The organism is Pseudobutyrivibrio sp. (assembly GCF_017471675.1).
Classification (GTDB): Bacteria; Bacillota; Clostridia; order Lachnospirales; family Lachnospiraceae; genus Pseudobutyrivibrio.
This window is the reverse complement of record NZ_JAFUSK010000062.1, coordinates 1-57,671: the sequence shown is the minus strand read 5'-3', so window position 1 is coordinate 57,671 and position 57,671 is coordinate 1. Positions and strand designations below refer to the sequence as shown.

43 protein-coding genes and 1 pseudogene (1 of these 44 running past the window's edge) are annotated in these 57,671 nt (G+C 37.9%); 34 read left to right on the top strand and 10 right to left on the bottom strand.

Going from position 1 to position 57,671, the window contains the following annotated elements; genetic code table 11:
- Nucleotides 1-3,664, bottom strand: partial view of a 2-hydroxyacyl-CoA dehydratase gene (locus tag IJ535_RS09815; RefSeq protein WP_294301983.1) — the 5' portion only. Its footprint begins 590 nt before the window's first position; the window shows 3,664 of its 4,254 coding nt (coding positions 1-3,664); its start codon is at nt 3,662-3,664; the stop codon falls past the left edge of the window.
- A 311-nt stretch (nt 3,665-3,975) separates the two neighbouring features.
- Here IJ535_RS09815 and IJ535_RS09810 point away from each other — a divergent pair, with 311 nt between their 5' ends.
- The gene (locus IJ535_RS09810) at nt 3,976-5,568 is read left to right on the top strand and encodes a CTP synthase (protein ID WP_294301980.1); all 1,593 of its coding nucleotides are present in this window, start codon (nt 3,976-3,978) and stop codon (nt 5,566-5,568) included.
- A gap of 147 nt (nt 5,569-5,715) precedes the next feature.
- Nucleotides 5,716-7,143, top strand: coding sequence for an NCS2 family permease (locus IJ535_RS09805; RefSeq protein WP_294301977.1), 1,428 nt, complete (start codon nt 5,716-5,718; stop codon nt 7,141-7,143).
- 98 nt (nt 7,144-7,241) lie between these two features.
- Here the strand turns inward: IJ535_RS09805 and IJ535_RS09800 are convergent, their stop codons facing one another.
- Nucleotides 7,242-7,421: a YlcI/YnfO family protein gene (locus IJ535_RS09800; protein ID WP_294301974.1), complete on the bottom strand. Its 180-nt coding sequence runs from the start codon at nt 7,419-7,421 to the stop codon at nt 7,242-7,244.
- A 241-nt stretch (nt 7,422-7,662) separates the two neighbouring features.
- On the opposite strand from IJ535_RS09800, the gene IJ535_RS09795 reads away from it, so the two are divergent.
- Complete coding sequence (locus IJ535_RS09795) at nt 7,663-10,035, top strand: hypothetical protein (protein ID WP_294301971.1); 2,373 nt, start codon at nt 7,663-7,665, stop codon at nt 10,033-10,035.
- A 580-nt stretch (nt 10,036-10,615) separates the two neighbouring features.
- On the opposite strand, the gene IJ535_RS09790 is transcribed toward IJ535_RS09795, so the two are convergent.
- A complete protein-coding gene (locus IJ535_RS09790; protein ID WP_294302022.1) occupies nt 10,616-11,122 on the bottom strand; it encodes a PD-(D/E)XK nuclease family transposase in 507 nt (168 codons plus the stop codon).
- Nucleotides 11,123-11,284: 162 nt separating this feature from the next.
- On the opposite strand from IJ535_RS09790, the gene IJ535_RS09785 reads away from it, so the two are divergent.
- The 6 genes from IJ535_RS09785 to IJ535_RS09760 all read left to right on the top strand — a co-directional run bounded on the left by IJ535_RS09785 (nt 11,285) and on the right by IJ535_RS09760 (nt 21,670).
- On the top strand, nt 11,285-14,191 hold the full coding sequence (locus tag IJ535_RS09785; RefSeq protein WP_294301969.1) for a glycosyl hydrolase 115 family protein: 2,907 nt from the start codon (nt 11,285-11,287) through the stop codon (nt 14,189-14,191).
- 34 nt (nt 14,192-14,225) lie between these two features.
- Nucleotides 14,226-16,169: a beta-galactosidase gene (locus tag IJ535_RS09780; protein WP_294301964.1), complete on the top strand. Its 1,944-nt coding sequence runs from the start codon at nt 14,226-14,228 to the stop codon at nt 16,167-16,169.
- 162 nt (nt 16,170-16,331) lie between these two features.
- On the top strand, nt 16,332-17,426 hold the full coding sequence (locus IJ535_RS09775; protein ID WP_294301961.1) for a radical SAM/SPASM domain-containing protein: 1,095 nt from the start codon (nt 16,332-16,334) through the stop codon (nt 17,424-17,426).
- 183 nt (nt 17,427-17,609) lie between these two features.
- A complete protein-coding gene (locus tag IJ535_RS09770; RefSeq protein WP_294301959.1) occupies nt 17,610-18,317 on the top strand; it encodes an ABC transporter ATP-binding protein in 708 nt (235 codons plus the stop codon).
- Nucleotides 18,317-20,629, top strand: coding sequence for an ABC transporter permease (locus tag IJ535_RS09765; protein WP_294301957.1), 2,313 nt, complete (start codon nt 18,317-18,319; stop codon nt 20,627-20,629). Before IJ535_RS09770 ends, IJ535_RS09765 begins: the two co-directional genes overlap by 1 nt.
- Nucleotides 20,630-20,650: 21 nt before the next feature.
- Nucleotides 20,651-21,670, top strand: coding sequence for a helix-turn-helix domain-containing protein (locus tag IJ535_RS09760; protein ID WP_294301955.1), 1,020 nt, complete (start codon nt 20,651-20,653; stop codon nt 21,668-21,670).
- On the opposite strand, the gene IJ535_RS09755 is transcribed toward IJ535_RS09760, so the two are convergent.
- Genes IJ535_RS09755 through IJ535_RS09740 form a run of 4 tightly spaced genes read right to left on the bottom strand, consistent with a single transcriptional unit; the run spans nt 21,636 to nt 25,499 of the window.
- The gene (locus IJ535_RS09755) at nt 21,636-22,445 is read right to left on the bottom strand and encodes an ABC transporter ATP-binding protein (protein ID WP_294301953.1); all 810 of its coding nucleotides are present in this window, start codon (nt 22,443-22,445) and stop codon (nt 21,636-21,638) included. The two genes, IJ535_RS09760 and IJ535_RS09755, sit on opposite strands and share 35 nt — an antisense overlap.
- Entirely contained in the window at nt 22,446-23,462 is a 1,017-nt protein-coding gene (locus IJ535_RS09750; protein WP_294301950.1) for an iron ABC transporter permease, read from the bottom strand.
- Nucleotides 23,459-24,457, bottom strand: coding sequence for a FecCD family ABC transporter permease (locus IJ535_RS09745; protein ID WP_294301947.1), 999 nt, complete (start codon nt 24,455-24,457; stop codon nt 23,459-23,461). The genes IJ535_RS09750 and IJ535_RS09745 overlap by 4 nt, the downstream gene beginning before the upstream one ends.
- Nucleotides 24,444-25,499, bottom strand: a complete 1,056-nt coding sequence (locus IJ535_RS09740) for an iron-siderophore ABC transporter substrate-binding protein (protein WP_294301944.1) — start codon at nt 25,497-25,499, stop codon at nt 24,444-24,446. The genes IJ535_RS09745 and IJ535_RS09740 overlap by 14 nt, the downstream gene beginning before the upstream one ends.
- A 324-nt stretch (nt 25,500-25,823) precedes the next feature.
- Between IJ535_RS09740 and IJ535_RS09735 the strand changes: the two genes are divergently transcribed.
- On the top strand, nt 25,824-27,569 hold the full coding sequence (locus IJ535_RS09735) for an ammonium transporter (protein WP_294301942.1): 1,746 nt from the start codon (nt 25,824-25,826) through the stop codon (nt 27,567-27,569).
- A 49-nt stretch (nt 27,570-27,618) separates the two neighbouring features.
- Here IJ535_RS09735 and IJ535_RS09730 read toward each other — a convergent pair whose 3' ends face one another.
- Nucleotides 27,619-28,578: an AraC family transcriptional regulator gene (locus IJ535_RS09730; protein ID WP_294301940.1), complete on the bottom strand. Its 960-nt coding sequence runs from the start codon at nt 28,576-28,578 to the stop codon at nt 27,619-27,621.
- Nucleotides 28,579-28,687: 109 nt separating this feature from the next.
- On the opposite strand from IJ535_RS09730, the gene IJ535_RS09725 reads away from it, so the two are divergent.
- The 8 genes from IJ535_RS09725 (at nt 28,688) to fucO (ending at nt 36,186) form a co-directional block, all read left to right on the top strand.
- Nucleotides 28,688-30,109: an arabinose isomerase gene (locus IJ535_RS09725; RefSeq protein ID WP_294301938.1), complete on the top strand. Its 1,422-nt coding sequence runs from the start codon at nt 28,688-28,690 to the stop codon at nt 30,107-30,109.
- A gap of 13 nt (nt 30,110-30,122) precedes the next feature.
- The gene (gene rhaD, locus IJ535_RS09720; RefSeq protein WP_294301936.1) at nt 30,123-30,968 is read left to right on the top strand and encodes a rhamnulose-1-phosphate aldolase; all 846 of its coding nucleotides are present in this window, start codon (nt 30,123-30,125) and stop codon (nt 30,966-30,968) included.
- Nucleotides 30,968-32,344 carry a rhamnulokinase gene (rhaB, locus tag IJ535_RS09715; protein WP_294301933.1) on the top strand — a complete coding sequence of 459 codons (1,377 nt, stop codon included), beginning with the start codon at nt 30,968-30,970 and terminating at the stop codon, nt 32,342-32,344. The genes rhaD and rhaB overlap by 1 nt, the downstream gene beginning before the upstream one ends.
- Nucleotides 32,345-32,590: 246 nt before the next feature.
- The gene (locus tag IJ535_RS09710; RefSeq protein WP_294301929.1) at nt 32,591-33,505 is read left to right on the top strand and encodes a patatin-like phospholipase family protein; all 915 of its coding nucleotides are present in this window, start codon (nt 32,591-32,593) and stop codon (nt 33,503-33,505) included.
- 68 nt (nt 33,506-33,573) lie between these two features.
- The gene (locus IJ535_RS09705; RefSeq protein ID WP_294301924.1) at nt 33,574-33,720 is read left to right on the top strand and encodes a hypothetical protein; all 147 of its coding nucleotides are present in this window, start codon (nt 33,574-33,576) and stop codon (nt 33,718-33,720) included.
- 38 nt (nt 33,721-33,758) lie between these two features.
- On the top strand, nt 33,759-34,304 hold the full coding sequence (locus IJ535_RS09700; RefSeq protein ID WP_294301922.1) for a Uma2 family endonuclease: 546 nt from the start codon (nt 33,759-33,761) through the stop codon (nt 34,302-34,304).
- A 23-nt stretch (nt 34,305-34,327) separates the two neighbouring features.
- Complete coding sequence (locus IJ535_RS09695) at nt 34,328-34,879, top strand: TetR/AcrR family transcriptional regulator (RefSeq protein ID WP_294301919.1); 552 nt, start codon at nt 34,328-34,330, stop codon at nt 34,877-34,879.
- A 158-nt stretch (nt 34,880-35,037) separates the two neighbouring features.
- Nucleotides 35,038-36,186, top strand: a complete 1,149-nt coding sequence (gene fucO, locus IJ535_RS09690; protein WP_294301916.1) for a lactaldehyde reductase — start codon at nt 35,038-35,040, stop codon at nt 36,184-36,186.
- Nucleotides 36,187-36,284: 98 nt separating this feature from the next.
- On the opposite strand, the gene IJ535_RS09685 is transcribed toward fucO, so the two are convergent.
- A complete protein-coding gene (locus IJ535_RS09685) occupies nt 36,285-37,817 on the bottom strand; it encodes a GGDEF domain-containing protein (protein WP_294301913.1) in 1,533 nt (510 codons plus the stop codon).
- A 262-nt stretch (nt 37,818-38,079) separates the two neighbouring features.
- On the opposite strand from IJ535_RS09685, the gene IJ535_RS09680 reads away from it, so the two are divergent.
- The 4 genes from IJ535_RS09680 (at nt 38,080) to IJ535_RS09665 (ending at nt 44,150) form a co-directional block, all read left to right on the top strand.
- Nucleotides 38,080-40,146, top strand: a complete 2,067-nt coding sequence (locus IJ535_RS09680) for a hypothetical protein (RefSeq protein ID WP_294301911.1) — start codon at nt 38,080-38,082, stop codon at nt 40,144-40,146.
- Between the two features lie 202 nt (nt 40,147-40,348).
- Nucleotides 40,349-41,506 (top strand): phosphotransferase, encoded by a 1,158-nt coding sequence (locus IJ535_RS09675; protein WP_294301908.1) that lies wholly within the window; start codon nt 40,349-40,351, stop codon nt 41,504-41,506.
- A complete protein-coding gene (locus IJ535_RS09670) occupies nt 41,496-42,350 on the top strand; it encodes a phosphotransferase (protein WP_294301903.1) in 855 nt (284 codons plus the stop codon). The genes IJ535_RS09675 and IJ535_RS09670 overlap by 11 nt, the downstream gene beginning before the upstream one ends.
- Before the next feature lie 15 nt (nt 42,351-42,365).
- Nucleotides 42,366-44,150 carry an MATE family efflux transporter gene (locus tag IJ535_RS09665; protein WP_294301901.1) on the top strand — a complete coding sequence of 595 codons (1,785 nt, stop codon included), beginning with the start codon at nt 42,366-42,368 and terminating at the stop codon, nt 44,148-44,150.
- Nucleotides 44,151-44,161: 11 nt separating this feature from the next.
- Here IJ535_RS09665 and IJ535_RS09660 read toward each other — a convergent pair whose 3' ends face one another.
- A complete protein-coding gene (locus IJ535_RS09660) occupies nt 44,162-45,664 on the bottom strand; it encodes a hypothetical protein (RefSeq protein ID WP_294301898.1) in 1,503 nt (500 codons plus the stop codon).
- Between the two features lie 447 nt (nt 45,665-46,111).
- On the opposite strand from IJ535_RS09660, the gene IJ535_RS09655 reads away from it, so the two are divergent.
- The 12 genes and pseudogenes from IJ535_RS09655 to IJ535_RS09600 all read left to right on the top strand — a co-directional run bounded on the left by IJ535_RS09655 (nt 46,112) and on the right by IJ535_RS09600 (nt 57,585).
- A complete protein-coding gene (locus IJ535_RS09655; RefSeq protein ID WP_294301895.1) occupies nt 46,112-46,969 on the top strand; it encodes a fumarylacetoacetate hydrolase family protein in 858 nt (285 codons plus the stop codon).
- 3 nt (nt 46,970-46,972) lie between these two features.
- The gene (locus tag IJ535_RS09650) at nt 46,973-47,740 is read left to right on the top strand and encodes a 2-hydroxy-6-oxo-6-phenylhexa-2,4-dienoate hydrolase (RefSeq protein WP_294301892.1); all 768 of its coding nucleotides are present in this window, start codon (nt 46,973-46,975) and stop codon (nt 47,738-47,740) included.
- 1 nt (nt 47,741) lies between these two features.
- The gene (locus tag IJ535_RS09645; protein ID WP_294301889.1) at nt 47,742-48,716 is read left to right on the top strand and encodes a helix-turn-helix domain-containing protein; all 975 of its coding nucleotides are present in this window, start codon (nt 47,742-47,744) and stop codon (nt 48,714-48,716) included.
- 117 nt (nt 48,717-48,833) lie between these two features.
- Nucleotides 48,834-50,576: an ABC transporter ATP-binding protein gene (locus IJ535_RS09640; protein ID WP_294301887.1), complete on the top strand. Its 1,743-nt coding sequence runs from the start codon at nt 48,834-48,836 to the stop codon at nt 50,574-50,576.
- Nucleotides 50,569-52,305 (top strand): annotated as a pseudogene (locus IJ535_RS09635) (ABC transporter ATP-binding protein). The gene IJ535_RS09640 and the pseudogene IJ535_RS09635 overlap by 8 nt, the downstream one beginning before the upstream one ends.
- Nucleotides 52,306-52,413: 108 nt before the next feature.
- Entirely contained in the window at nt 52,414-53,007 is a 594-nt protein-coding gene (locus tag IJ535_RS09630; RefSeq protein WP_294301882.1) for an MptD family putative ECF transporter S component, read from the top strand.
- Nucleotides 53,007-53,729 (top strand): energy-coupling factor transporter transmembrane component T, encoded by a 723-nt coding sequence (locus IJ535_RS09625; RefSeq protein ID WP_294301879.1) that lies wholly within the window; start codon nt 53,007-53,009, stop codon nt 53,727-53,729. The genes IJ535_RS09630 and IJ535_RS09625 overlap by 1 nt, the downstream gene beginning before the upstream one ends.
- 17 nt (nt 53,730-53,746) lie before the next feature.
- Complete coding sequence (locus tag IJ535_RS09620) at nt 53,747-55,174, top strand: ABC transporter ATP-binding protein (RefSeq protein ID WP_294301876.1); 1,428 nt, start codon at nt 53,747-53,749, stop codon at nt 55,172-55,174.
- Between the two features lie 175 nt (nt 55,175-55,349).
- Nucleotides 55,350-55,727, top strand: a complete 378-nt coding sequence (locus IJ535_RS09615) for a hypothetical protein (protein WP_294301873.1) — start codon at nt 55,350-55,352, stop codon at nt 55,725-55,727.
- Between the two features lie 9 nt (nt 55,728-55,736).
- Complete coding sequence (locus IJ535_RS09610) at nt 55,737-56,039, top strand: hypothetical protein (RefSeq protein WP_294301870.1); 303 nt, start codon at nt 55,737-55,739, stop codon at nt 56,037-56,039.
- Between the two features lie 282 nt (nt 56,040-56,321).
- Entirely contained in the window at nt 56,322-56,987 is a 666-nt protein-coding gene (locus IJ535_RS09605; RefSeq protein WP_294301866.1) for an alpha/beta hydrolase, read from the top strand.
- Between the two features lie 13 nt (nt 56,988-57,000).
- The gene (locus IJ535_RS09600) at nt 57,001-57,585 is read left to right on the top strand and encodes a DUF3990 domain-containing protein (protein WP_294301864.1); all 585 of its coding nucleotides are present in this window, start codon (nt 57,001-57,003) and stop codon (nt 57,583-57,585) included.
- Nucleotides 57,586-57,671: the final 86 nt, after the last annotated feature.

The window sequence follows — 57,671 nt, the reverse complement described above, 5'->3', positions numbered from 1 at the left end:
GTGGCTTCTTAAGTCCTTCTATAATAGGAAGGTTATCGAAATCGCGAATCATTTCACGGCACATTCTCTTGAACTTGCGGTGAGAAAGAATCTTTGTATTAGAAACAAAATCGATAACTTGTTTTTTCCACTTGTTGTGAAGCTCGTCTGTAGAACCAGGAACTGCCTCGTAAGGACGAACGCGATATACACAGCGAAGTAAAATATCACCAAATGTAAGAGCGTAAAGTCCGTGCTGGATAAGGCTAGGTGTAAGCTTGAATCCAGGGTTTGGTTCGAAGCCGTTAAGGTTCATTGAGATAACTGGAACATCAGGATAGCCTGCCTTAGCAAGGGCACGTCTGATGAAGCCAATGTAGTTGGAAGCACGACATCCACCACCTGTCTGTGAGATGAGAAGAGCGGTACGGCTCATATCAAACTCACCTGAATTGATAGCAGCCATAAGCTGTCCGATTACCATAAGTGAAGGGTAGCATGCATCATTGTTAACGTATTTAAGACCAACATCTACACAGGTACGTGTAGGAATATCAGGAATCACAAGGTTGTAACCGGCTGCGTTAAATGCAGGCTCGATTAAATCAAAGTGGATAGGTGACATCTGTGGGCAGAGGATTGTGTAATTCTTCTTCATTTCCTCTGTAAATACTATACGGTTATAGCTAGCTGGAACAATAGTGCGCTCCTGCTTTTTCTTCTTCTTAACGCGAAGTGCAGCAAGAAGAGAACGTACTCTGATACGTGCAGCACCAAGGTTGTTAACCTCATCAATCTTAAGGCAAGTGTAAATCTTACCAGAGTTTGTAAGGATATCAGCAACCTGATCAGTTGTAACGGCATCAAGACCGCAACCGAATGAGTTAAGCTGAATTAAATCTAAGTTGTCATGCTTCTTAACGTAGTTAGCAGCTGAGTACATACGAGAGTGGAACATCCACTGGTCCATAACGATAAGAGGACGCTCAACCTCACCAAGGTTTGAAATAGAATCCTCAGTAAGTACTGCAATGCCGTAGCTGTTAATAAGCTCTGGAATACCGTGGTTAATCTCAGGGTCTACGTGGTAAGGTCTTCCTGCAAGAACGATACCATGCTTTCCTGTTTCCTCTAAGTATTTTAGAACATCCTGACCCTTAGCGTACATATCATTTCTGAAATGTTCCTGCTCAAGCCATGCAGCATGTGCGGCTGCCTTAACCTCAGCAGCGTCAATATCAAACTCTTCCTTAAATACCTTTTCAAGCTGAGTAGTAAGAATCTCCTCAGAAGAGAAAGCCATAAATGGATTAAGGAAACGAACCTTACCAGTTGTGATTTCGTCTACGTTGTTCTTAATGTTTTCAGCATAAGATGTAACGATAGGGCAGTTGTAGTGGTTGTTTGAATCTGGGAACTCATTTCTTTCGTATGGAATACATGGATAGTAAATGAAGTCCACATTGCCTTCGTTAATGAGCCACTGAACATGACCGTGTGCCATCTTGGCTGGGTAGCACTCTGACTCAGATGGAATTGATTCGATACCCATTTCGTAAACCTTACGGTTTGAACGAGGAGAGAGAACTACTCTAAACTTAAGTGCCTTAAAGAATGTAGCCCAGAATGGGTAATTCTCGTAAAGGTTAAGTACACGTGGAATACCAACAGTACCACGGGTAGCTTCTTCCTCAGAAAGAGGCTCGTAATCAAATAATCTGTTGTACTTATATTCGTAAAGGTTAGGGATGTTTTCCTTATTTTTAACACCGCCTGCACCCTTTTCACATCTGTTACCAGTGATGAATGAACGACCGCCAGAGAATCTGTTGATTGTAAGTAAGCAGTGGTTCACACAACCCTGACAACGAGTGAGCTTTGTATCAAATGTAAGATTGTTAATCTCATCAATGCCAAGTGTAGTAGTTGTAGGATTTTCCTCGTAACGCTCCTTAGCGATAAGGGCACAACCGAAGGCTCCCATGATACCTGCAATATCAGGACGAACTACATTAACACCTGCTACCTTTTCAAGGGAACGAAGAACAGCATCATTGTAGAATGTACCACCCTGAACAACGATGTTCTTACCAAGCTCTGATGCATCAGAAAGCTTGATAACCTTGAAGAGTGCGTTCTTTATTACAGAGTAAGCAAGACCTGAAGAAATATCGGCAACAGATGCGCCTTCCTTCTGAGCCTGCTTAACCTTTGAATTCATAAATACAGTACAACGTGTACCAAGGTCGATTGGGTTCAAAGCAAAAAGTGCTTCCTCAGCAAAATCCTGAACTGTGAAATCAAGTGACTTAGCGAAAGTCTCAATGAAAGAACCACAACCAGAAGAGCATGCTTCGTTAAGCTGTACGCTATCAACTACGCCGTTTTTGATGCGGATACATTTCATATCCTGACCACCGATATCAAGGATACAATCTACATCAGGGTTGAAGAATGCTGCAGCATAGTAGTGAGCGATTGTTTCAACCTCGCCATCATCAAGCTGAAGTGCAGCCTTAAGTAAAGCTTCACCGTAACCTGTTGAGCAAGAATGTACGATATGTGTATCCTCAGGCATGATAGAGTAAATCTCTTTAAGTGCCTTAAGTGAAGTAGCAAGTGGGCTACCGTTGTTGCTTGAGTAGAAGGAATAAAGAAGTGTTCCATCATCACCAACAACCGCAAGCTTTGTAGTAGTAGAACCAGCATCGATACCAAGGTAAACATTACCATGATAGTTAGCTAAATCGCCCTTTTTAACCTCTGCCTTAGCATGTCTGTCCTTGAAGGCTCTGAAATCATCTTCACCATCAAATAATGGCTCAAGTCTGGCAACCTCAAAGTCCATCTTAATTCCTTCAGAAAGCTTGTCGATAAGGTCGTCCATAGGAACGTTGTTTTCTTCCTTTGAATTAAGAGCAGAACCGATAGCTGCAAAAAGATGAGAGTTATCAAGTAAGATAGCGTGCTCATCATCTAACTTAAGTGTACGGATAAATGCTTCTCTAAGCTGATCCAAAAAGTGAAGTGGACCACCAAGGAATGCAACGTGACCACGGATAGGCTTACCACAAGCAAGACCTGAAATAGTCTGGTTAACAACTGCCTGGAAAATAGAAGCAGACAAATCTTCCTTAGAAGCACCTTCATTGATAAGAGGCTGAATATCAGTCTTGGCAAATACACCACAACGGGCTGCGATAGGATAGAGAGCCTTATAATCCTTAGCGTATGTATTAAGACCTGGGGCATCTGTCTGAAGAAGTGAAGCCATCTGGTCAATAAAAGAACCTGTACCACCGGCACAGATACCATTCATACGCTGTTCCACATTACCATTTTCAAAATAGATGATTTTGGCATCCTCACCACCAAGCTCGATAGCAACATCTGTCTGAGGAGCATAGTGAGTAAGGGCAGTAGAAACTGCGATAACCTCCTGTACAAATTCCACCCCAAGATGCTTAGCAAGTGTAAGTCCGCCTGAACCTGTAATCATAGGACGAACCTGAATCTTACCAAGTGATGACTTGGCCTGTGTTAATAAATCAGTGAGAGTCTGCTGGATATTAGCAAAGTGTCTCTGATAATCTGAAAATAAAAGCTTGTTATCGTCATCTAAAACTGCAATTTTAACTGTTGTAGAGCCGATATCAATACCTAGTTTAAATAACTTGTTTTCCATAAAATAATTATTCTTTCCTATTAAAAAGTATTTTATACAACATGTGGTATTATAAATGTAGATGAAAAAATATACAATAAACAAATTATTAAATATGTTATAAAAAGGCTTCGAGTCAAAAAATTCCCTCTTTACAAATCTATCCTCTTGTTGTAATATTTTACAGTGATTTGAGCGTTTATTTTTTTGGAGGCATTCCTTCAAAAAAAAAACGCTTTTTCTATTTTCAGGAGGAAATATGTCACAAATATCTATTTAAGATTTCTATTAATGATGTAATCCAATGAATAATACAAATTAAGGAGTGTAGAATGACAAAGCATGTATTTGTAACAGGTGGTGTAGTATCAGGCTTAGGCAAGGGTATCACAGCAGCTTCTTTAGGACGTCTTCTAAAGATGAGAGGCTATAAGGTGGCTTCACAGAAGCTGGATCCTTATATGAATGTTGACCCTGGCACAATGAGCCCTTATCAACATGGAGAGGTTTTCGTAACAGACGATGGTGCTGAGACAGACCTTGATTTAGGACATTATGAGCGTTTTATTGATGAGAGTCTTAACAAGTACTCTAATCTTACATCTGGTAAGGTTTACTGGAATGTTCTTAATCGTGAGAGAAAGGGCGAATATCTTGGACAGACTGTTCAGGTTATTCCTCACATCACTGAGGAAATTAAGCGTTTCATTTACATGGGTGCAGAGACATCTGATTGTGATGTTCTTATTACAGAAATCGGTGGGACAACTGGTGATATAGAATCTCAGCCATTCCTTGAGGCTATTCGTCAGGTTTCACTTGAAAAGGGACGTGAGAATTGCTTATTTATTCACGTAACACTTGTACCATGGCTTTCAGGCTCAGAGGAACACAAGTCAAAACCAACACAGCATTCTGTTAAGGAGCTTCAGTCACTTGGAATCTCACCAAACATTATTGTTTGCCGTGTAGATCATCCACTTGAGCAGTCTATTAAGGATAAGATTTCTTTATTCTGTAATGTTAAGAAGGATTGTGTAATCGAAAATGATACACTTGATTGTCTATATGAAGCACCACTTATGATGCATAAGTATGGACTTGATGATGTTGTTTGCCGTGAGCTTGGTCTTGATAATCCTACTCCAAAGATTGAAGAGTGGGAGAAGATGGTAGACACAATCAAGGGTCTTAAGAAGGTAACAAAGATTGCTATTGTTGGTAAGTATGTTGCGCTTCATGATGCATACCTTTCAGTTCGCGAGGCTCTTTATCATGGCGGTTATGCTAATGATGCCCATGTTGAGATTGAATGGGTTGACTCAGAGGAAATTACAAGGGATAATGTTAAGGATAGACTTGGCATGTGTGATGGTATCCTTGTTCCAGGTGGTTTCGGTGATAGAGGCGTAGAAGGTAAGATTGTTGCCTGCCAGTACGCTCGTGAAAATGATATCCCATATCTTGGCATTTGCCTTGGTATGCAGGTTGCAGCTATTGAATTTGCACGTAATGTATGTGGACTTGCAGATGCTAATTCACGTGAGTTTAACAGCACAGGTAAGAACTGTGTAATCGATCTTATGGAAGAGCAGATGGCTGTTCTTAGAAAGGGCGGTACAATGCGTCTTGGTGCTTATCCATGTGCAGTTAGAAAAGATACTAAGCTTTTTGAAGCATACGGCAGCGAGAATATTTCAGAACGTCACAGACATAGATTTGAGTTTAACAATTCATACAGAGAGCTTATGACAGAAAAGGGACTTACAATTTCTGGTACATCACCTAATGATGAGGTAGTTGAAGCTATCGAAGTTTCATCTAACAAATTCCATGTAGGTGTTCAGTTCCACCCAGAATTTAAGAGCCGCCCAAACAAACCACACCCATTATTTACAGCTTTCATTAAAGCAAGCCTTAACTAAATTGGCTTCCCCCTCTGGGGGAAGCTGTCGGCGCAGCCGACTGATGAGGGCATGCCCCGCAGGGGCGGATGAGGGTTATTCGGAGTAGCCTACTGATGAGGCATAACCAAGTTTCCAATAATTTTATATATAAAAAAGGAGAATTATATGTTAGAGAAAAGATTTAAACTCAGCGCTAACAACACTTCTGTAAAAACAGAAATTATCGCTGGACTCACCACATTCATGACAATGGCATACATCATTGCCTTGAATCCAAACTTACTTACCAATTACGGTGCAGGAGGACAGGAGCTTTGGAATGGAGTATTCCTTGCTACATGTCTTTCATCTGCAGTAGCAATGTTTGTAATGGCTTTCCTTGCTAACAAGCCATTCTGTTTAGCTCCAGGTATGGGTCTTAACTCATTCATGGCAATCGTTATTGGTAACCTTGTTGCTATGACAGGCATGGGATATGTTGAGTCATTCCAGGCTATGCTTTGCATCATCCTTATTGAAGGTATCGTTTTTTTAATCCTTTCACTTCTTAATATTCGTGAAAAGATTGTAGATGCTATTCCTCTTGGAATCAGACTTGGTATCTCACCAGCTATTGGTCTTATGCTTCTTAACATTGGTTTTGGTTCAAATGTTTACATTGCTGATTCTAACTTTAATCAGTTCTTTGTAATGAAGGATTTCTTTGGAGCACTTACAGCAGGCTATGCTAAGCAGACAATGACAGATGCTTATCCTATGATGGTTCTTTCTGCAGTTACAATGTTTGTAGGTCTTTTCATTATTGTAGTACTTGCATCAAAGGGCGTTAAGGGAGCAGTTATTTGCGGTATGTTGATTGCTTCTGTTATCTACTGGATTGGAGATGCAGTATTCCTTGGAAACAATCCTTTTGCTTCACTTGCTACAGCATCATTTGTTCCAGCATTTAATGACATGGCTACTACTACTTTATTCAAGTTTAATTTTGCAGGTCTTACACAGATGGGCTGGTTCACAGCTATCACTCTTGTTATTACATTCTGCGTTATTGATATGTTCGATACAATCGGCACATTAGTTGGTACAGCTTCACGTGCTGGTATGGTAGATAGAGAGGGCAATATGCCTAACATGAAGGAAGCTCTTCTTTCAGATTCAATCGGTACTATTGTTGGTTCATGCACAGGTACATCTACAGTTACAACATTCATCGAGTCAGCATCAGGTGTAGAGGCAGGCGGACGTACAGGTCTTACAGCACTTACATGTGGTATCGCATTCCTTCTTTGCATCTTCCTTGCACCAATCGCTGCAATTATTCCAGCAGCAGCTACATCAGCAGCACTTATCTATGTTGGTGTACTTATGATGACAGGTCTTAAGAAGGTTAACTTTGATGATCTTTCAGTATGTGTGCCAGTTACAATCATGCTTATTGCTATGCCAATCTCTGGTTCAATCGGACACGGCATCGGTCTTGCTATGATTTCATACACAATCATTAAGGTATTTACAGGTAAGGCTAAGGAAGTTTCAGCTCTTACTTATGTAATTTCTGTATTATTCCTTATCAAGTTCTTCTTAGCAGTATAAAGAGGCTTCCCCTTTTAGGGGGAAGCTGTCACCGCAGGTGACTGATGAGGGTTAAAAGGCAAAAAAAAGGAGTAGCTGCAATACATTTTGTATTGCAGCTACTCCTTCTCATTTTCTTCCATATTTTCTAACGCAAATTCACACGCCTGTATTACAAATCCTGAGAAGCTAACGTCCTTGCCGACTATTGCTTTTTCGATTCTATCCAGCAAATGCACCGGAAATCTCACTGTTTTATTCTCAGTTTCTTTTCTATCAGATCTTAATTGAAAACTCATACATTAAATCCTCCTATGGGTGTAATGCAACCGTATGGTGGCATATTCATATTATATAATATCACTCATTTCTATACATCAACTTTAAATTGTGTGAAAAAAATATGAAATCCTGCGTAATGCATGACAAATGTATTGCAAATTATAATGCAGAGTTCTAAAATACAAATTAACGGCGGGGTCGAAAATTATAACCGTTGAAAGTAATTAAAAATTATATAAGAAAGGGGCTTGAAGAGATATGACAAGAAACAAGAAACTAGTACGACTTATGGCAGCAACAGTTGCCGCTACAACAGTTGCTACATCAGTACCTGCACTTGCAGCATTTGATGCAAGTTACTACGCAAAGCAGAATCCAGATGTAGTTGCAGTTGTTGGAACTACTCCAAAGGCTTTGGAGAACCACTACAACGTATTTGGTAAGAACGAAGGTAGAGCAGCTTCTGCTGATGACGTTGCAAATTCACCACTTCGTCAGATGTTCGATGCTAAGCTTTATGCTAGTCTATACCCAGACGTAGTAGCAGTTTATGGAACAGATGCTAACGCATTATTCCAGCACTTTATGAAATTTGGTATTAACGAAGGCCGTAAGATTAACACATATTTTGATGTTAATGCTTACAAGGCAGCATATCCAGACCTCGCTAAGGCATTCGGCGACAACACAGCTTCTTACTACCAGCACTTCGTAAGCAATGGTATCAAGGAGCACCGTACCCTCGGCGGCTTCCCAGCTGAGAACATCCTCCCAGGCGGCGTTAAGCTTGCTGCAGGTGGCTCTAGCTCATCATCAGGCGGAAGTTCAGGTGGAAGTTCGGGTGGTTCAAGTAGTACAACACCATCTACACCAGCAACACCTACACCAGGTGAAGCAGCAGCTGCAGCAGCAGATGAAGCATTCAAGACTGCCGAGACTGCCGCAGCAACAGCAAATAGAGCAATGGCAACCGCTAGTACAAAGCTAGCTGAGGCTGATGCAAAACTAACAGCAGCTAATACAACAGCTGGAGAAAAGAAAACAGCAGCAGATGATGCATTAGCAACAGTTACTACGGCATCTACTGGTACTAAAGCAGTTGCTGATGCAAAGAAGACAGCTGCAGGTAGTGCTAAAGATGCTGCTGATACTGCCTATAGCGCTGCTGATGGAACTCAAGCTAAGAAGGATGCTGCTGTTGAAGCAGCACAGGCATCTGTTAAAGCAGCACAAGAGTCATTAGATGCGGCAACAGCAAATCTAAGTGCTACTCTCGAAGCAAAGCAGGCAGCAGATGATGCTGTAAAGGCTGCAAAGGTTGCACAGGCAGCAGCAGTAGAGGCTCTCACACAGGCAACAGCACTAGATGATGCTGCACAAGATAAAATAGATGCATTAAATGAAATGAAGCAGGCCTCAAAAGATAAAGTGACGGCTGCACAAACATTAGCTAATGAAGCATCTCAGTCATTATCAACAGCAAAGTCAAATTTGACATCAGCTCAAGCTACTGCACAGGATAAATTAGATGCTTTAGAAACAGCTCAAAACAACTTAACTACATCAAATGCAGCACTTACAAATGCGCAAAAAGCTTTAGAAGATGCTATTAAGGCTGCAAAAAATGCTGATGATGCATTAACTGCATACACAGAGGGAACATATGCTGAAGCTGTTGCAGATGAAGCTGCAAAGAAAGAGGCTTTGGAAGCTCTTGTTGATGATGCATTCTCAGGTGGAGCGAATAGTGATGAGTATGATGCAGAAAAAGTAGCAGCAGCAAAAACTGCGATTACAACTGCTGTAAGTAATTATGTGGCAGCTGCAGCAGAAGATGAGTATGATGATACTAATCAAGATAAAGTAGATGCTTATAATGCGGCAAGAACAGCATTATTGGCATTGGTTCCAAATGCACCAGTTGCACCTGCAGGAGTTAAAGTATCAGATACAGATGCAACAGCTAGTGAGGCTATAACCGCTACTGGAACAGGCGGAGCAAATGTTATAACAGCAAGCACAGCAGAAGTTAAGGCAGTTACAGACGCTATTACAGCAGCAGATACTGCATATACAGCCTCTGCAGCAACATTAGGCTTGGCAGAAACACAGAAGGGAAATCTTCAGACAGCAAAGACAAATGCAGATACTGATCTTGGTACAGAAAAAACTGCAAATGCAGCCGCAACAGGAAAATATTTGGCACGTGATAATGCTAAAGCTGATGTTAAAGCTAAAACAACAGCTGTTGAAGAAGCAACAGATGATGTTAATGAGGCAAAGAGTGAAGTCTCAACGGCTGAAGCAGCTGTAACAGCAGCTAATACTAAAAACGAAGAAGCAAAGGCTAATCTTGAGGCAGTTACAAAGACTGAAAAGGATGTTCAGGATAATATTGATGAACAACTTATAGCAGCTGGAAAGGATAAGACGGATTCTGCACAGGCTAAATCGGATGCGTCTGATGCGAAGGATGCTGCAGATGCAGCTGTAGTTACTGCTGAAGGTGTTCAGAATACAGCTAAATCAGAATATACTGCGGCTAAGACAGCAGTTGATGATGCACAGACCGCGTTAGTAACAGCACAGGGACAGGAAACTACTGCTAATGCTCTTGAAGTAGATCCTTAATTCGACAACTTTCATATCAATACTAATTCCTTTATAGGTGGGAGCGTCCTTCGGGGCGCTCTTGTCATGTACAGAAATCGGCATAACCACCGCGTCTCCCCCGCTGGATGTTCCACTTTTAATCAAAGCAAATAAAAAATGAAGTATGACAATCGGCTTTATTTGAATCAGTCATACTTGTAATCGCTGTGCAAGGGGGCTGAAGCCAAGTTTTAAGTATGACTCTAGGCGGGAAATAAGGGAGTCATACCGTAAACCAAGGCATAAACACTTGAGAATGACAAATGTGAGTATCCAATGTCCAAAATCAAGCAAAAGTCATACTTAAAAATGAATAATGGTCTCACCAGTAGCAAAACAAAGTATGACTTAGCGATATAGTCATGTTTGTCATACTCGAAAGCTTGTACGCCAGAAGATAATAGCCAAAATAATCACAATGGGTATGTCACAATAGGCCCGCGCCTATAATTGGATCAGCACAATAAACACATAAATAATAGGCATAGCCACCGTGTAACCATTTCCTCTATTAAGCAATAAAAAAAGAACCCTGTCACAAACAGGGTTCAAAGACTATTTATTCATCATTTGTTAGAGCCGCTAACTTCTTTTGCAATTCCACTATAATCATATCTTTCTCTGATAGGGCGGCGCTCATTTTTGCATTTTCCTCAGTAAGCTGTTCAAGCTTTCGGGCAATAATGGCTTCATGGGCAAGCTGCTCATTACGTCTGAAGCAGGCTTCACGAACTAGTTCATCTTCAGTTAGCTTATTTATGGTATTTGTTGCTTCAGCCATAATCGGATTCTCCTTTGCTAGAGTGTTTAAATCTTCCCAGGTAGTAGCGCTGAAAAGACGAGCCCAGTGATCTAATCTGTAGGACTTGTCGATGTCAGTTGCATTATCTATCTGAGTTAAGTCTAACACGGAAAGTGCAAATTTACTACTGTAAATATTGTGATTTTCTAACTCCTGCATCATATATGTAGAGTAGAATTTGGGATAATCTTTAAACAGTGTAAAATTGAGAATTCCAATTTGCTGTACAGGAGGTGCATACGCATAATCAGCGCCTTTAAGTATTTTTGCAAACTATCGACCAAGATAAGCCAGTGAACGCTCAGTCCAATTGTCATAATTTTTAACCTTCGCAAGTTTTGCAATGTAAAAGGACAAAAAATGAATAGAGTAAAAATGATGTAGTTGGTAGAATCATTCATATAAAAATAAACTGGGAGAAGAATAATGGCTGAATTTAATTTGTTTAAAGATGGCATTGTGGCACCGATTGTGTTAGAGGATAATGGTGTGCATGGTGTGAAGAAAATGGCTGGTATTTTTGCTAAGGATATTGAAAGGGTAACGGGGATAGAGCCTGAAACTTTGACAGAATTTCCTGCGGATAAAAGCTTTGTAATTTATCTGGGTCTGGCTGAAAGCTTACAGGTTAAGACTACCTTTGAGAAATTAATTGATACAAAGGACATTGCAGGTAAGCGTGAGACTTACGGTATTTTCATGTTTGAAAATCCTGATATTAAGGGACAACAGGTGCTTGCTGTAGTAGGTAGTGATAAGCGCGGGCTTACTTATGGAATGTTTCATATCTCAGAAATCATGGGTGTGTCTCCATGGTATTTCTGGGCAGATGCGAATGTAAAGCGCAAGGCAGAGGTGGTTCTTACAGATGATATCTGCATGATTTCAAAGGAGCCATCAGTAAGATATAGAGGTTTCTTTATTAATGATGAGCAACCTTGCCTTGGTAACTGGGCAAGGGAAAACTATGGAAGCATCAGCCCAGGACCTGAGCTTTATGAGAAGATTTTCGAATTGCTCTTAAGATTAAAGGGCAACTATATCTGGCCTGCTATGTGGCGCTCAGATTTTACACTTGATTATTTTGACAATGCAGTGCTTGCCAATGAAATGGGCGTTATTGTTGGTGCATCTCATCACGAGCCATGTTGCCGTTCAGGACAGGAGTTCCAGCGTCTTAGACATGACAATCCTCAGTATGGAACGGATTGGAGCTTTTTATCTAATGCGGAAGGTATCACAGAATTTTGGAAGGATGGCCTAACAAGAAATAAGAATTTTGAAAATCTTATTACTATAGGTATGCGTGGTGAGAATGATTCTTATCTTATGCCTGAGGATGCCACACTTGAGGATAATATCAATGTACTCAAGAAGGCTATTATTAAGCAGAAGGAATTGATTGCAAAGTATGCTCCAAGCCAGCACCCACAGCTTCTTGCCCTATATAAAGAGGTAGAAGAATACTACTACGGTGATGAAAATACCAAGGGGCTTAAGGACTGGGAAGCCCTTGATAATGATATTATGATGCTTTGTGATGACAATTTCGCAAATGTCAGAACACTTCCAGATGATGAGCTTCGTAAGAAAAATGGCGGATTTGGAATGTACTATCATTTTGATTATTTTGGTGAGCCAGTTTCTTATCTATGGATTAACACATCTCCACTGACAAAGGTGTGGGAACAGATGACTATGGCCTATGATTTTGGTGTTCGCTCAGCATGGATTGTAAACGTAGGAGATATCAAAAATCAGGAGTTGCCTCTTAGCTACTTCCTTGACCTTGCCTATGATTTTGATAAGTGGGGAACAGGTGCTATCAATAAAACTATAGAGTACACTGTAAACTGGCTTAAGGGATTAGGCTTTGATGCAAACCTTTCAGAGGAGGCAGCTGGTTTAGTTAGCGAATATGTAAGCTGGAGTGGAAGAAGACGCCCAGAGGCACTTAATTCTAGCATTTATCATGGGGCTCATGAGAATGAGACACGAGATTATCTAAATCGTATATACGAAGCTGAGGACAAGGCAGAAGAGCTTTATGCTAAGGTAAAAGGAACCGATTTAGAGGAATGCTTTTTCCAGGTGGTTTATTATCCACTTAAATCTGTTGCAGAGATTAATAAGATGCACCTGTATGCCAGTCTCAACAATGTATATATTAAAAAGCGTATGAAGCATGCTAACGTATATGCGAAGTTGATTCAGGATTGTATTAAGACAGAACGTAATCTTGTAAAGGAATACCATACAAGAAATGGTGGGAAGTGGAATCACATGCAATCTGTTTACCACATTGGATTTACTAACTGGAATGATGAGCAGTGTGAATATCCTATCAGCCATTTTTTAAATCCTGTGGAAGACAGCCGATTATTAGTAGGAATCACTGATAGTGAGGATTCTACAGGTGCCCATCGTTGGACCAGACATGTACTTCACATGCCACTTTGCTTTGAAACAAATGATTCAGGCGTGTTTGAGGTGGCAAATGGGGGAGAGAAGGAGCTTCACTATCGCATAGACTGGGATGTTGATTGGATTGAGATATCGGGGGCAGATGACAATGCAGTTGTAGAAAAGAATCAGCCATTATCAATTGATGAGATAAAACTATATACAGTAAAAATCAATAAAGACAAATGGGACAAGACTGCAAACAGTATAATTCGTATATATGGAGACGATTGTGAGACTGTTGCAGACGAATCTGAGAATGGTGGAAGCATTACTATGGTAGAGCTTCAAGTAGATGTTACAACTATTGATTTAAGCAATGTAACAGAAAAGTGTTTCCTTGAAACGAATGGTTGTATCTCTATTGAGGCTAACCATTATCAAAAATCTATCTCAACAGCAAAGGGTGAATACAAAGAGATTAAAGACTACGGCAGATACGAAAGTGGTATGAAGGCATATCCACAGACAGTTCGATTTGATAATGGTGATGAAGCACCAAAACTTATCTACAATGTATATGCCTGTGAAGATGCAAACTATGAGGTTGAAGTATATGCAGCAGCAAGCAATCCAGTAGTATATCAGGGTAAGCTTGCACTTACAGTTGCTGCCAATGATGAAAAGGGTGCTATCGTAAATACCATACCAGAAACTGATTTTGTTCCATGGAAATCAAATAGCTGGAGAAAGGGTGTTTTAGATCAAATCCATATAGGCACCTGCAAGCTTAAATTGCACAAGGGTGTAAATACAATTAAGCTTTCAGCAATAGACCCAGGTGTTGTAATAGAAAAGCTTGTGTTATGGAATGAAAATTATGAAAAGCGTGATTCATATTTAGGTCCAAAAGAAAGCAAACTATGTTAAAATATCCCTAGAATTAAACTTTTGGGGGAATAATATGGTTTACAAATTTAAAGATTATAAAAATCCTGAGATTATTAAAAATCATCTAAATCTAGGTGGAAAGGATATTGCTGGTAACGAAATCTCCGTTACCAGCTTATCTATTGAAAAAAATGGAAGGCCTACTATGGCTGTAATGGGAGAAATGCATTTTGAGCGTGTTCCTCGTAACCAGTGGAGACAGGCTCTTGAGACCATGAAGGCAGGTGGAATTGATATTGTATCCACCTATATCATTTGGATTTATCATGAGTTAGAAGAGGGCAGGTTTGACTGGGAAGGTGACAATAATCTTAGAGACTGTGTTAAGTATGCTAAGGATGTAGGGCTTGATGTGTGCATCCGCATTGGACCATGGTGTCATGGTGAGGTAAGAAATGGTGGATTCCCTGATTGGCTTTTGAAAAAAGATTGCAGGCTAAGATGTAATGATGATGAATATCTGGATATTGTTAAGAAATGGTATAAAGAAATAGCAACTCAGGTTCAAGGCTTGTTATTCAAGGATGGTGGCCCTATCATCATGTGTCAGCTGGAAAACGAGCTTACGGAGAGCTCGGAACATCTATTGACACTTAAGCAAATGGCAATAGAGGTGGGAATAGATGTACCGCTATTTACAGTGACAGGCTGGAATTCTGTAAGCGGGGCAAAGATACCTGTTGATGATGTAATTCCTACCTTTGGTGGATATTGCGATGCACCATGGGATGAGGGGGTGAAGCAGCTTCCTCCATGTGCTAGATATTATTTTACTGGAATTAGAAATGATTCTGCCATAGGCAAGGATTTGATAAAGGCAAAGGAAGAGGATGATTGGCAGCTACCGTATATGCGATATCCTTATGCAACCTGTGAGATAGGAGCAGGGCTTATGAACACTTATCATCGTAGATATAATATACATGGTATGGATATATATGCCATGACACTTATCATGCTATGTGAGGGAGCAAACCTGCTAGGATACTATATGTATCATGGTGGCATTAATAAGGTGGCAGATACTTACACACTGCAGGAATCAAAGGCTACTGGTTATCCTAATGACTATCCTATTATATCCTATGATTTTCAGGCTCCAATATCTTCCTTTGAAGAGACTAGAGAGTCCTATGATTTACTAAATATATTGCATCTATTTATACATGAGTATGGAGAAAAGCTTGCCACTATGACTTATGTGGCGGGAAGCTCAAACAGTAAGCTAGGCACGATGGAAGGCTTACGTTATGGCATGCGAAGAGATGAAAACAGTGGCTTTGTTTTCATTAACAACTATCAGAGATTACATAAATTGCAGGCTATCAATGATGTGGTTATCGATACAGGCTTAGTGAAGTTCCCAACTATTAATGTAAAAGAAAACATCGCCTTTTTCATGCCATTTAATATGGATTTGGGAGATGGCGTAACACTTAAATATGCCACAGCTCAGCCTATTTGCAAGGAGGGCCATACATGGTTTTTCATGGAAATTCCTGGAATTACTCCTGAGTTTGAATTTGAAAATCCAGACAAAAAAGCTGAAATAAAAGTAATTAGCATAGATGAAGCAAAGCTTCTTAGAAAGGTAGACGGAAAAGTATACTATGCTAAGGAAAGTGGAAAAACAATAAAGCAATTAAAGGCTCAGCTAGATAATGCTTATCACTTAACCAAGCTCGATAGTCCTGCCTTTGAAATCCCTGAAATGTATAGCCATGAGCTTAAGTATCAAAACAAACCAATAACCTGGTACAGCCTAAATGTAGAAGGTAGTGAGGGCTTTGTGGATATAGACCTACCTTGTGATGTCATACAAGTATATGTGGATGGCAAGCTTGTAATGGATGAGTTCTATCATAATCGTCCATTTAGATTGCCAAAAGCTATTTTACTAGGCAATGAAGTTTTTGTTGTATGCTCTGATAAGCCAGATGGTATTTATATAGAATGATAGGAATCTAGTTTTTGTTTACTAGCTTCAACCGTTTGTTGATGGAGATATCCTAAACAAAGAATAACACTTGTAATATGATTCCTAAGGTGTTAATATAATATTGGTTGCATACAATCGTAATGCACACAATCAAACCTATCAAACTCGAGGTGTTTTATTATGAGTAAGGAATTCGATATTCAAGAGTACATGACACATGGCGTGGAAAGAGTAGTAAAGGATTCTCTTAGGGCTACACTTAAGGATCCAAAAGAGAGCATCTTTATGGGAAAGTTTGCTCTGGCTACTAAAAAGGCTTCAGATACTAGAAGAAGGTATGAAGCTGACGGTCTACATGTTCCACCATTTCTTATTGCATCTATAACCAGCAATTGCAATCTTCATTGTGCTGGCTGTTATTCCAGACAAAACGAGGCTACTAAGGATTGTGAGCCTGTTAATCAGCTTACTGATGATAACTGGCTTAGCATATTTAACGAGGCTGAGGATTTAGGAATCAGCTTTATTCTTTTGGCAGGTGGTGAGCCTCTACTTAGAAAGGGTGTAATTAAGGCTGCCGCAACTAAGCCTAATATACTATTTCCTATATTCACAAATGGTGTTTTTATCAGCGATGAATATTTTGATTTGTTTGATAAGAACAGAAACCTTGTGCCTATTATGAGTATCGAGGGACATAAAGAAGCTACAGATGCAAGACGTGGTGAAGGCATCTATGAAAAGCTGATTTCCAATATGGAGACATTTAAGAATAATGGTCAGATTTTTGGTAATTCCGTAACAGTTACTACTGAAAACTTTGATGATGTTCTTTCAGATGATTTCGTTTCCATGCTACAGGGCTATGGTTGTAAGGCTGTTATCTATGTAGAGTATGTACCTGTTTCTGAGGAAAGCAAGCATCTTGCTTTGGAGGAAGCCTCAGAAGAGCGGTTAAGAGCTAGGATAGCTGAGCTTAGAGAAAAATATGAGGACATGGTGTTTATATCATTTCCTGGAGATGAAAAGTCCTCAGGTGGATGTGTTGCAGCAGGCAGAGGATTTTTCCATATTAATTCACATGGAGGGGCAGAGCCTTGTCCATTTTCACCATTCTCAGATACAAATGTAATGGATATGGGATTAAAGGGCGCAATATCTTCCCGATTGTTTGAGGTTCTACAGTCCGGGGATATTCTAAAGGATGACCATGTAGGCGGCTGCGTACTTTTTGAAAAGAAGGATCAGGTAGAAGCAATACTACAGGAAGCATAAGTATTAATTAGAGATTAAAGATTATTCTTTAGTCTCTTTTTTGTAAAAAATGCGTCTATTTTATGATTAAGGATTGCTGTGAAAAAATAATGTCTTGTATTGCAATGGAAAAAGAAAAGGTATATCATATCGGTTAGAGATGACTAACACAGGTTAGAATGTATGTTATACAGGAGGAATGATATGCCAGATAAGTTTTTAGAGGTAAGGGACATCCATAAGGCATTTGGAACAGGCGACAGTAGGCAGGAGGTACTTAGAGGTACAGATTTTTCTGTTGCTAAAGGAGAGTTTTGTGTATTGCTTGGACCATCAGGTTCTGGTAAATCCACACTACTTAACATAATTGGTGGCATCGATGGTGCCGATTCAGGATACATTTCTATAGACGGTGAAAAGCTTAAGGATATGAACGAAAAGGCTTTGACCAACTATCGCAGAAAGCATCTAGGATATGTATTTCAGCTTTATAATCTAATTCCAAACTTAAATGTAAAAGAGAATATAGAAGTAGGTGCCTATCTATCGGATAATCCACTGGACATAGATGATTTGTTAAAGACACTAGGATTATATGAGCACCGTCATAAGCTACCAAATCAGTTATCAGGTGGACAGCAGCAGCGTACATCTATTGGCCGAGCAATTATCAAAAATCCTAACATCCTGTTGTGTGATGAACCTACAGGAGCTCTTGATTACAACACATCCAAGGAGATTCTTGGGTTAATCGAGGATGTAAACAAGCGCTACGGAAATACCATAATTATGGTTACGCACAACGAGGCAATTTCTCACATGGCTGACCACACCATCAAGCTTAGGGACGGCAAGGTGAGAAAGGATATTATTAACGAGAATAAGATTAGTGCTAAGGAGATTGATTGGTAATGAGAAGCCCTTTAACAAGACGAATTCCAAGAGAAATCGGAAGTGAATGGAAGAAATATTTTGCTCTCTTTGCCATAATGACAATCGTAATAGGATTTGTTTCCGGAATGTTTGTGGCAAATGATAGCATGGAAACAGCAGCTCTTAATGCTTATGATAAATATAATATTGAGGATGGACATTTTAATCTTAAGGAAGAGGCTAGTGATAAGCTGATAGAGGCTATTGAAAAAGAGGATATTACTGTTTACAAACAGTTTTATAAAGAGGTATCTGAGGGAAAAAATACTGTAAGAGTATTTGTAATCAGGGATAAGGTTAATAAGCCTTGCATTATGGAAGGTGAGCTTCCTTCTAAGGATAACGAGATTGCTATAGATAGAATGCATGCTGCTAACATAGGTGTTACTGTAAATGATGAGATAGAGGTTGATGGCAAAATGATGAGGATTACAGGTCTTTTTGCTTTGCCTGATTATAGCACGCTATTTGAAGATAACACAGATGTTATGTTTAATGCTATGACCTTTGACATAGGTCTTGTTACTGAAGATGCTTTTGAAAAATTAGGTGAAGATACTGTATACCAATATGCATTTACATATAAGGATGCCCCTGCTGATACTGAGGTGCAAAAGGAGCTTTCTGATGATTTGGTAGAACGCCTTTATATACTTGCTGCAACAGGTGGAGATGAGGATAACCCAGATTTAGAACACTTAAATGAGGTGACAGGCTATGTGCCAGAGTACGTAAATCAGGCTATTCATTTTGCACCAGAAGATATGGGTAGCGACAAAGCTATGGGAGAGGTGCTACTTATTATTCTTATTGCAGTTATTGCCTTTATATTTGCTATTACAGAAAGCAACACTATCATCAATGAAGCCAGCGTAATAGGAACTCTTAGAGCATCAGGCTACACAAAAGCTGAGATGCTAAGACATTACATAGCAGTGCCTATTATTGTTACTTTGCATGCTGCCATAGTGGGAAATGTGCTTGGTTATACAGTATTCAAGGAAGTAGTTGTTATGATGTATTACAATTCCTACAGCTTGCCTACCTACGAAACCTTATGGAATATTGATGCATTTGTTAAGACTACGGTTTATCCATCTATTTTGGTAATACTAATTAACTTTATAGTGATTAGGTCTAAGCTTTCCTTCTCGCCACTTAAGTTTTTGCGAAGAGATTTAAGTCGCTCCAAGAGAAAGAAGGCCATCAGATTACCTAAGTGGAGATTCTTAAACAGATTTAGAATAAGGGTACTTATGCAAAATGCAACAGGATATTTCACCCTGGCTTTAGGAATATTTTTTGTAATGATTCTCCTTGGCTTTGCAGTGGGATTGCCATCTACACTTGCTAACTATCAGAAGCATGCACCGGATTACATGATTGCAGATTATCAATATATTTTAAAATCACTGCAGGATTCAGATGGAAATGATATTACAACAAAGGAGCCATCAGCAGAAAAATATAGCTCAAGAGGTCTTCTTACTGTTGATGGAGTGCATATTGGTGAGGAAGTAACAGCCTACGGTTATATAGAGGATAGTGATTACTTTAGTATTGATGGTACTGTAGATAAAGATGAGGTATGGGTATCATCTCCATTTGCAGATAAGTTTGGACTAGAGGAAGGGCAGACTATTACCCTCAAGGAAAAGTACACCAGTGATGAATACGTATTTACGATAGCAGGTATTTATGACCAGGAGGGTATTGTTGCAATATTTATGCCAAACGATAATTTCAACAAGGTATTTGATTATGATGAGGGGCACTATACTGGCTTTTTGTCAGATGCTGAAATAACAGATATTGATGAGGATTACATTCTTTCTGTAGTTACAGTGGAGGATATCCTAAAGATGGTAAGGCAGCTAGACCATTCAATGGGTGGATATATGGATTATTTTGCAGTGGGCTGTCTAATACTTGCAATGCTTTTAATCCTGCTTCTTACCAAAATCATTATTGAAAAGAATACTGTATCTATTTCAATGCTAAAGGTTTTAGGATATACAAGCGGTGAGATTAATAGTATCTTTATTAGACTAACAACTGTTATGGTTGTAATCTTTTCTGTAATAGGTGCGTGGCTTAGTACCTTTGTGCTGATGCAGATGTGGCGTGCTGTAATGGCTGATTTAAGCGGATGGTTTGAATTCTACATAGCTCCTAAGGATTACCTTAAGATGATTATGATTGTAATTGTTGCCTATATTGTGGTACTATTCTTTGATATTAGAAGGATTAAACGAATTCCAATGACAGAAGCTCTTAAGAGCGTGGAATAGTTGGAGGCAATATTTTATTTTATGAAAAAGGGAATAGCAAATTCTTCAAGTGAATATCAAAAATTGTTCCATGATTTTGCCAAGATTACAAATGTAAGTAATCAGGATGGATTTGTTTTATATGAAAATAATCAGGCTGGCTCAATAGTAAGCTATGGCCAACCTGAAACCATTCAATGTGGCATAGGGGATTATGTGGTTGATAGTGATTTTTCTATCGAGTATCACTATGGCACCAGGTTTTTGCACTTTGGAATAATTTACGAAGGAATAACCTATTCCTCGAAAAACGGAGAGCTTGTAGCTCAGTCCATACCATCTTCATTTATGGCATTAGAAAAAATGGATAAGGGTGTTGGAGTATGGCGGGCAGGCCAACATTTTAAGGGGGTAGAGTTTTCAATTAATTATGATTATTTGGTGGATACATTACTTCCATCTATTAATCGACAAGAGAAGGAATTGGATTTTATCATGGTAAATACGCGTTATACCATGATAAGCCAAGAGATAATAGATGTGCTTTCTAAGGTAGAAGGTTACATTAAAAATCGTATTCTTACGAGTGCCTTGATGCATGCTTGCGCTATTGAGCTTGTAGAGCTTTTATTAGCGCCTTCTTCCAGAATGTATTTTGTTACCAGTAAAGACCGATATATCAGGGTAGTAAAGGCAGGAAAAAGGGATATAAAAATAAGTGGAGAGGATATTAATAAGCTTAATAAAGTAAGGGATATAATAGTCAGTTCAGCTTATGATTTCAAAACTATTCCCATGCTTGCCGGGGAAGTTGGAATTAGTGAGCAGAAATTAAAATATGGCTTTCAGGATTATTTTAAGCAAACAGTTTGGGATTTCCAGAATAATATTAGAATGAGTAGAGCAGCATTTCTAATAAAGGAAAATAAAATGAATTTTGAAGAAATATCAAAAGCAGTTGGCTATCACAGCCAAACTGCTTTCTACAATGCTTTTAAGAAATGGTGTGGATTGACACCTGGTGATTTTAAGAGACATTTGTCAAATCATCATGAGAACTGATTGGAATAATCATGGGAGAGCAGGACACAGGATCCGTAATTACAACACTTTTTAGACCATATATTTCTTCGATAGTCTGTGAGGTAATTATATCCGAAGGGATGCCTTCCTTGATTAGCATTCCATTTTTCATGGCAAATATATAATCTGCATATTTGCTGGAAAGATTAATATCGTGCAACACCATAACAATGGTGGTTTTCTTTTTTCTATTTAGTTCCTTTAACAAATCCAGGATTTCAATCTGATAGGCTATATCTAAAAAGGTGGTAGGTTCATCTAAAAATAAAATATCTGTCTGTTGTGCTAAGGCTAATGCTATGAATACTCGTTGACGCTGACCACCGGATAGCTCATCAATACTTCTATCTGCAAGGTCGCAGATTTTCATAGCTTCCATGGCCTCCTTTACGGCAGCATAGTCCTCTGTTGTAAGAGAGCACATGAATTTTCTATATGGAAAACGACCTCTTGTAACAAGCTCAGCTACTGTTATACCTTCTGGCGCAATGGAGTTTTGAGGAAGTAAACCTATTGATTTAGCAATATCCTTATTTTTCATTTCCTGCAAAGATTTATCATTTAAAGCTATAGATCCAGAATGAGGAGTAAGCAGTCTACAGAAGGTTTTAAGCATGGTAGACTTGCCACTTCCGTTTGAACCTAGTATAACGCTTATTTTGTGGGCAGGAATCTTAAGGTTAATTCCATCTATAATAGTGTTATCACCATATCCGGCTACTATATCATTGGCTTTTAGAATATTATCGTTCATTTAAATAGAACCTCCTTTGTTTTGCTTAATAAGAAGATATACCAAATAAGGTGCACCTAGAATTCCTGTAATAATTCCTACTGGATATCTGGTAGGCAACAGATTTTGACCTATAAAATCTCCTGCAAGTACGAGGATTGCACCTGTGAGTGCAGCAGGGATAGTATTAATCTGATTTTTGCTACATAGCCTGCCCGCTATAGGTCCTGATAAAAATGCTATAGAAGAAATAGGACCGGAAATAGCTGTTGCAAAGGCGATTAATACTACTGATATCAATATTAGTAGGGAACGTGTTACATCAACATTTACACCGAGGACAGTGGCGTAGTTTTCTCCCAGCTCCAAAGCTTGCAGGCTGTTACTTAGATAAGTCATTGTAATGAGAGCTAATAGTACAATAACAATCAATAGTGGAAGAGTATCTGTAGTGATTCCGTTTAGGTTTCCTGACATCCAGCGCATGGCAGTAGGAACATCATATTCAGAAGCCTTCTTAATCATCCAATTGATAAGAGCCGAAAAGAAGGCTTGAGCACCAATGCCTGTGAGAATTAGTCTATTGGTGGAATAACCATCTTTACTGGCTAACTTATAAATTAATAGAGCTGAGACTGCACCTGCTAATACCGCTACAAATGATACCAATCCTCTGTTTAGGTTTAGAAAAAGAATGCAAAATACAGCGGCTACTGTAGAACCAGATGAAACACCAATTATATCTGGACTAGCAAGGGGATTTCCGAGCAGAGTCTGGAAGGTATTTCCCGCTATGGCAAATGCTATACCGCAGAAGATGCCAGCTAATGTTCGTGGAAGCCTTAGCTTCATAATAATATAGTTATTCTCACTTGAAAGAAGTGTATGTATTACTTCCATAAGAGAATAGTTTTTTTCGCCAATTGTCATATTAAGGCAAACCAGTATTAGCAGGATAATTGCCATTATTGTTAGTATGATTTTATATTTAATCCGGTGTGACTTTATATTTGCAAATATCTTTGAATTATCTATCATAAGGACTGTAGCTTTGCCTTTCTAATTAAGTATATAAATACAGGTGCTCCAATTAGAGCTGTCATAATACCTGATTCTAATTCACCAGGTCTTCCAAGGATTCTTCCTAGTACATCAGAGATAATAAGGATAGCTCCACCATAAATACCACTACTTAGGATAAGTATCTTGTGATTGCTACCAACAATTGCTCTAATCAGATGTGGAATCATAAGACCAATAAAGCTGATTGGACCTGCAAGAGCTGTTGTAGTAGAACATAATATAACACCACAGATGGCTGCAATTCCTCTGGTAAGACCAATATTTAAGCCTAGAGCTTTTGCAGTTTCTTCTGATAGAAGCATAGTATCTAGATTATTGGAAAGCATTAAGCTTATAACGATGGCTGCTATTGTAAAGGGAAGTAGTAATAATATGTCTGTGTTTGTAGTTCCACCAATACTTCCTATTTGCCAAAAGCGAAATGTAGTCATAACGCTTGAATCAGGCATTACAAAAATGCTTATAAGGCTTGTTAGGGCAGTGCTTACAGCAGCACCTGATATAGCAAGTTTTATCGGAGTTGCGCCACCATTTCCAAGAGATGCCAGATTATATACAAACAGTGCAGTAATAAGTGCTCCAACAAAGGCTATACCCATGTAGGTAATTTTTGATTGAATATTGAAAAATGCAATTCCAATAACAATAAAAAGTGAAGCCCCGGTGTTAACACCTAAAATACTTGGGTCTGCAATAGGGTTTCTAGTTATGGATTGCATCAATACACCAGCAATGCTTAAAGAAGCCCCTGCTATTAAACCAAAGATGGTTCGCGGTATTCTGGCGGCTACCACATTTGCGTTGAAGCTATCAGTATTTCGTCCCAAAATACCATCTATAATATCAGATAAACCTACGGCTTTTGCACCGTAGGTAATTGATACAATAACAGATAGTATTAGGACGATTATTCCTATAGTAAATACGATTGTTATTTTATTCTGTTTCAATTTTATTTGCTGCCTCGCTTAATAAAGATAAATAGTCATCGATTGCATAAGGGATGGAAAGGATTGATGGTGTAGTTGCAGCAGCAAGGGCTGTGGTTGAGTCAATAAGAACAACAGCACCATTTTTAACAGCTGGAATCTGGCTCATAAGTGGATCAGCCTGCATAGCCTCAAGAAGTCCTTCGTCACCGTAAACGACCATAATATCCACATCATTTAATGTTTCTGTATTTTCTCTAGAGATTGTTACAGAAAAATCCTCTGTAGAGCTTGCAAGGGAAAGAATGCTCTCAGGTGTCTTTAATCCCAAATCATTAAGATATGATGCTCTTGGATCATTTGGAAGATAAGCGTAGAAAGTGCTCATATCATCCTGGGAAATCCAAAAATATCCTGCGGTTTTGCCATTAAGCTCAGGATAGTCTGCAAGCTTTTCAGCAATAAGAGCATCAGTTTCATCTACGAGCTTTTCACCATCTGATTTCATACCCATTGCAGTAGCATTAGTGATTGTCTGCTCACGCCAGTTTGTCTTCCATGCAGTTTCAAGGAATGGTACTACAGGAGCAATTTCAGAGAGAAGATTATATTCTTCTTCTGTGAATCCAGAGTATGATGCGATAATAATGTCAGGCTCGCAAGCGGCGATAGCTTCGTAATCCCATCCAGTTTCGTCATTAAATACGTTTGGATTTTCGACACCCAAATCAGCAAAGGCTTCATCAGTCCAAAGGTGTAGCTTGTTGTCTGTCATCATTCCATAATTAGCAGCAGATACACCTACTGGAACTACACCAAGGGCTAAAGTTGTATCCTGATTAGCCCATCCAAGGTTAACTATACGCTCTGGTTTGCTTTCGATGGTAGTTTCACCAAAAGCGTGCTTAATTGTAATAGGAAATTCTGAAGTCTCTTGAGTGGATGACTGGGCTGTAGCTGCCACGGCATTTTCACTGGAATTTTCAGCTGTACTACCACAACCGATTATGCTTGTAGCTGCAATTGATGCAGTGATTAATAATGTAAATAATCTTTTTTTCATAAGAAATATTGTCCTCCGTGTTTGTTGTTTAAATCTTTGGTTAGAATTATCTAACGGCGAAGAATAATTTAGCATAGGAAGTTAGGCTAGTCAAACAAGACGACTGATTTGGTTAATATTGCACCCGATTCAGTAAGAAAAATTATATTTATGAAAAAAATGATTTGAAAAATTTCTACAAAAAAGTGTTGACAAAACTTTTGGGGAAGAATATTATACTAGACAAATAAAAAAACAAGACTTGTTTGAGAAATGACAAAGGCGTCGTAAATGTAAGAAATTACGTTTGCGGCGCCTTTTGTTTTATAAAAAGGAGGAAAAGATATGGAAGAGTATTCTAGCATGTTATTTGGTGTATGGTTCCTGATAGGAGCTGCATTGGTATTTTGGATGCAGGCAGGATTTGCAATGGTGGAGGCTGGCTTTACCAGAGCAAAAAACACAGGAAACATCATTATGAAAAACCTTATGGATTTTTGTATTGGAACAGTGATGTTTGTAATCTTAGGTTTTGGATTAATGTTTGGTGAAAATGCTTTATTTGGTCTTGTTGGTAAGCCATCTCTTCAGGTGTTTACAGATTATGCAAGCTTCGATTGGAGCAACTTTGTATTTAACTTAGTATTCTGTGCAACTACAGCAACAATCGTAAGTGGCGCCATGGCAGAGCGTACAAAGTTCATTAGCTACTGTATCTACTCAGGTGTTATCTCACTTGTAATCTATCCAATTGAGGCACACTGGATTTGGGGAGGCGGTTGGCTATCACAGCTTGGCTTCCATGATTTTGCAGGTAGCTGTGCAATCCACATGGTTGGTGGTATTTGTGCACTGATTGGTGCTAAAATGCTTGGACCTAGAATTGGTAAATTTAATCATGACAGCAAGGGCAAGATTACAAAGGTAAATGCTTTCCCAGGTCACAACATTGCACTTGGAGCACTTGGTGTATTCATTCTTTGGCTTGGCTGGTATGGATTTAATGGTGCAGCAGCTACATCAGTAGAACAGCTTGCATCAATCTTTGTTACAACAACAATAGCACCTGCTGTTGCAACATGTACAACAATGGCATTCACTTGGATTAAATATGGCAAGCCAGATGTATCAATGTCACTTAATGCCTCACTTGCAGGTCTTGTAGCAATCACAGCCCCATGCGACGTAACTGATGCACTTGGTGCAATCATAATTGGTGTTGTATCAGGATTTCTTGTAGTATTTGGTGTATGGCTTCTTGATTACAAGCTTCGTATTGATGATCCAGTTGGTGCAGTTGCAGTACATATGATGAATGGTATTTGGGGAACAATTGCAGTAGGATTATTTGCAACTACATCAGCTCCTGACAGTGAGCTTACCGGTCTTTTTTATGGAGGAGGATTTAAGCTACTTGGTTTACAGCTACTTGGAGTTCTTACAGTAGGAGCATGGGCTGCAGTTACAATTACTATCGCATTTACGTTAATAAAAAAGACTATTGGTCTTCGTGCATCTGCAGAGGAGGAGATAGTTGGTCTAGATAGAACTGAGCATGGACTTCCATCAGCTTATTCTGGATTTAACATGCTAGAGGATGATTTTGATGCAGATGAATATGATGATGAAACAGCATCACTTATCACTGATACCTTAGAGGCTGCTGGTCTTGCATCAATGGATGATGCAGTAGAGGTTGAGTATGCACCATCTCAGATTACATCAGCAGGCAAGCCTAGAATGACAAAGGTAGAAATCCTTTGCAAGGAGCGTAATCTTGAAAAGCTTAAGAATGCTCTTATGAAGCTTGGCATTACAGGAATGACAGTATCCCATGTAATGGGCTGCGGTGTTCAAAAGGGTGCCCCTGAATACTATAGAGGCGTTGCACTTGAGCCTGCACTTCTTCCTAAGATTAGAGTGGACGTGGTAGTCTGCAAGGTTCCTGTAAAGGATGTAATCGATACTGCTAAGAAGGTTCTTTACACAGGCCACATCGGTGATGGAAAAATCTTCGTATATGATGTTGAGCAGGTTGTAAAGATTAGAACAGGAGAGGAAGACTTTGCTGCATTGCAGGATGTAGAATAAAGGTAGTGGTTAAGTAGAGAAGGTTGTGGCAAAATGAGTAAAATAGTACTCATATTCTAAGGCGATAGTCCCTAGGGGACATACCATATTTGGCTTCGAAGATTCTGTAAAAGTAAGCAGAGTTTTCGTAGCCAATTTTTTTTATGATTTTTTCAGTGGTAAGAGTAGTGCTTTCAAGTAAGTATGCAGCTTCCTGAAGGCGACGTTGTTGTAAAAGCTGTTTGAAATTAAGCCCGGTGTTTTGCTTGAGTAGGCGGCTAAGGTAGGCGGTTGAATACCCTGTTAGCTGAGCCAGTTCATCCAGTGTGCCATTGTCAAAGTGGGTATCAATGTATTCAAGAGCTTGAATTGTGATTGAGTTACTGCCACGGCTCATATCAGTCAATGTATCTGATGAGAGAGTACATAGATTCATTAGAAGCAAATCCATGGTGGACATGGCGATAGTGTTCATATCATTTTTGTGATATGTGAGAGTCCAAATCAAATTTTCAATCAGGTTTTCTACAGGTAGAATTCCTGCGGCGTGGTAAAGCAGATAATCGTTGTAATACTTTTTGTCAGAAAGTGAGGCTACGATAAAATCTCTCAAAATATCATTTCTATCATAGAATATTTGAGTGCGGGAAAAGAATTCAGGCAAGATAATAAAGTTAATTGCAATATCGTCTTTACCGCATGGCTCAATATCATGTCTGGCATGTCTGTTCAAAAGGAGAATATCCCCCTCGTGTAAAGTTAAAGTTTCGCCATCCACAAAATGAGTAGTAAGATGTCCCTTTAGCATACAAACCATTTCTATATAGTTGTGCCTGTGTGTAGGGAAATATGCAAATCTGGTGTGAGGACGAATGTCGATTAGCTTTCCCTGTGCCAGAAGCTTTCCCGAATCTATTACAAATTCATCTTCAGAGGTATACAGCTCTTTTCTGATGCTGGTATCCCCTTCAAGAATCATTTTTTCCTCATCTGTTATTCGGTTTAGAAGTTCATAAATATCATTTCTCATAATGTCAAATAAGGTTCCAAAATATAAAACATACTGTTCTAGTTACATTGATGAAATCATTATATTATAGGCTTAAACAAAGAGCAAATAAAGTTCTAGGAGGGTTAAGATGTTAGTAGAAACAAAAGCAAGAGTAGGTGTGTTTTCAATTGCACTTGGCGCATATTTACCACAGTTTCCAGTGTTGGTAGCTGAATTTGAAAAGCAGTTTGAGGATTTTAAAAAGTCAATTCCAAACACTGTAGAAATAATCGATGGAGGTGTAGTTACAACAAAAGAGCGGTCACAGGCTGCAGGGGATAAGTTTAGAGCAGCAGATGTAGATTTAGTATTCATGCAGCTTCTAACCTATGCCACAAGTTACAACATGCTTCCAGCGGTAAAGGATTTGGATGTTCCTGTAGTCCTTGTAAATGTACAGAAGCTTAAGGCACTTGATTATGATACAGCTGGCACAGCAGAGTGGCTTGGAGAAGCTTATGCCTGCGGAGCAGTTGGAGAAATGGTGGCAGATCTTAATCGCTATGGAAAGCGCAGCGCCGTAATCACTGGTGTTGTAGAAGGTGGCGATGAAAATGTTGCAAGAGAAATATGTGAGTGGTGCTTGGCTGCCAATTGCCGTCGCAGATTTAGAGATACAAATATTGCCCAGATTGGACGACCATATCCTGGCATGATGGATTTATATATCGATGAGTCAAATCTCTACAGACGAATGGGGCTTTATACAAAGCAGTTTGACTGGGAAAAGATTTGGGCTATCGCAGATGACATTACAGATGAGGCAGTTATTAAGGCAAAGGCTGAGGATATCTTAGATACATTCGATATCGTTGGTGGCGGCGATGTAGATAAAGTTTGGGAAATGGCAAAGTATGTGGTTGCATTTGAACAGTGGGTTAAGGATGAAAAACTTGGCCTTATAGCATCTCACTACGATGGATTTGCAAAGGGAATTGCCGGCAAGGTGGATAGTCTTCTTATTCCAGCCTTCTCAATGCTTATAAAGCAAGGCACAGCCTGTGCAGTTGAAGGAGATATGAAGGTTGCAATGGCAATGAGTATATTAAAGACTATCTCTGGAACAGGCCAGCTAGCAGAAATGTACACTATTGATTTCAACGATGATGTTACCCTTATAGGCCATTCTGGTTCTGGAGATGCTGCAATATCTCAAGCGAAGAAACCAACTATGAAGATGATGGATGTGTTCCACGGAAAAGCTGGAGGCGGGTATCTTACACAATTCTATCCACCTACAGGACCTATCACTTACCTTGGTATCACACAGGATGGCGAGGGCCATTTCAAATTTGTTGTTGCTGAGGGTGTCAACGAAGAAGGAAAGATTCTTCAGAATGGTGACACAATGATGCGTACAAGATTCAGCTGCAGCGCTGCAGAGTTTGTAACCAGATGGAGCGAGACTGGTCCTACACATCATTTTGGTGCAGCAGTTGGTCACCATATTGAAACAATCAAAAAAGTTGCAAAGGTATTTAACGTACCAGTTGAAGTAGTAGTTAGATAAAGGAGAAATAGAAATGAAAGTATTAGAAGCAAAGTTTATAGAAGGTTTTATGAGAATGGCAAATGACGGCTGGGAGCAGGGCTGGCATGAGCGCAATGGCGGAAACCTTTCATATAGAATCAAGCCTGAGGAAGTAGAAAGTGTAAAAGAAGAGTTTGTAGCAGGTGATTGGAGAGAAATTGGAACAACTGTTACAGATTTAGCAGGAGAATACTTCCTTGTGACAGGCTCTGGAAAGTATTTCAGAAATGTAGTTATTGATCCAACAGATTCTATCGGAATCATAGAAGTAGATGAGGCTGGTAGCAAATATAGAATCGTATGGGGATTTGTAAATGGTGGCAGACCAACATCAGAACTTCCATCTCACCTTATGAACCTTGAGGTTTGCAAGAAAAGAGATGATGAAATCCGAGTTGTATATCATTGTCATCCAACAAATGTAATCGCACTTACATATGTTCTTCCACTTGAGGATGAAATCTTCACAAGAGAAATCTGGGAGATGGCTACAGAGTGCCCAATCGTATTCTCTCAGGGAATCGGCGTAGTGCCTTGGATGGTTCCAGGTGGAAGAGACATAGCAGTTGCCACATCTGAAATCATGGCAACAAAGGATGTAGCAGTATGGGCTCACCATGGAATGTTTGTATGCGGTACAGATTTTGATATTGCATTTGGTCTTATGCATACAGTGGAGAAGGCAGCAGAGGTTCTTGTAAAGGTGCTTTCGATGACAAACAAAAAGCGCCAGACAATTCAGCCAGATGAGTTTAGAGCTTTAAATGCTCCATTTGGTGTTCAGATTAATGAAGAGTGCTTATACGAAAAGAAGAGCGATGTTATTGGAGAAAGATAATGGCAAATTACTATTTAGCAGTAGATATTGGGGCATCTTCGGGCAGGCATATGCTTGCCCATCTTGAAGATGGCAAAGTTGTTTTAGAGGAAATCCATCGATTTTCCAATGGAATGATAGAGGTGGATGGTCATAAGAGATGGGATATTGATGAGCTTTTTAGACAGATAATTATTGGCTTAAAGAAATGTAAGGAGCTTGGAAAAATCCCGACCTCAATGGGCATTGACACTTGGGCAGTGGACTATGTATTGTTAGATGAAAACGATGATGTGGTTCGCCCATGCTTTGGATATCGCGATAGCAGAACAGCTGGAATGGACGAAGAGGTTTACAAAATCATTCCTCAGGATAAGCTATATGAGCGTACTGGTATTCAAAAGGCTATCTTTAACACAATCTATCAGTTTATGGCGGATAAAAAGGCGGGCTATCTTAAGGATGCGAAAAGCTTTTTGATGGTGCCAGATTATCTACATTATCTGCTGACAGGTGTGAAGTCAAATGAGTATACCAATTGTTCTACAACCCAGCTCCTTAATCCTGATGCAAAAGAGTGGGACTATGAGCTTATTGAGATGCTTGGTTTCAATAAGGATTTATTTGGTGAGATTAAGCAGCCTGGTACATACATAGGCGTATTTTCAGATTCAGTAAAGGCAGAAGTGGGATTCGACTGCAAAGTTGTACTTCCACCTACTCATGACACTGCTTCAGCTGTATTTGCAGTTCCTAACATATCTGACAATGTACTATACATTTCATCTGGTACATGGTCACTACTTGGAAGTGAAAACATGCAGGCTATCTGCAGTAAGGAAGCTATGGAAGCCAACTTTACAAATGAAGGTGGCTATGAGGGACGATTCCGTTTCCTTAAAAATATCATGGGATTATGGATGATTCAGTCTGTAAGAAATGAGCTAATTGCAGCAGGACAGGAGTATTCATTTGCTGAACTTTGTGAAATGGCAGAGGCGGCAGATATAGATTCTATAGTGGATGCAAATGATGAGGTTTTCTTGGCACCGGATTCAATGATTGAAGCAGTAAGGGAATACTGTAGAAATCATGGTCAGAATGAACCGCAAACACCAGGGGAATTGGCAAAGGTAATTTATAAATCCCTTGCAATATGCTACAGAAATGCCTGTGAAGAGGTTGAAAATATAACAGGCAAGCACTTTGACACAATAAACGTAGTTGGTGGTGGCTCGAAAGCTGGATACTTGAATAAACTCACAGCAGAAATCACTGGTAAAAGGGTAGTAGCTGGTCCATCAGAGGCCACAGCCCTTGGCAATATTGGCGCCCAGATGGTGGCAGCAGGTGAAGTGGCAGGGCTAAAGGATTTTAGAAAGCTATTGATGGAATGAAAATTTATTGGTAGAGAAGCTAAAAGCTTGCTGGAACCTTAAGGGGAGAGCTCCAGCAAGCTTTTCTGTTGGTTAGAAGTAAATCTATGTAGGAGTTGTGGAAAGTTGTGGTAAGATGTTTATAAGATTATAGGAGGAAGTCATTAGCATGAATATACAACTTTTTCAATTTGAACATTGAAAAGCCAGCGGTAATTACTTAATATTAAGAAAACGTGTTGGTTAAGTAGAGAAGGTTGTGGAAAAATGAGTAAAATAGGACTTATTGTTGAAGGCGGTGGAATGAAATGCGCTTATGGTGCAGGAATACTGGATGCTTTTTTAGATGACAAAATCAAATTTGATTATTGTATTGGTGTGTCTGCGGGAAGCGCAAATGCAGCTTCATTTTTGGCAGGGCAGAAGGGGCGAAATAGGCGTTTTTATACGGACCACATATTTGAGCCAGATTATTTTGGATTAAAGAGTTATTTAAAGACACATAATCTGTTTGGACTTCAATATATCTATGGTACATTGAGCAATTCTGACGGAACTGATGCTTTAGATTATCGAAGCCTTATGTTGAATAACACAGAGTATCTTATAGTAGCAACAGATGCAAATAGTGGTGAGCCCAGATACTTTCATAAGGAAGAAATGCCAAAGGATGATTATAGAATTATCATGGCTTCATCAGCACTGCCAGGGGCATGCCTTCCTGTAGAGATAGATGGGCACTATTACTATGATGGTGGTGTATCTGATTCAATACCTGTTAAGAAAGCTATAGAGGATGGCTGTGATAAACTGGTGGTTATTATGTCCAAGCCAAGGGACTTTGTAAAGAAGCCTGAAAGCCTTAGGGGATTTTACTCTTTTAAATGCAGAAACTATCCTAAAATTATAGAGCTTCTAAATAACAGGCATATCGCATATACGGCTAGTCAGCGTATGGCTTATCAGCTAGAGCAAGATGGTAAGGCATTTATATTCGCGCCTAGTGAGCACTTATCTATGGGAACTTTTACAATGAGTAGAGAATCAAATGAAAAGCTCTATAAGCTAGGTCTAAAGGACTACGCTAGCTTGCGAGATGGTCTGAAACAGTTTTTGGATGGTGATGGGCAGGCTTGCATTAGCAAAGAAAACAATTATAAAAATATAATCGAAGCAGTATAAAAGCTTGCTGGAATCTTTAGGGGTTCCAGCAGCTTTTATTTAGTTATAAGTAAATCTAACGTGGAGTTATGGAAAGTTGTGGAAAGTTGTGGAAGGAAAATGAAGTTGTGGAAAGTTGTGGAAAGTTGTGGAAGGAAAATGAAGTTGTGGAAAGTTGTGGAAAGTTGTGGAAGAAAAATGATGTTGTGGAATTATTTTTTATTTTTTATAATTGATTTATAGGTTATTGATGGTTTGAGTTTAGGAGGCAGTAGTGAATACACAGCATAATTATGTATTGTCAGATGTTGAGGCAATGGAAAAACATGCAGAATTGATAAATGGAAATCTTGTTATTGAAGATAAAACATCTGTTAGCCACAATTCAGCTGTTTCAGATATAGCGATGGCGCTTAGAAATCATATAGCTTCGAATGGTGGTTCATGCAAAGTTTTCCAAGAAAATGTGGCTTTATATTGTAATGAATTGCTAAATGAAGAGGATGCTAGTAACTTCTTTTTGCCTGATGTTATGGTAGTTTGCGATAAAGAAGGAATAAAGGATAATGGTATCCATACAGCTCCTAAATTTGTTGTTGAGGTTACTTCACCTAGCACGCAAAAAAATGATTATGGTGATAAGATGATTATCTATAGAAACATAGGTGTAGAGGAGTATTGGATTGTTGATTTGCAAAAAAAGATTGTTACCAAATATCTTGCAAAAGAAGATTTTATACCTGAAACATATCTACATCCTGAGGCAATGAAGGTATCATCCTATGATGGGCTTGTCATTGACTTGTCAGAATATATGTAAGAAGTCTGGAAGGGCTGAACATCATGAAATCAGACATTAAATACAAGCTGGCGGAAGCTATGAAAACCTGTATGAAAACAACATCAGTGGAAAACATCACTGTCAAACAGATAGTGGATGTGTGTGGTGTTTCAAGACAAAGTTTCTATCGCAACTTTATCGACAAATATGACCTGATTAACTGGTATTTTGATTGCCTATTGGAACAATCCTTCAAGGAGATGGGCCAAGGTGAAACCATTCGTGAGGGACTAATCAAAAAGTTTGCATATATAAAGCAGGAGAGACTTTTTTTTACAGCAGGCTTCAAAGGGGACGACCAGAACAATCTCAAGGACCATGACTTTATCATGATCTACGAGTTTTATTGTGATTTAATCAGGAAAAAGACTGGTGAAAATCTTGATAAGCACATGAGAAAGTTGCTGGAAATGTATTGCCAGGCATCTATCTACATGACTGTACAGTGGCTCATGAAGGGTATGAAAGAGACTGAGGAAGAGCTTGCTGATTTGATGATAGATGCGATGCCAGAAATGTTACACGGCCTCTTTGCTAAAATAAAATTAGTCTGACAACGGCCGTATTTATAAGGTTTATTAGAAATTTATAAAATGTTACACATACACACATTTGTAACTTATATTCAAACACCCTATGATGATAAAATTATCATTGTAGGGTGTTAATTTTTTAACACGAAGTTTTTTAGGAAGAAAAGGAGTGTAGAATAATGGCAAACAGAATTTCTCTTAATCCAACATCTTATCATGGTGCTGGAGCTATCCAAGAAGTAGTTAATGAAATCAATGGAAACGGATTCAAGAAGGCATTTGTTGCTTCTGATCCAGACCTTATTAAATTTGGTGTAACAGGAAAGGTTACAGATTTGCTTGATAAGGCAAATATTCCTTATGAGGTATATTCAGATATTAAGCCTAATCCAACAATCGAAAACGTAAAGAATGGTGTAGAGGCTTTCAAGAAGTCTGGTGCTGACTGCATCGTAGCAATCGGTGGTGGTTCTTCTATGGACACATCAAAGGCAATCGGTATTATCATCACAAACCCAGAGTTTGCAGATGTTCGTTCACTTGAAGGTGTTGCACCTACAAAGAATCCTTGTGTACCAATCATTGCAGTTCCAACAACAGCTGGTACAGCAGCAGAGGTTACAATCAATTATGTAATCACTGATGTAGAAAAGGAAAGAAAGTTTGTATGTGTCGATACACATGATATGCCTATCGTTGCAGTTGTTGACCCAGAGATGATGTCATCAATGCCAAAGGGCCTTACAGCAGCTACAGGTATGGATGCTCTTACACACGCAATCGAAGGATATACAACAAAGGCTGCATGGGAAATGACAGATATGTTCCATCTTGAGGCTATCCGTCTTATCTCTAAGAATCTCCGTGATGCAGTAGAGAATAAGAAAGAGGGCCGCGAGGGAATGGCTCTTGGTCAGTACATTGCTGGTATGGGATTCTCAAATGTAGGTCTTGGTATTGACCACGCAATGGCTCACACACTTTCTGCACATTACGATACACCACACGGTGTTGCATGTGCTATGTTCCTTCCAATCTCTATGGAGTTTAACCGTGAGTACACAGGTGAGAGACTCCGCGAGGTTGCTAGAGCTATGGGAGTTGAAGGTGTTGATAACATGACTCAGGATGAATATCGTGATGCAGCTATTGCAGCTGTAAAGAAGTTATCTGAGGATGTTGGAATCCCAACAACTCTTGATAAGATTAAGGAAGAAGATTTAGAGCAGCTTGCAACAGATGCTCTTAACGATGCTTGCTACCCAGGTAACCCACGCGAGGCTACAAAGGAGCAGGTAATTGAGATGTTTAGAATGATTATGGCATAGTAAATAATCTAGTTTAAAAAGAACAGGCGAGGAAGACTTCGCTGCGTTGCAGGATGTAGAATAAAGTTAAGGGCTGCCGAGGCAGCCCTTTTACTAATTTAATTTCTAGTTGCTTTCATATTCTTTTTATCTTCGTACATAAGATTGTCGGCTCGTTTAAACACATTTTGTACGCCCAAATCTGTTTGCTTATCAAAGATGGTCCATCCAATGGCAGCGGATACCTTTTCCCATGGTTCTAAAGTTTCATCCTTTGATATATCATTAAGAGTGTCTCTAAACTGTTTAATTAGGGTATGGATGTTGTCGTAATCTTCATTTTCAAGAATAACAACAAATTCATCACCACCAATCCTAAAGACAGGAGAGTGTTTAAAGGTTACGCAGACAATATTACATATCTTTTTAATTGCAATGTTACCTTTGTCATGACCGAAGTTATCATTGATAAGCTTTAGGTAGTTTAAATCTACCATGGCGATTCCAAACTTATCGAAATTCTCTTGGGCAATTTGGAATTCTATCTTTTGTACTTCATTGTCGTAGGCGGTTTTGTTTCTAATGCCGGTTAAGGTATCTTTATTAGCAAGCTCATTGGCGAATCTAATCTTTTCGTTAGCCTCTGAAAGGCTATCTACATATTCACAAATAGATTCTATCATGTTTGAAGTTTCATCAGCTAAATCATGTATTTCATCAGTGCCATTTATTTCATTTTTTATCTTTTTAGCAATTGATAAATCCTTTGTGAGGGCGAAATCTTCAATGGCCTTTTCAAGTTTTAGCAAACGTTCAATATAGAATTTGTGAAGTAAAAATGTTAATAGTCCGCCGAAGACACTGACAAGGAGGGCCATGTATAAAATCTGGCGTATGGTATTTTCGACGATAATTTTATTAACAGTGGCAATCTCAATATCGGCACCAACAACACCCATCTTTTTACCATCCATCCACAGAGGATAATAGCAGGCATAGGTTTTACCATACTGGTTATCATATTCGTCGAAGCCTGGGGTAAACTCTCCAGTGTCCCAAGCAGCCCACATATGCTCGTGTTCTTCGATAGGTTCAGGCACTTTGTCATTTAATATCATGTACTCTGTGCCATCTATTACCTGGGAGCTAGGTACAGGATCAAGTATATAATACATATAGTAATCGCCAGCAGGGACCATGTAGTATGTATATATTATGTCATATTTTTTTGATGTAGATTGGAAAATATGATATAGATATTTGTGTTTGTAAGTCACAAATAATACTTTTAATTCTTCAGATAAATCTGAGTAAGCTACATCTTTTCCAATAACTTTGCCAGGATATTCCGTGCTGAATTTATCGTAGAATTCGTTTTTGGCGTCAATATAGTCACCGTCATAATCCATAGGAACATATACATTATCGGATACTTCTAAGAATAATTCCTGGAATGCAATGAATTCATCGCCCTGCTCAGCCAGGACATCAGCTAAGTAGGCCACAGTGTTTTGTAATTTTTCCTCATATTGAGCCATGTAAACGCTCATCTGAATGGTGTAAGAACTAATTCCCGTCAATATGGACACTGATATAACTAGTAATACATATAAGCTTATTAGTTTTTTCTTTAGACCTTTTCTTTTTGCCATAGTAATCCCTCATAAATAATAGACTACACACTTTCATAATAATATATAAATGCGTATTTTTTATGATGAAAGAATTAATTGGAGTGGATGATCCTAATTTCCATTATATTATTGGGAAAGATATTTAATGCTTTTTAGTTTGTTTAATTTTCTTTTAAGAAGCTATTGCTAACTAGAATTAGTTATTATAAACTAACATAGGTTTGCGTATACTACATATGGGAAAATGTGGTAAATATATTGCGCAAAAGAGAGGATATATATGAAAAAAGGAGTATTAAAGCTACTCAAAGTTAGTTTATCGGTTCTTGGGATAGTATCTATGCTAAGCTTTATCCCACAAAATGCAATTTCAGCTTATGCTGAGGAGAGAGGAGTAATAAAAAACAGGGAGACAATTACTCTTGAAATTGGAGACACTGCAACTCTTCAGGGAGAACGTGCCTACGGGTACAGTGACTACCAGCTGGAATGGTCTGTAGACCAGGATGGAATTGTAAGTATCGAATCTACTGATGATGGAAATTCCTGGGACAAGATTACTAAAGCTGAGATAAAGGCAATAGGTGCCGGAACAGCTACTGTTAGCCTAAAAGCAGATTATCATGGTTTTTGGTCATATGATGAAACCTTTACAGTGACTGTTAATCCTGGCACAGAGCCAGAGGAGCCTATCACAGAAGAGCCTGTGGCTGAAGAAGATACTAAGAATCTTTTTATTAGATTAGTAGGCCAATTTGAACACAAGATGGTGGGCGAGGAAGATATCGACGGTGTTTCAAGTGCTACAGGTATTTCATATAAAGCACCTGAAGGAAATACAGTGAAGCTTGAGGCTGCTTTAGTTGAAAAGGAAGTGGCAAGAGAGGCTGTTTCAGAAGACGCATGGCATTCATTAAGCTATTTCGAAACTGCAGAAGACGCCGTGCATATTAATCCAGACCTTAGTAAAACAAAGATTGTAGTTGAGCCAGAATGTCCTGGTGTTGAGATGAACTATAATGTTTGGGATGGAACAATAGCAGTTACTGGAAAGCCACAGCAGGCAGGCACCTATCAGGTATATGTTCAGTTTACAGATGAAAAGAATCGTGTAGCTGTTAGTAATCCAGTAGAATTCAATGTATATGAGCAAAATGGAAAGCTTGTAGATGTTTTAAACTATGACCGTGCTACTAAGACCAGTGATGGTAAATATATCTATGACCAGGTACCTTGGTATATTCCAGATTTAGGTGCTGACGTGGTAACAGTTCCTAAGGATATTAAGGCATGGTATGGAAGTCATACAACTGGAACCTATGCAGAGCTTGGAACGGCAATCTCACTTAGCAATGGTGAACAGCCTGGTCAGACTCTAGTTATTCCAGCAGGCTGCAATCTAACAATGGTTAACATGCGCGTTCACAGTGGAGTAAAGATTGTTGTTGAAAGAGGTGCTAAGCTTTCTATTCGCCAGTCAACACTTGAAGGAATTGTTGAGGTGAAAAATGGTGGTACATTCTCTGCTGATTATATTGATTATGGAGAGGATGCAGGCTTCACATTTGGCTCAGCTATTAATGGGCAGCTTAGAATGATGAATGGTTCTACACTTGAAAATGCAAGAATCCTTTCTCATACAAATTTCTCCGGAAGAGATGATATTAATAGAAACAATAGTAATCCGGTTGTAGTTGTGGATGGCACTGTTTCAATCAAAGGAAATGTTTATATCAAGGGCGATGAAGCTGCAAACTATGGTGTAGGTCAGAAGGGGCTTTCAATTAGAGGTAAGCTCATTGTTCCAGATGGTTCTGTGCTTGCAGTATTTGGTGGTGGTGAATCACAGCTTTCATCTATGGGTGGTGATGCCATTACTCTTAACAATGGAACAATCTATGGCGATGGCAAAGTTATTGCTGTTGGTGGATTTGGTATGAATCTTACAGGCAACCGCGAGATTATTGGAGGCGGTGCAGCAGTGTCTGGTAAAGGCAAGATTGATACAGATCGTGCATACCTTGAAGGTGGATACAGCTTTGATAAGGAGACAGCTCCAATCAACGGCAATATCACACTTTCATATAGAACAGACAGAAATCTTGTGACTGGAAAATGCATTGCAGGAACAGGTGAAACAACCAGTCCAAACTATTGGCATGGAACAGGTGATTCTGATGGAATTTGTCCAGACTTAGACAAGTATGTTGTTGAGGACAATGCTCCTATTAGAAAGCACTCTTATAGAAATTCAGTATGGTATCCTATGAACTATGGATATTATGATTATGGCTGGAATTATGGCTGCTGGTATAACAGTCTTTGGTCATGGTTTTGGTTCTTCTAGTAGTAAAAAACATTTAATATATTATGACCTCTTGTGGGATTTTTCCTTAAGTAGCCCACAAGAAGTCATTTTTTTAATATTGAAAGCATCTATTTTTCACAGTTCTGAAATACATTTTATTTAAAATATAAAAGTCTTCAACTATGACAACTTATAGTTAGAAATAATATTTTAGATTTTAATGAAAGCAAACGGAGGCTTTATGGAAAAATATATAGAAAATGATATTTTATATATTTGTCTTAAAGGGCGAATCAGTTCTGATAATGTGGATGCATTAGAAGTGGAAATTAGAAACTTAATAGGAGATAGAACAGAGTATGCTTTTGATGCAGAAAAACTTGAATATATATCAAGTGCAGGTCTTCGTTTGCTTTTAAAGCTTAAGAAGGATAATGATATTATGGTTGTTAATGTTTCATCGGCTATATATGAAATATTTGAGATGACAGGATTCTCAAAAATAATAAAAATCAAGCGACCAATGAGACAATTAGCAATTGAAGGATATGAAAAAATAGGTGAAGGTGCAATGGGAACAGTATATCGAATTGATAGTGATACCATTGTAAAGGTTTATAATTTAGAAGATTTATGCAATATAGAAATAGAAGTAGCAAAAGCGAAGGATGCTTTTTTGCTAGGAATACCCACAGCTATACCTTTTGATATTGTAAAGGTTGGCGATAAATATGGCGCAGTCTTTGAATTGATTAAATCCACAAATTGTAATGAGTATTTTTTACGTCATTTAAATCAAGCAGAAGAGTTTTATAAGAAATATGCAGAGTTCATAAAAAGTATTCATTCGGTGGAGACAAAGGATAATATTTTTCCAAAGATAAAAGATATGTATCTAGAACAGCTCAAAGCTGTAAAGAATGTATTATCAGATGAGGTGTATTATAAACTTTTTGAAGATTTAAATAAGATAGCTGATATGTACTCTGTTATACATGGGGATATTCAATTAAAGAATCTGATGATTTCTGATGAAGAGATAGTTTTAATAGATATGGAAACCCTCAGTGTAGGAAATCCTATTTTTGAGTTTGCAGGACTTTATATGACATATATTTTATTTAATAAACATGAACCTAATAATACTGAAAAGTTTTTAGGAATAAACAAGGATACTTCAAGTCAGCTATTTTATAGTACGGTGAGAAATTATTATAATTATTTACCTTATGAAGAATATAATTCAGTACTAAAACAAATAGAGATGTTGGGGAATATTAGATTCTTGTTCCTAATATACTCAGTAGGAATAGGAATTCCTGAATTGCGAGAGACTAGAATTAGGGATAGTGTTGAAACTTTGGAGAAATATGTCAAAGGAGAGACTAATGGATTTTAAGGAGATAAGCTTAGATGGTTTAACCCCATTTGCAAAAGGTGCAACCGGAGAATGTTATAGAATTGAAGAAGATAAGATTGTAAAGTTATATTATGACGGTTTTCCAAAAGAGAGAGTATTACAAGAAAAGAAAAATGCTAAAACGGCTTTTGTGGCAGGTATTTCCACACCTATATCTTTTGAATTGGTTTTTGCAGATGGAAGATTTGGAATCATATATGAATTGATCGGCGCAAAAACAATATCAGAGGTGCTGCAGCTATGTCCTCATGAGGCAGAGGAAATAGGAAGAAAAATAGGAATTCTCGCAAAAAAACTGCATAAGGTTAATGTAAATGATTTTGATTTTCCAAAGTCGACTGAAAAAATAGCTAAAGCTTTGCCTTATGCAAAATATTTGGATGGTAATACCAGAGATAATGTTGAGAAGTTTATGTTGCGCCTTGATATGTGCCAAGGGTATGTTCATGGGGATTTTCATACTAATAATATTATGATGGTTAAGGACGAAATGATGCTTATTGATATGGGGAGTTTTTCTATAGGCTCCCCATTATTTGATTTAGCGGTGATGCATTTTAGTTTTTTTGATTCACCTGAATCATGTGTTGGCGATATTAGTCAGTTTAATGGATTGACAAGACATGTTAGAGAAGCTGTATGGAAATCCTTTATTGATGAATATTTTATAGATTCGTCTCAAATTGAAAAACAAGAACAAATGCAGACTTTGGATAAGGTTATTGCTCTAATAAAGCTTAGATATGAAGCACTGTATGGTAGCAAAGCTAGTGAAGATTATTGTAAGAAAGTTCGTGAAGAGATATTAGTAAAATTTAAATAATATTGGAGTTTTACTATGAAATATAAAATAGAAATAAAAGATGATGTGATATCAAATATGTTTTTATCGGCTGCCATAGCAATGATTTTTTCACAAGTGGCAGGAGTGATGTCTAATATTATAGATGGTATTATTACAAGTAGATTTTTAGGCGCAGATTCTCTTTCTTCAGTATCGCTTACAGGCCCCTTTATTTCCACAATTATTCTTGTGGCCGGGTTTATTTCTACAGGAAGCCAGGTAGTCTGCGGTGGGTTAGTAGGAGTTGGAAAACGTAGGGAAGCTAATAGCGTGTTTTCAGTGGCGTTATTAGTTACTTTGTTGGGAGCTATTTTTTTTATCATATTATGCAGTTTATTTCCAGAAGCTATTTTTAGAATATGCGGTGTTACGAAAGAAAGTCATCCAGTTTTTTTCTCAGGAATGGTTGATTATTTGCATGGCTATATGGTTGGTATACCAGCTGTCATGTTGATACAGATATTAGGTCCATTCATTGCAATGGATAATGGCAAGACATATTTTTCAATATCAGCTTTCATATTGTGTATTTCTGATATAATTGGTGATTTGCTAAATGCACTTATAATTCATGGTGGCGTGTTTGGAATGGGACTTGCAACAACAATAGCTTTTTATATTCAGTTACTATTTCTGCTTTGTTATTATTTGAGAAAAAATTGCTATTTTACATTTTCGATTTCAAATATTAGATTAGGACTACTTTGGGATATATCAAAAGAAGGTGCGCCTACCCTTGTCAGAAAGCTTGCTACTGTGCTTAGGGATTTGTTAGTAAGCAGAATTAATTTAAGTGTAGCGCTAACTGGTGCGGCTGTTGCTGCGCGAGCAATGCAAAATGATTTGAATACATTGATGTTTTGCATAGGCTTGGGCATAGGAAAAACATTATTGTCAATCACTGGCATTTATTATACCGCTGGTGATAGAAAGGGATTAACAAGAGTTTTTTCTTATTCAGTAAAAATTTCCATTATTATTTCAGGAGTAGCTAGTTTAGTGCTATTTATTTTTGCGCCGCTTATAGCTTCATTATATTCGAACGATTATGAAGTAGTTAGTTATTCAGTATTTTCTATACGTTGCATGGCCGTTAGTTTAGTATTAGATACCTTATTAGTTACATTTCAAAATTATTTACAGGGAATACGTAACCGCGGACTTGTAAATTTGTTTAATTTTGGTGAGCGTTTTATAATTCCAGTCATGTTAGCTTTTGTAATGGGAAAGTTCTTTGGTTCAAAGGGTGTACTGGCATCAATTGCTGTAGGAAAAATAATACTTATTGTAGTTATTTATATATTTATTTGCATATACTTGAAACGTCCGGCTAATATGGTGGAAGATTTTATGTTTCTACCAAAAGATTTTGGTGGTGAAAAAGAAGATAACTTATATGCATCCATAGAAAATATGGAGGATGTTATAGAAGTCAGTATACAGGCAGAAAAATTTTGTAAATCACATGGATGTGCTGATAAAAAAGCAAAAAATATGGCTTGTTTTGTCGAGGAGATGGCAGGTAATATTATTCTTCACGGCAAAACAAAAGCCAAAAGAAAAGTTAAAGTGGATTTTAGGTTACATGCAGATAGTAATGGAACAATCTGTCTTACACTGAGAGATTATTGTAGCCAATTTGATCCTACGGCTTTCTATGAGGCACATCAAATGGATAGTGACGATAAATACATAGGAATACGTTTGGTTACAAAAATGGCTAATAGAATAGCATATTTTAATGCTTTTAACAGTAATAACCTTATGATTATTCTTTAAGGTAATCCTACCTAGTTTTTGCTAGGTGGATTACCTTCTGGTTTTTCGCCACTTGGCATATCGCTAGGAGGATTGCCCTCAGGCTTTTCACCATTTGGAGCTTCACCCTCAGGCTTTTCCCCATTTGGTGCACCTTCTGGAGCTTCGCCACCTGGCATGTCGCCATCAGGAGCACCGTTTGATGCAGCCTTTTCTAGGGTGATTGCTTCACCTGTAGATTCTGCACCATCTGTGTATTCTTCTCCATTTACATATAACTTATATCCGTTTAAATTAATACTGTCTGAGTCGCATGAGAGAGAGGTGATATAAGAATCACCAGTTAATGTCCAGGTCGCTCCATTTGTTAGTTGAACATAAACGTCACCTGCATCACCATCTGTATTAATAGCACCGCTATAGGTTGCGTTTTCACCAAGATAAAGATTCATTGCAGATACATCATCAATAGACATATCGCCTTCAAGGTTCTGATTTTTTACATTAACATTTACCTGGCCTCCGTTAGAACCTTCATTTCCCCAGCCGGCAGCTGCAGCTCTAAGTAAAATGCCATCTCCATTATTGTTTATCTCAGAATTTTCAATATTAATATCAGCAACAGTGTTTGTTATAAAGAAAACATCACCATTTGCGTTGTTTAATATACTATCTTTAAGAGAGAATGAGGCAGTACCTTCATCAGCATCTCCAGACATAGATTGGTATATCATAACAGCCTGATAGTAATCGGATTTGTCACTGTTTTTAGTATTGTTGTCAGCATTGAGAACTACACTGTTTAATGTAGCTGAATTATCACCCTCTACAACCACACCCTGAGAAGCTGTTGATGTAAGGGTTGCATTTGAAACTGTTATATCTGCTGTAGAATAAATTACTGGTGAGCCAGTGCCTGATGTAGTATAGTCACCGCCTGTAACAGTAACTGTACCGCCACCTCTATCTGAACGGATAGCAGCTGATGAGTTACCACTGGTTTCTATTGTAAGATTGGTGGCGTTCATAGTGCCACCGCCTGTTGTCATAAGACCGCCAGAACAATTGCCAGCTGTTGTTATGTAGGAATCTGAAATGTTGACAGTGGTACCTTCCCCATAGCTGAATACACCATTGGCATGTGTGCCGTTTGTATCAACAACGATTTCTGATAAGTCAAGAGTTGCTCCATCTGTAGCAAAAATAGCAGCATTATCGCCGTAAAAATCTGCTTCATCACCTTCATCGGAATCTCCAGTTTTGATCACTTCTACATTGCTATGGGATGCATCTTCACCAGCTGCTTCGATGGCATGCTCACCATCCGCGTTGCTTTCGATGGTATCATTAATCTCAATGTCTTCTCTTGCAGGACCAGATACAGTCTGACCAATAGCGGTAGAACCAGCAGCTTCATTCGCTGAATCTGTAACTTCGGTTTCAGTAGATGATACACTGGTATTACCGCAACCTGATAGAATCAAGCCAGCCGATAAGGCACATGTCAAAAGCTTTGTAACAATCTTATTTCTCATGTTATTTCCTCCGTTTGATTTGATATGTAATTTTTATCAAACAAATCTGAAGTTTTCGTGATGAGTATCTGCAGGATTATAGATTGTTTGCTGAAATAATTATTTAAAATTCATTTAATTCGTGTTAGAACTGACGAGCAACAGTTAGTGATGAAACTGTTACTGCAGCTGCTAATTATGAGGAAGAAGCTGAGCAAGGTGATGAAGCAGCCCTAGGATTTATTCAAAAGCTATTTGGTATTTCTAAAGAAGAGACAATAGTGTGTGGCTGAGGAATTTAAGTAGAGGTGAGTGGTTTTAGGTTTCTATCATACGATAGAGGCCTTTGTTTTCATAAATGGGTTAGACAACGCTAACAGTATGTAGTAATATATAACAGGTATGAATTCATCTAGATGGTCAGGTGCTTACACTGATTGACGAGTTTATAGAGATGGAGGTGTTAAGGTGAGATTATATACGGTAGAAGTAAATGAAAAAGAACAGGTAGCTGTTGAAGTAACAGATGGATTAATGTCCTTAGCTGATTTAGGAATTGAAGTATCAGATATGAATGATTTGATTCTTAGATATGAAGAGATTGAATCAATGCTTCTGGAAAAAATAAATAATAGCGGTAATGTTGTTATCAAAGATTATAAATTGCTTGCACCAGTGACTATTCCAATGCAGGACATTGTATGTCTTGGTGTAAATTATAAAGAACATATTGATGAAACAGCAAAGGTGGTGGATTTTACTAAGAAAGAAGATGCCGTATATTTTTCGAAGCGTGTGAATAGAAGTAATAATCCAGATGGTGTAATCCCTGTTTATGATTTTGTTGATAGCTTAGATTATGAAGTGGAACTAGGTGTAATCCTAAAGAAGGATGCATTTCAGGTTTCTGTGGAGGATGCGAAAAACTTTATCTTGGGATATACAATTATTAATGATGTAAGTGCCAGAAATATACAGCTAAAACATCAACAGTGGTATAGGGGAAAGAGTCTGGATGGCTACACTCCAATGGGACCATGCATTGTAACTGCTGATGAGATAGAGGACGTTTATAATCTTTCTATAGAATGTTATGTAAATGATGAACAAAGGCAAAGAAGTAATACAGCCTGCATGATTACAAAAATAGAAGAGGCTATATCTGAGCTTTCCCAGGGAATGACACTGAAAGCAGGAACTATTATAGCCACAGGAACACCTGGCGGAGTTGCTATGGGAATGAAGCCTCCTAAGTTTCTTCAAAAGGGTGATAGTGTAAGATGCGTTATAGAGAACATTGGTGAGCTTGTAAATAAAGTGGGGTAGAATATGCAATTTGAAGAAATGGGAAATATGTCAAAAAAGACATTGATGCTACTGCCAGGAACCTGTTGTAACTGGCAAACAAATTTTGGAAATGTAGTGGATGAGCTGGGAGAAAAATATCATTTGATCTGTGTAAACTATGATGGTTTTGATGGTGGAGATAATATTTTCCCGGACATGATTACAGTAACTGAAGAGATTGAAGATTACATTATAAAGAACCATAACGGAAGATTGGATGGAGCTATTGGTTCGTCCCTTGGCTCCACATTTGTAGGACAGCTTATTCAAAGAAGAAGGGTTCATATTGACCATGGTATTTTTGGTAGTCCAGACCTAGACCAAAGTGGTAAGGTGGCTGCTTGGCTTCAATCTAAGCTGGTAGTACCACTTCTCACTAGCTTTACCAAGAATGAGAAAAAGAAGAACAAGACAAAAGAGATGATGATGAAATCCTTTGAGATGAGTGAGGAAACGGCATCTAAATTTATGGATTGCTTTGCTCAGTTTAGTCCTGAGTCTATCAAGAATGAGTATTACACTGATTTGCTCACCCACTTAGAGGATGATATTAATGTTGACCATACCATTTGTCATTTTATATATGCAAATAAAATGGGTGAAAAATACCTGAATCGATACAAAAAATATTTCCACAATCCTGACATCAGAGAATTTGATATGCAGCATGAGCAGTGGTTATTTGGTGATAAGAAGTATAAGCTTCCTGTGCTTGCAGTGATTGATGAGTTTATGTATATGGATGTATAACATGGTAAGAAATAGTATAAATCCTTCCCATTCTTTAGCGGAGTATCTTAAGGGGAAGAAAGCTTTTCCGGAAGATATAGGCAGGCTTGAGCTAGAAGGTGAGAAGACGGATAGTGAAATTACATATTACAGTTGGAATCTTAGGTTTAATGAAGATACTGATGCCAAAAGAGAGGACAATTCTGGGGTTGATGAAGTTCAGGTTATTTTTAATTTAAACAAGGATATCCTTTGGAATATTGAATCAGACAAAACCGGGACATTTTCTAACAAACAGGTGCGCATGAAAAAGGGCGAGGTGTGTATATTTAGGAATAACGATGCTTGTACCAGCATGAGTTATGAGGGGAATTTTGCTTTTAAATTTAAGAGTCTACAGATGCCTACAGATAGGTTTGAAAGTCTTTTAAATAATTGTTTTGAAGATGAGGATACGCGAACTAAGATTAAAGGCTTTGTTTACAAAGATGTTTTGTGTACAGTGATAACACCGGACATGTATAGAATTATCTCTGAAATTGAAAGTGCAGATAAGTACAAACAAATCAAAGGATTTTTGTTGGAAGGAAAACTAGTAGAGCTGACAGCACTTGTACTGTTTCAAATAGCATTCAGTGATAGTGAATATAATAATAGTAGCGTTAATATTGATTCTAATGACTTGACTCTTCTTGAAAAGCTCAGAGAGAGCGTACAGCTGAGGCCATACGATAATTATTCAGCAGAAGCTGTTGCAAAGAGCCTCAATATGAGTGTCAGTAAGTTGAACAGACTTTTTAGAACGGTGTATGCCACAAGCTTCCATGCCTATGTTCAAAGTAAGAGATTGGAATACGCTGCGGATCTTTTAAGGAATAGTAAGTGCAGTGTTACGGAGGCTGCTACCAAAGCTGGCTACAACAACATGAGCTATTTTTCCAAGGCATTTTTCTCTTATTTTAATATGATGCCCAAGGAATATAAAAAAGGCTCTTGAGCGAAAAGTGTTATTTTTGTATTTGTAATTGGTAGAAAAGAAAAAATGATATGTAATAGAATCCTATATGGTTAGCATAAGCTAACTGTATAGGATTTTTTTGAAATGGAGGGAATTATGTTTAAACGAGTTACTCCTTATATGGGAGAGTACATGAAGTATACAAAACGTGCTACAGTTTTGATGCTTCTAGGAATTATTTTTTCTATCATTCCTTATTTTATCTTTTATCAATTAATGACACCTTTGATTGCAAATGAAAAAATAGATGTTAAATTTTTTGCAACCAGGCTTATTCTATTTGCGGTATGTGAGGTGATGTATGCCCTTTGTTATGTGGCGGGTCTTGAGAACTCCCATATTAGTGCCTACAACACTTTGAAGAATCTAAGAATAGCTCTTCAGGGTAGGTTGGAAAATCAACCATTAGGTAATATTCAGGAAATTGGTTCTGGGCGAATAAAAAAGGTTTTTACTGATGACATAGATCAAATTGAGCTGTTACTTGCCCATGCAATTCCCGAGGGAATTGCTAACATAGTAATTCCGATTTTGGTAGTTATTATTATGTTTGTGGTAGATTTCAGACTAGGTTTAATGACACTTGTGCCTATATTTGCAGGTATTGTTGCTATGGGCATGATGATGAAACAGGGCTATTCAAAAATGAATGCGTACTATGAAGCCGCTGCAGTTATGAATAATACAATAATTGAATACGTTAACGGCATGGAAGTGGTTAAGGTGTTTAATAAGGATGGAGAATCATATAAGAAGTTTGGTGATACAGTAAAAAGATATAGAGATTTTACCATTGATTGGTTTAAGTGCTGCTGGCCTTGGATGGCAGCTTATACAAGCATACTTCCTTGTATGGCTCTTCTTATACTTCCTATTGGTTCCATGATGGTGTTATCGGGAACATTAACCTTGAATAAATTAGTGCTCGAACTATGTATGTCATTTTCAGTAGGGCCAGCCCTTCTAAAGGCGCTGAATTTTGCGGGAAAGATACCTCAGCTTGATTACAAGATAGAGGAGCTTGAAAAGCTACTTGAGCATGAGGCTTTAAAGCAAGGAAATAATTCATTTACGGGTTCAACTAAGGATATTAGTTTTGATAATATTCATTTTTCGTACAAGGATGAAGAGGTCTTACATGGAGTTAATCTTAACCTAAAGCAAGGTGAGACTACTGCACTTGTAGGTGAATCAGGAAGTGGAAAATCTACATTAGCGAAGCTACTTGTACATTATTATGATTTGGATAATGGCAAGATTTCCATTGGTGGGCAGGATATTACAGATATGAGACTTGAAGCACTTAATAATCTGGTGGCTTATGTGGCCCAGGAACAGTTTTTATTCAACACATCTATCTATGAAAATATCTTAATAGGAAATCCTAAAGCATCCAAGGAAGAAGTGATGATTGCTGCTAAAAGGGCTCAGTGTGAAGATTTTATAAATCGTCTTAAAGAAGGAATCTATACAAATGTAGGTGATGGTGGCAAGACTTTATCTGGTGGTGAGAGGCAGCGAGTTGCATTGGCTAGAGCCATCTTGAAGGATGCACCAATAATCGTGCTTGATGAAGCTACAGCGTTTATGGATCCAGAAAACGAAGAAAAAATGAATGCAGCTTTAGATGAGATAGTAAAGGACAAAACTGTACTTGTAATTGCCCATAGGCTTTCGACCATTAAAAACGCAGATAAAATATGCGTTATGAAGGATGGTAATCTGATTTCTGAGGGACACCACGAAGAGCTTTTGGACACAAGCGACGAATATAAGAAATTGTGGGAGGCTTCAATTAATGCAAGTGCATGGATGATTAAGGAGGTTAAATATGCTTAAAATAATGACTCGCCTGGTGGCAAGAACGGGAAAATATAAAAGCAGAATCAGATGGTCATATTTAACATCTGTAATTAAGGGAATAATGCTGAAAGTGCCGATGATGTTAAGCTTCCTTGTTATTAATGAATTTATAAAAGGTACTATGAACAAAGATAAATGCTTGTATTTTGGAATAGCAATAGTGGTAAGTATAGTAATTGAAGCATTATTTGAACATATTACAAATGTCCTTACATCTGCTACAGGATATATGGTGTTTGCAGATATGAGAATGGAGCTGGGCAATCATCTACGTAAGCTTCCAATGGGATATTTTACAGAAGGAAATCTTGGAAAAATAAGTGCTGTTTTGTCTACGGATATGGTATTCATCGAAGAAAACTGTATGGCAGTTTTAGGAGAGCTAATATCATTTTTGATTTCACAGGCATTAATGATTGCTATGATGTTTTGGATGGATATTAGAATTGGTGTGTTATCTATCATTGCAGCAGGGGCAATTGTAGTGGTTGGAAAGCTTATGTTGAAAACTACCTTAGAGCATTCTGTTACAAAACAGGAATGTGCAAAAAAATTAACCGATGCAGTACTTGATTTTGCAGAGGGCATTGGCATTATAAAGTCCTACAATATTCTAGGAGAGCGTTCAAAGAAGCTTTCGGATAACTTTAAAGAAAGCTGTGATAAAAGCATTGAATTTGAATTGGATTACAGCCCTTGGGCAAGAGCACTATGGATAACACATGGTATTGGTACAGCTATAGTGGTAGGTGCAGCAGTATATTTAACAATGAATGGAGAAATACCTTATGTGTATATGCTCGGAATTCTTCTTTTTGCTCTTGATTTGTTTGTACCTATAAAAAGCTTCTATGGGCAGATTGCAAGACTTACTGTTACAAGCGCATGTCTAGACAGAATTGATAATCTATTTAAGGCAACTGAGCTTGATGATAATGGAGCTCTTGTAATACCAGAGTCTAGTGATTCGGCTGATTGTGAAATAGAATATGACAATGTGACTTTTGGATATACAGACACTGATGTACTTAAAAATGTATCCTTTAAGGTTAATAAAGGTGAAATGGTAGCTTTGGTGGGCCCTTCTGGTGGAGGCAAATCTACAATAGCAAGTCTTTTAACTAGATTTTGGGATGTTGATACTGGTGCTATTAAAGTGCGAGGGCAGAATATAAAGGATGTGCCATTGTGAAATCTTATGGATAACATCAGCGTGGTTTTCCAGAGAATATATCTATTTAACGACACTGTTTACAACAATATAGCGATGGCAAGGCCTAATGCTACAAAAGAGGAAGTATATGAAGCTGCAAGAAAGGCTCGTTGTTATGATTTTATCATGAATCTTCCAAATGGATTTGATACAGTTCTAGAAGAAGGCGGTGGTTCATTATCAGGTGGTGAAAAGCAAAGAATATCTATAGCAAGATGTATTCTTAAGGACAGCCCAATCGTTATTCTAGATGAAGCAACAGCCAGCGTGGATGCTGATAATGAAAGAGCAATTCAGGAGGCTATCTCTGAGCTATGCAAAGAAAAAACTCTTTTAGTTATAGCTCACAGACTTAAAACTATTCAAAATGCGAATAAGATTCTTGTAATTAATGAAGGAAGAATACAAGAAGAGGGAAATAGTGACGCCTTGATTAAGAGTAATGGCATGTATGCAAAAATGGTTTCGCTACAAGAAAAAGCATTTGCTTGAGCGAAAAGTGGTATAAATGAAGCGAAAAATGGTAGAAGAAAATCTTTAATATAAGATATATTTTTACAAGTTAGTTTAATCTAACAAATTTATTAAAGAGGTGCTATTATGGGAGAATCAAAAAATGGTATTACAGTAAAAGACTGTATAAATATAGGTGTTTTTGCAGCTATATATATTGTGGTATTTTTTATTACTAGTTTTGTTGGATATATTCCAGTATTGATGGTTATCTTAGGAATACTATGTTCAATTACTACTGGAATACCACTGATGTTATTTTTTTCAAAGTCACATACCTTTGGTATGATTACTGCATTCAGTGTAATCTTAGGATTGTTTATGGTTTTGATGGGAAGACCTTGGTACAGCATACTTATTGCATTAGTAACAGGTCTCGCTTCAGATTATATTATGCAAATTGGGAAATATAAGAGCATAAACAAGGCTGTAGTTAGTTCAGGTGTATTTAGTCTTTGGATGATTGGCATGACATTACCTATGTTTTTTGGAGATAGGGAAGCATATTTTGAATCAATCAGAGAAGGATACGGGGATGCTTTTGTGGATGTACTATATAGACTTACACCTAACTGGATGTTTTATGTTATGACTGTTCTAACATTTATTGGAGGAATATTAGGCGGATTACTTGGAAGAGCAGTTCTTAAGAAGCATTTTATGAAAGCTGGTATGGTCTAATGGATATTTCGATAAATACATTTAATACAAGCGGGGATAGAGCGTTACTCGATCCCCGTACTTCAATATATGCAATTATTGTTATAAGCGTGGTTATGATTGGCGGTAGGCTAAGTGGAATTGAGTATATTCTTAGAGTAATCTCCTGTATGATTCCAGTTGTATTTTTATTTGCAAAAAAGAATTACAAGCTAGGGATGATATATTTTCTCTTGGCACTTTTGGCTATGATTATAGAAGGCAGTGCCATTCAAACATCTTCAGGCTTTTTAAATTTGCTTCTTGTTATTATATCAGGAACAATCTCAAGATTTGTACCTCAGTTTATGATGGCATATTGTTTTATGAGCTATACTAAGGTATCAGAATTAATTGTTAGTCTGGAGAAGATGCATCTTCCTGATGTAGTAATCATTTCATTAGCGGTTATGTTTAGATTTTTTCCCACTATTGCAGAGGAAAATAGATGTGTAGTAGATGCTATGAACATGAGAAAAACTAAAACAAAGAAATTTTCATTAATAGAAAGGCTTGAGTATCAGATAGTCCCAATTATGATGCAATCTGTGCGTATTGCAGATGAATTATCTCAAGCTGCGATGACAAAAGGATTAGGCATAAATATTCATAGAACACATATCTGTGAAGTAGGATTTAGATATAGAGATTATTTGATGATTATTTTGTTAACAGCCATACTTTTGTTATTTTTTATTTATTGAATGTGAGGCTAATGTAAATGATAGATATAAATAATGTTACGTATACTTATAATGTGACAGATGCAATGGGAAAAAGAGTTGAAAGAATCGCACTTAAAAACTTTTCTTTAAATGTAAAAGAAGGACAAGTAGTTGTGCTAACAGGTGGTTCAGGCTGTGGAAAAAGCACAGTGCTTCGTTTAATTAACGGACTCATTCCACACTATTTTGCCGGAGAATTACATGGTGATGTTAAGGTAAATAATATAAATGTTAGTACAAATCCTATTTACGATACAGCAAAAATAGTAGGCACAGTTTTTCAGAATCCTAAAAATCAGTTTTTTAATGTTGATAGCACAAGCGAATTAGCCTTTAATGCAGAAAATTTCGGAAGAAATCCAGACATGATTATAAATGATATAGATAGAGTGTCATCCTGGATGAATCTGAATCCTCTTATAGATAGAAGCATGTTTGAACTATCTGGAGGAGAAAAACAGAAGATAGCCTGTGCAAGTATTGCGGTGGCAGATACACCTATAATAGTGCTTGATGAGCCTACATCGAATCTTGATGCTAGAGGCATTGAAAAATTAAGAAAGGTTATAGCTCTTTGGAAGAAGCAGAAAAAGACCATTATTATTGCCGAGCACAGATTGTACTTTTTAAAAGGATTAGCAGACCGTGTGCTCATCCTTAAAGATGGGGAAATAAAAAAGAAAATGAATGGCACAGTATTTGACGCTCTTAGTATAGCCGAGACAACCAAGCTAGGACTTAGGGCAGTAAATATTGAAAAAATTAGTGATAAAGTAAGGGCTATCACTGCTAAAAGAACTCTTGGGAAAAGATATATTTCTATTGAAAATCTAGAGTACGTTTATCCTGATGGTGAACATGGTATTTCAAGAAAAAAGCTTGATATTCCTACTGGGGCCATAGTGTGTATTGTGGGAGATAATGGCAAAGGAAAAAGCACTTTAGCTAAATGTCTTTGCGGCCTAAATAAAAAGGCAAAAGGGAGAGTGATTTATGATACTAAGCAACTACCATTAAGAAATATGTTAGAACATTGCTTTATGGTAATGCAGGATGTTAACTATCAATTATTTACTGAAAGTGTAAATGATGAAATACAGCTTTCTGTGGATTCAAAAATTGAGGAAGAGTGTGTTAATAAATCCAATGAGGCTATGAAAATGCTAGATATTGAAGATCTCCCCAAGCTACATCCAATGGCTCTTTCAGGTGGACAAAAACAGAGAGTGGCCTTGGCCTGCGCTGTTGCAAGTAGCAAAGAGATATTAATTTTGGATGAGCCGACAAGCGGATTAGATTATTATCATATGATTGAAGTGGCCAGAGTACTAAAAATGCTGACAGATAACAATCGTACTGTAATTGTAATAACACATGATATAGAACTTGTTAATGAGTGCGCAGATTATGTGATTGAGATGTAGTGATAATATCTATATGAAATATAATACATATTCTGTAATGGAATAATAGGTGCTTATATTTGAATGGCAAAATCGGTAAATATAAGCTATGAAGAGAAAAGATAATGATATAATTAATTCTAGTTTGGAATGATATATTCCAAACTAGAATTTTTTTAGTAGGAGGATAAATAATATGGCTTGTTTTACAGTTCCAGCTGGTGAGGCTGTTGTTACAACAATCGTAAAAAAGACAATGGAGAAGAAGGGCGTTGAGAAGAAAGAAAATGATGGCCAAGTACCAATGACAAGAAAACTTAAGTGGCTTTCAAATCTTTTATGGGGAGGCTCTGCATTGCTGGCATTTGAGCATGTATGGCATGGCGAGGTTCAGCCTTTCTTTCCATTCTTAACAGCAATGTCAAATCCTGAGGATACAGCAGAGATGCTTCATGAAATTGCAACAGTAGGTGTATCTATGGCAGTTCTTGTTACAGCTGTTTGGATTGGTATGTGTGTAACTGCAGATATGATTGTAAGAAGACCAGCTTCTGGCGTTAAATCTACAATGTAGGAGGAAATCATGACATTATTAATTACAGTGGTAGCAGCAGTAATTACAACTGCTTTATGGTATAACAGAAAGAACAATGACATGCAGCTGCATGTGTTGATGTTCATGTTTTGGGGCGCATCACTTATGTGGCTTGTTGATGCGATTTTTGAATATGCTGAGCTTAGGGCAGAATACTTTACACCTGCTCTTGATGATATGATTAATGATACATTTCTTGGATTTTCGGTGGTAGCACTTGCACTTGTTATATGGATTGTTTTTGTACTTATCAAAGATCCTAAGGGCGTTGTTAGAAAATCATTATCTTAATTATAGTTTGAAATATGTATAGGCGAATCTAGTTATTTAGATTCGTCTATTTTTTGATATAAAAGGTTATAAAAGGTTATAAAAGGTTGCTAATGTTTCGAAGAGGATATAAAAGGTTGCAAAAGGTTGCTAATGCATGCAAAGAAGTTTATCATTGTTGCAAATCACTATTAAAATACCAAAAAAAATGTTGCATAATATTAAAAGAATGAATTTATTGGGAGAAATTAATAGCAGTAATATTTGCAATTGTAGTGGCGTATTTGCCATGGGGGTTCTAAAATGTTAGTAGAAGGCAAGCATATATACATATATGGAAAAGAAAATACTAAAGCGCCTCTTGTTATCGTAAATACGTTTCAAGGTGATGGGCATGAAGTATATGAGGCAATGCAGCAGATTAAGTCAATCCCCATAGTCTTGGCTGTAATTTCTGATATAGACTGGAATGATGAAATGACACCTGGTAAGTGTCCTCCTTTGTATAAGGGAGATAGCCCATGTACAGGTGGAGCTGATGGTTATATTAGGAAGCTTGAAGATAAAATTGTGCCGGCTATACTTGCAGAACTTAATGGGCAGCCTAGCTTTGTTGCAATAGCAGGCTATTCCCTGGGGGGCTTGTTTGCAATCTATAGCTTATACAAGACAGATATCTTTAGCAGAGCTGTGAGTGCATCTGGTTCTATGTGGTTTCCAGGCTTCTTAGATTTTGTCAGGAAAAATGAAATGGTGGTGAAGCCAGAGCGAGTGTATTTTTCACTTGGTGACAAAGAGGCTAAGACAAGAAATCAGATGCTTCGTACAGTGGAAGATAATACAAAAGAGATTTGTGAGTTAATTAAAAATAATGGAGTAGAAAGTATCTTTGAAATGAATGAAGGTAATCATTTCAAAGATGCAGATTTAAGATTGGCTAAGGGAATCAAATGGATTTGTGAAAATTAGTGGGGTGACGAGTATGGTTCTATATCATGTTGGTTTTGACATTATCAAAAATCCCGACATTCATTACGGCAGGAAAAATGCTGATTTTGGACAGGGTTTTTATTTAACAGATGATAAGGAATTCTCATATAGATGGGCTAAGGAGCGTAGTGGTTCTGACACAATTATTAACGAATATGAATTAGATACCACTGGTTTAAATATCCTTTCATTTGAGCGTGGCAGTGATTGGTTTGATTACATCTATGACAATCGCAATCATAAGGCTGATAAGGTATCAGCAGATGTGATTATAGGTCCTATTGCAAATGATATTATTTATGATGTGATGGGAATTACTACCAGTGGTATTTTGCCTAAGGAGGATGCCAAGAAGCTGCTTATGATAGGTGATGAATATAAGCAAATAGTTATTAAATCTGAAAAAGCAGTCTCTCAGTTAAAATGGATTACAAGTGATGTGATTTCTCCTGCCCGCCTTAAGGTATATCATGAGCAAATGATAAAAGAAGAGCAGGAGTTTCAAACACTGTTTGCTAATACTATGGTCCTGCGTCAAGATTTAGTACAAATTAAAATGAGAGGTTCTGTCAGTTAAGCAACTGACAGAGACTTCACCCTTTCATACAATTTTTCATATTCATCAGGAGACAAGTAGTCGCAGTGACTATGAATCCTGACGGT

Excerpts from the sequence above, each read along its gene's own strand:
- IJ535_RS09810 (WP_294301980.1), top strand. The coding sequence starts at position 3,976 with ATGACAAAGCATGTATTTGTAACAGGTGGTGTAGTATCAGGCTTAGGC.
- IJ535_RS09805 (WP_294301977.1), top strand. The coding sequence starts at position 5,716 with ATGTTAGAGAAAAGATTTAAACTCAGCGCTAACAACACTTCTGTAAAA.
- IJ535_RS09800 (WP_294301974.1), bottom strand. The coding sequence starts at position 7,421 with ATGAGTTTTCAATTAAGATCTGATAGAAAAGAAACTGAGAATAAAACA.
- IJ535_RS09795 (WP_294301971.1), top strand. The coding sequence starts at position 7,663 with ATGACAAGAAACAAGAAACTAGTACGACTTATGGCAGCAACAGTTGCC.
- IJ535_RS09785 (WP_294301969.1), top strand. The coding sequence starts at position 11,285 with ATGGCTGAATTTAATTTGTTTAAAGATGGCATTGTGGCACCGATTGTG.
- IJ535_RS09780 (WP_294301964.1), top strand. The coding sequence starts at position 14,226 with ATGGTTTACAAATTTAAAGATTATAAAAATCCTGAGATTATTAAAAAT.
- IJ535_RS09775 (WP_294301961.1), top strand. The coding sequence starts at position 16,332 with ATGAGTAAGGAATTCGATATTCAAGAGTACATGACACATGGCGTGGAA.
- IJ535_RS09770 (WP_294301959.1), top strand. The coding sequence starts at position 17,610 with ATGCCAGATAAGTTTTTAGAGGTAAGGGACATCCATAAGGCATTTGGA.
- IJ535_RS09765 (WP_294301957.1), top strand. The coding sequence starts at position 18,317 with ATGAGAAGCCCTTTAACAAGACGAATTCCAAGAGAAATCGGAAGTGAA.
- IJ535_RS09760 (WP_294301955.1), top strand. The coding sequence starts at position 20,651 with ATGAAAAAGGGAATAGCAAATTCTTCAAGTGAATATCAAAAATTGTTC.
- IJ535_RS09755 (WP_294301953.1), bottom strand. The coding sequence starts at position 22,445 with ATGAACGATAATATTCTAAAAGCCAATGATATAGTAGCCGGATATGGT.
- IJ535_RS09750 (WP_294301950.1), bottom strand. The coding sequence starts at position 23,462 with ATGATAGATAATTCAAAGATATTTGCAAATATAAAGTCACACCGGATT.
- IJ535_RS09740 (WP_294301944.1), bottom strand. The coding sequence starts at position 25,499 with ATGAAAAAAAGATTATTTACATTATTAATCACTGCATCAATTGCAGCT.
- IJ535_RS09735 (WP_294301942.1), top strand. The coding sequence starts at position 25,824 with ATGGAAGAGTATTCTAGCATGTTATTTGGTGTATGGTTCCTGATAGGA.
- IJ535_RS09730 (WP_294301940.1), bottom strand. The coding sequence starts at position 28,578 with ATGAGAAATGATATTTATGAACTTCTAAACCGAATAACAGATGAGGAA.
- IJ535_RS09725 (WP_294301938.1), top strand. The coding sequence starts at position 28,688 with ATGTTAGTAGAAACAAAAGCAAGAGTAGGTGTGTTTTCAATTGCACTT.
- rhaD (WP_294301936.1), top strand. The coding sequence starts at position 30,123 with ATGAAAGTATTAGAAGCAAAGTTTATAGAAGGTTTTATGAGAATGGCA.
- rhaB (WP_294301933.1), top strand. The coding sequence starts at position 30,968 with ATGGCAAATTACTATTTAGCAGTAGATATTGGGGCATCTTCGGGCAGG.
- IJ535_RS09710 (WP_294301929.1), top strand. The coding sequence starts at position 32,591 with ATGAGTAAAATAGGACTTATTGTTGAAGGCGGTGGAATGAAATGCGCT.
- IJ535_RS09705 (WP_294301924.1), top strand. The coding sequence starts at position 33,574 with ATGGAAAGTTGTGGAAAGTTGTGGAAGGAAAATGAAGTTGTGGAAAGT.
- IJ535_RS09695 (WP_294301919.1), top strand. The coding sequence starts at position 34,328 with ATGAAATCAGACATTAAATACAAGCTGGCGGAAGCTATGAAAACCTGT.
- fucO (WP_294301916.1), top strand. The coding sequence starts at position 35,038 with ATGGCAAACAGAATTTCTCTTAATCCAACATCTTATCATGGTGCTGGA.
- IJ535_RS09685 (WP_294301913.1), bottom strand. The coding sequence starts at position 37,817 with ATGGCAAAAAGAAAAGGTCTAAAGAAAAAACTAATAAGCTTATATGTA.
- IJ535_RS09680 (WP_294301911.1), top strand. The coding sequence starts at position 38,080 with ATGAAAAAAGGAGTATTAAAGCTACTCAAAGTTAGTTTATCGGTTCTT.
- IJ535_RS09675 (WP_294301908.1), top strand. The coding sequence starts at position 40,349 with ATGGAAAAATATATAGAAAATGATATTTTATATATTTGTCTTAAAGGG.
- IJ535_RS09670 (WP_294301903.1), top strand. The coding sequence starts at position 41,496 with ATGGATTTTAAGGAGATAAGCTTAGATGGTTTAACCCCATTTGCAAAA.
- IJ535_RS09665 (WP_294301901.1), top strand. The coding sequence starts at position 42,366 with ATGAAATATAAAATAGAAATAAAAGATGATGTGATATCAAATATGTTT.
- IJ535_RS09660 (WP_294301898.1), bottom strand. The coding sequence starts at position 45,664 with ATGAGAAATAAGATTGTTACAAAGCTTTTGACATGTGCCTTATCGGCT.
- IJ535_RS09650 (WP_294301892.1), top strand. The coding sequence starts at position 46,973 with ATGCAATTTGAAGAAATGGGAAATATGTCAAAAAAGACATTGATGCTA.
- IJ535_RS09645 (WP_294301889.1), top strand. The coding sequence starts at position 47,742 with ATGGTAAGAAATAGTATAAATCCTTCCCATTCTTTAGCGGAGTATCTT.
- IJ535_RS09640 (WP_294301887.1), top strand. The coding sequence starts at position 48,834 with ATGTTTAAACGAGTTACTCCTTATATGGGAGAGTACATGAAGTATACA.
- IJ535_RS09630 (WP_294301882.1), top strand. The coding sequence starts at position 52,414 with ATGGGAGAATCAAAAAATGGTATTACAGTAAAAGACTGTATAAATATA.
- IJ535_RS09625 (WP_294301879.1), top strand. The coding sequence starts at position 53,007 with ATGGATATTTCGATAAATACATTTAATACAAGCGGGGATAGAGCGTTA.
- IJ535_RS09620 (WP_294301876.1), top strand. The coding sequence starts at position 53,747 with ATGATAGATATAAATAATGTTACGTATACTTATAATGTGACAGATGCA.
- IJ535_RS09615 (WP_294301873.1), top strand. The coding sequence starts at position 55,350 with ATGGCTTGTTTTACAGTTCCAGCTGGTGAGGCTGTTGTTACAACAATC.
- IJ535_RS09610 (WP_294301870.1), top strand. The coding sequence starts at position 55,737 with ATGACATTATTAATTACAGTGGTAGCAGCAGTAATTACAACTGCTTTA.
- IJ535_RS09605 (WP_294301866.1), top strand. The coding sequence starts at position 56,322 with ATGTTAGTAGAAGGCAAGCATATATACATATATGGAAAAGAAAATACT.
- IJ535_RS09600 (WP_294301864.1), top strand. The coding sequence starts at position 57,001 with ATGGTTCTATATCATGTTGGTTTTGACATTATCAAAAATCCCGACATT.